Below are 53857 nucleotides of genomic sequence, written 5' to 3'. Positions count from 1 at the left end.
GCGACGGCTTTCTGCGGCGTGTGATGCTGCAATTCGACGCCGAAGGCGGCAGCATCCGGGCGCTGGATCCCAACAACGAGCAACTCAATCTGATGGTGTCGGTCGGGCTGTCGGACGAGCTGGTCGAATCCGAGCATTGCATGCGGGTGAACGACTGCTATTGCGGCGTCGCCACGCGGCAGGCCGGGGTCATCGTCATCCAGGACTTCCGCGAGTCGCCGCCGGCGATGGAGTTGAACTGCCAGCGCGACGGCTTTGCCAGCGTGGCCGTGTTCCGCATCGTCACGCGCGACGAGGTGCTGGGGTCGTACTCCCTGCATTTCCGCCAGCAACGCCGCCTGTCGCCAGCCGAATCGCAGTTGCTGGAAACGCTGGGCCAGCATCTGGGCGTGGCCCTGGACAACCGCCGCCTGAGCGCCCAGGCGCGGCAGTTGGCGGTAGTGCGCGAGCGCGGGCTGGTGGCGCAGGGGCTGCACGACAGCCTGGCCCAGGGGCTGAACTTCCTGAACCTGCAGTTGCAGATGCTGGACGCAGCCGTCAAGCGCGGCGACCAGGCGGAAGTCGACGAGATCCTGCCGTTGCTGCGCACTGGCGTGGACGAAAGCTACCAGGACGTGCGCGAGCTGCTGACCAACTTCCGCACCAAGCTGTCGCAGGGCGACCTGCAAGCCGCCATCGAAGACACCGTGGCGCGTTTCCGGCGCCAGACCGGGATCGAGACCGAATTGCGCTTCGGACGGGGCGAGGGCGCGCCGTTGCCGCCTGACGAGCAGTTGCAGGTGCTGTTCATCTTGCAAGAGGCGCTGTCCAATGTGCGCAAGCATTCCGAAGCCAGCCATGTGCGCATCGATGTCGCCAATGACCGCGACTTCAGCCTTGTCATCGCCGACGACGGCCAGGGCTACGATCCCGCCGAGGTCGCGGAGCGCGGCGAATCGCATGTGGGCCTGCACATCATGCGCGAGCGCGCTGCACGCATGCGCGCCGTGATAAAACTTGAATCGCAGCCCGGCGCCGGCACGCGCGTCGCGCTGACCCTGCCCGGCAGCGAACGCCAGGCCGCCTGAACCTTCCGACCATGCCCATCCGTATCCTCCTCGTCGACGACCACACCCTGTTCCGCTCGGGCGTGCGCCTGCTGTTGCAACGCCAGCCCGATTTCGAGGTCGTGGCCGAGGCCGGCGACGGCGTCGAAGGCCTGAAGCGCGCCAAGGAACTCAAGCCCGACGTGGTCCTGCTGGACCTCAACCTGCCGGGCCTGTCCGGACTGGAAACCCTGCAGCTGCTGACCCAGGAGCTTCCTGCCTGCGCTGTCATCATCCTGACGGTGTCGGAAGAGGCCGACGAACTGGGCCAGGCGCTGCGCGACGGCGCGCGCGGCTACCTGGTCAAGAACATCGACGCCGACGCGTTGACGGCAGCGATCCGCCGCGCCGCGGGCGGCGAGCCGGTCATCGCCGAGAGCATGACCGCCAAGCTGGTCGAGCAGTTCCGCGGCCAGGCCAGCCTGGCGGCGCAGGCGCCGCAGGCGGCAGGCAGCGCCGAGCGCCATCGCCTGACCGCGCGCGAGACCCAGATCGTGCAATGGCTGGCGCGTGGCGCCAGCAACAAGGTCATCGCGCGCGAACTGGACGTGAGCGAAAGCACGGTCAAGATCCACGTGCAGAACGTGCTGAAGAAACTGAACCTGACCAGCCGCGTGCAGGTCGCGGTGTACGCCGTGGAGCACGGGCTGTACACCGAAGAATAGGTCCGCGCGCGGCGCTCAGCATGCTCCGTTTGATCTGCGACAAGGCCAGGGGCGTGGCGGCCCCATAGACTGGCCGGCATGGAAACTCGAACCTCTCCCATGGAGCTCGTGGCCCCCGCCGGCAGCCTGGCCGCGCTGAAGGCCGCCATCGACGCCGGCGCCGACACCGTCTACCTCGGGCTCAAGAACGCCACCAACGCCCGCAACTTCGCCGGGCTCAACTTCACCGAAAGCGACATCCGCGCAGGCGTGGAGCTGGCCCACAGCCGCGGGCGCCAAGTGCTGTTCGCGATCAATACGTTTGTGCAGGCGGGCAGGGCGCCGGAGTGGCGCGCCGCCGTGGATGCGGCCCACGGGCTGGGCGCCGATGCCGTCATCATGGCCGACGCTGGGCTATTGGCCTACGCCAGCGACCGCTATCCCGACCTGCGTCTGCACCTGTCGGTGCAGGGGTCCGCCACCCACGCCGACGCCATCGAGCTGATGAAGGAACAGTTCGGCATCCGCCGCGTGGTGCTGCCGCGCGTGTTGACCCTGGCCGAGATCGCGCGCATCTGCGCCAACGTCAGCGTCGAGGTCGAGGTGTTCGGCTTCGGCAGCCTGTGCGTCATGGCTGAGGGCCGTTGCCTGTTGTCGTCCTACGCCACCGGCGATTCCCCCAACAACAAGGGCGTCTGTTCGCCCGCGCATGCGGTGCGCTGGTCGGAAGAGAACGGCCGCATGGACGCGCGCCTGAACGGCATTCTGATCGACCGCTACGAGCCGGGCGAGCCGGCGGCCTATCCCACCCTGTGCAAGGGCCGTTTCGACGTGGACGGCCAGGCCGACCACGCGCTGGAGGAGCCCACCAGCTTGAACGCCATCGGCCTCTTGCCGCGCCTGGCGGAGATGGGCGTGTCGGCCATCAAGATCGAAGGACGGCAGCGCAGCCCGGCCTATGTCACCCAGGTGGTGTCGACGCTGCGCGCGGCCTTGGATGGCGCGCACGCGGACGCCTCCCGTTTTTCGCCCCGTCCCGAATGGAACGCCATGCTGGCGCGCCATTCCGAGGGTTCCCAAGTCACGCAAGGCGCATTCGAACGTCCATGGAAATGAAACCTAGCGCATACCAGATATCGGTTGCACCGCTGCAGTACTACTGGCCGCGCCAGCAGACGCTGGATTTCTACGCGGCCTTGGCCGACAGCCCCGCCGACATCATCTACGTGGGCGAAACCGTCTGCAGCCGCAGGCACGAACTGCGCGCCGAGGATTGGCTGGAGCTGGTGCGCGACCTGCGCGACGCGGGCAAGACGGTGGTGCTGTCGGGCCGCACCCTGATCGAGACCGGCGCGGAAGCCAGCGCGCTGAAGAAGCTTTGCGGACAGGACGACTTCATGGTCGAGGCTGGCGAACTGGGCGCGGTGCGGCACCTGAACGGCCGCTTCTTCGTGGCTGGTCCCCATATCAATGCCTATCACGGCGGCACCCTGGAATGGCTGGCCGGGCGCGGAGCGGCACGCTTCGTCGCGCCGCTGGAAATGGACAGCAAGACGCTGGCCCGCCTGATGGCCGAAAAGCCCGCCGGCCTGGAAGCGGAAGTCATGGTGTGGGGCCGCATGGCGCTTGCATTCTCGGCGCGCTGCTTCACGGCGCGACATTTCCGCCTGAAGAAGGACGATTGCGGCTTTCGCTGCATCGAGCATCCGGACGGGCTGGACATGCGTACGCGGGAATCGCGCGATTTCCTGGCGATCAACGGCATCCAGGTGCAGTCGGGCGCCTGTCTGGATCTGCTGTCGCAGGCGCCAGAGCTTGCTGCCATGGGGGTGCAGGTGCTGCGGGTGAGCCCGCAATCGGCCGGCACGCTGGAAGCGATCGCCGCGCTCGATGCGACGCGGCGCGGCCTGGCGCCGACAGAGGTGCAACCGCCGGCGGGCATGGCTCGTTGCAACGGTTACTTCCACGGCAAGCCCGGCATCGATCTGCTGGAGGCTGCCGCATGAGCGCCGCGATCCAAGTGCCCGGCGTGTTCGCCAGGCTGGGCCGGCGCTTGCCCGCGCCGTTCGTCTCGCTGCATTTCATCGCGGGGCTGGAACTGGCGCGGCGGCTGAAGTGGCTGACGCCGCCAGCAGAACTGGAAGGCCGCAGCTTCGCCATCACCGTCGAGGACCTGGGCCTGCGCAGCAGCTTCGCCGTGCGCCAGGGCGCCTTTCGCCCGATATGGAACGGCGCCGCCGCTGAGCTGGAACTGGGCGCCAGGCTGGCCGATCTGCTGGCCTTGATGCGTTCCGAGACGGACGCCGATACCTTGTTCTTCCAACGCCGGCTGCGGATCTCGGGCGATACCGAGCTGGGCCTGATCGTCAAGAACTGGCTGGATGCCGCGCCGCGGCCGGCGTGGCTGCAAGGCGCGATGCGCTAGCGGCGAGCATTGTCCGCCAGCGCCTGCGGGCATTGCGGGAATCCACCACGGATCGTGCTATACCGGGCGTCTTTGCTGCGGGAAGCGTTGCCGCATTCCCGGGCGCGATCGAACGGAGGTAGCAATGCGGGTCATGGTTGTGGGCGCCAGCAAGGGGCTGGGCAGGGCATTCGTTGAGGGGCTGGGCCAGGATGCCTCGCTGATCGTGGGCGTGGCCCGCCGCGCGCCGTCGGACATTGTCGTCCCGCCGGGCTGCGAACTGCGCTGGATCGAAGCGGACCTGTCGCAGCCCGAGGCGGCCGTCGAGCAGATCGCCGCGCAAGCCCCGGATGAACTGGACGCCGTCCTCTACAACCTGGGCGTGTGGGAAGAGCATGCGTTCAGCCAGGACTACGACTTCCTGGCGGATGCGCCGACGGAGATCGCGCGCATGGTGGATATCAACGTCACCGCGACCATCCTGTTGCTGCAACGCCTGATACCGCGCGTCCTGGGCGCGCGCAGGCCGCAAGTCATACTGACTGGCTCGACCTCCGCGCTGGCCGGCAGCGGCCGTCCCGAGGTCACGTTCGGCGCGTCCAAGCACGCGCTGCGCGGCATCGCCGACGCTTTGCGCGAAAGCTTCAGGTCGCGCCGGCTGGCGGTGACCTGCCTGCAATTGGGCTACCTGAATACGCAAGACGGTCTGGACGTGCCGCGCGACGCGGCCAGCATGCGGGGAGAGGGCGGCTTGATACCGGTGCACGACGTGGTGGCGATGACGCGCGCGCTGCTGAATCTGTCGGATGCCTCGTTCGTGCGGGAGATCGTGATGCCGGCGCTGATGGACGAGCGGTTCTGATGCGCCGCGCGGTGATATGGTTATGAGCCCCGAGCGGTATCCATATTCCGCCCGCATAACTACAATCCGGCCTGGACTGCATACCTCGCCATCAGCATCAACAAGGAGACACGCGTGACCCAATCGAATAAGCCGTGGCGGCTAGAGACCATTGCCGTGCATGGCGGCTATCGCCCCGATCCGACCACGCGCGCCGTGGCCGTGCCCATCTACCAGACCGTGGCCTATGCGTTCGACGACACGCAGCATGGCGCCGATCTGTTCGACCTCAAGGTGCCGGGCAATATCTACACCCGCATCATGAACCCGACCACAGACGTGCTGGAGCAGCGCGTGGCGGCGCTGGAAGGCGGCATCGCCGCGCTGGCGCTGGCCTCGGGCCAGGCCGCGGTGACCTACGCCATCCTGACCATCGCCGAAGCGGGCGACAACATCGTCTCGTCCAGCACGCTGTACGGCGGCACCTACAACCTGTTCGCGCACACGCTGCCGCAGTACGGCATCACCACGCGTTTCGCCAATCCGTCCGATCTGGCCGCCTTCGAGGCCCAGATCGACGACCGCACCAAGGCTATCTTCGCGGAATCCGTCGGCAACCCGCTGGGCAATATCACCGATATCGCCGCACTGGCCGACCTGGCGCACCGCCACGGCCTGCCGCTGATCGTCGACAACACCGTGCCGTCGCCTTACCTGCTGCGCCCCATCGAGCACGGCGCCGACATCGTGGTGCAGTCGCTGACCAAGTACCTGGGCGGCCACGGCACCAGCCTGGGCGGAGCCATCATCGACTCGGGCAAGTTCCCCTGGGGCGAGCACAAAGAGCGCTTCAAGCGCCTGAACACGCCGGACGTCAGCTACCACGGCGTGGTCTATACCGAAGCCTTCGGTCCGGCCGCCTACATCGGCCGCGCACGCGTGGTGCCGCTGCGCAATACCGGCGCGGCGATCTCGCCTTTCAACTCGTTCCAGATCCTGCAAGGCATCGAGACCCTGGCGCTGCGCGTGGACCGCATCGTCGAGAACACCGTCAAGATCGCCAACTACCTGCGCGAACATCCGAAGGTGGAATGGGTCAACTATGCGGGCCTGCCGGACCATCCCGACCACGCCTTGGCGCAGAAGTACCTGGGCGGCAAGGCGCCTGGCCTGTTCACCTTCGGCGTGAAGGGCGGCCGCGAGGCCGGCGCGCGCTTCCAGGACGCGCTGCAGCTGTTCACCCGCCTGGTCAACATCGGCGACTCGAAGTCGCTGGCCACGCACCCCGCGTCCACCACGCACCGCCAGCTCAATCCCGAAGAGCTGCAAAAGGCCGGCGTGCGCGAGGAGACCGTGCGCCTGTCCATCGGCATCGAGCACATCGACGACCTGCTGGCCGATCTGGATCAGGCTCTGGCGCAGGTGTGACCGGCCTGGCCATGTGCTGAAGCCGCCCGCGGGACTGCCCGCGCCGGCGGCGCCTTACCTGCGCGCGCCTTTGCCATTGGCCGGGCAAACCATCTCGCGCAGCTTGCGCTGCACGGGGTCTTGCGCGATCGGCGCATTGCGGATGGTGGGCGGGGGCAGCGACTCCACAATGGGGCCGGTCGCGTTCTCGCCTGCATGGTGCACGACCTGGCTGGCGGTATAGGTGCCGGCGGTGCAGTTCATGGTGATCGGCTGGGTCACGGAGCGGTAGGGTTGCCCATTGGCCGCGGAGATCTTGGGCTGGGCGTAGAACCAGGCCACGTTCACGGCCATGACGGCCGGACGCTCCGATACCACTTTGATCGATGCGCTGTCGTAGAACACGCCCGGCATGGCTTGCGGGTCTACGGGCAGCCAGTCGGGTTCGGCGGACAGCATGCCGCCGGGGCCGGGGTCGCGCGGCACGATGTTCACGGCGCAGGCGTCGGCGGGCACGGGATCGCCTTCGCGCACCGTAATGGTTGCGCAGGCGTCGGGCGGGGCCGCCTGCGCGGGGTGGACCCAGGCGGTCACGGCCAGGGCGATCAGGGTTGCGTGCCTTGCGGTCATTGGTGTTTTCCGGTGGTGGCGCGGCGCGCCGTCGCCAAGCTTGTGGCCATGGCGTGTACCCGATCATACCGGGCAGGGCGGGTACGCGCGGCGCGCAAATGCCTTAGGGGCGACGGCTCCTAAGGCGTCAGCACATATTCTGGATAGCGCTTGCAGATCTCGGCCACCTGGCTGAGGGTGCCCGAAAGGTGTTCGCGCAGTACCTGTTGGGCGCGCTGTGGATCCTGCGCGGCGATGGCGTCCAGCAGGCGCTGGTGATCGTCCAGGATGCGCTCGGCTTTGCCGGCTTCGGGCAGGTGCAGGCGGCGCAGGCGATCCAGGTGGCCGCTGTAGCGCTGCGCCAGTTCCCACAGCCGGATCACGCCCGCTGCCTCGTGCATGTCGCGGTGGAAGGCCTGGTCGGCGTCGATGAAACGCTGGTACTGGGCGCTGGCATGGCTGGCGCGCTGCAGGTCGATGCTGGCTTGCAGGCGCTGGAACAGCTGCGGGTCCGGACGCTGCGCCAGCATCTGCACGATCTCCAGTTCCAGCGAGCGGCGCAGGAAATGCGCCTCGCGGGCGGCGGCCACGTCGATGCGGCTGACTACCGTGGTGTGCTGCGGGTAGATCTCGACCAGCGCCTCCTCGGCCAGGCGCATCAGTGCGTCGCGGATCGGGGTCTGGCTCAGGCCGTAGGTTTCCGCCAGCGTGATGCGCGACAGCGGCGCGCCGGGCGCGAGTTCCAGCGACAAGATCTGTTCGCGTAGATGTTCGAAGACCTGTGGCGCGGCGTGGCGCGAGCGGTCCAGTCTGAGCTTGGTGCTTTGCATCGGGTCGCGTGCGGAGTGGGGCCTGAAGAGTAACGGAGTTTAGCGGGTTTTTACCTAGCTGACGCACTAATGTATTAGTGTTTAAATGGCCGGATCGCCATCACGAAACACCTTCACGCCCCTATGAAACGCTCCTACGAAAGCCTGCGCAGCGCCGCCTGGATGGCCAAGGACGACCTGCGCTCCTTCGGCCATCGCTCCCGCATGATGCAGATGGGGTACGGCCCCGACGACTGGGCGGGCCGCCCCATCATTGCCATCATCAATACCTGGTCGGACCTGAATCCCTGCCACAGCCACTTCAAGCAGCGCGTCGAGGACGTGAAGCGCGGCGTGTTCCAGGCGGGCGGCTTTCCGGTGGAATTGCCGGCGATTTCAGTGTCGGAATCCTTCGTCAAGCCGACCACCATGCTGTACCGCAACTTCCTGGCCATGGAAACCGAGGAACTGCTGCGCAGCCATCCGGTGGATGGCGCCGTGCTCATGGGCGGCTGCGACAAGACCACGCCAGGCCTGCTCATGGGCGCGGTCAGCGCCGGGCTGCCCTGTGTCTACGTGCCGGCCGGCCCCATGCTGCGCGGCAACTGGAAGGGCAAGATCCTGGGGTCCGGGTCGGATGCCTGGAAACTCTGGGACGAGCGCCGCGCCGGCAAGATCACGCAGGAGCAATGGACCGAGGTCGAAGGCGGCATCGCCCGCAGCTACGGCACCTGCATGACCATGGGCACGGCCAGCACCATGACCGCCATCGCCGAAGCCATAGGCATGACGCTGCCGGGCGCGTCCTCGATCCCGGCGGCGGACGTCAACCACATGCGCATGTCGGCCGAGTGCGGCCGGCGCGCGGTGGAGATGGTCTGGGAAGACCTGACGCCGCAACGCATCCTGAGCCTGGCGTCCTTCAAGAACGCCATCAACGTGGCCATGGCCATGGGCTGTTCGACCAACGCCATCGTGCACCTGGTCGCCATGTCGCGCCGCGCCGGCTGCGCCGTGGGCCTGGACGACTTCGACGCCGCCAGCCGCAAGGTGCCGGTCATCGCCAACATCCGGCCCAGCGGCGACACCTATCTGATGGAAGACTTCTTCTACGCGGGCGGACTGCCGGCGCTGATGTCGCGCTTGCACGACCATCTGGACGGGTCCGCCATGACCGTCACCGGCAAGACGCTGGGCGAGAACATAGCCGGCGCCGAGGTCTACAACGACGACGTGATCCGTCCGCTGGACCGGGCCATCTACGACGAAGGCGCACTGGCGGTGCTGCGCGGCAATATCGCGCCGGACGGTTGCGTCATCAAGCCCAGCGCCTGCGCGCCGCAGTACTTGCGCCACACCGGCCCGGCCCTGGTGTTCGACGACTACCCCAGCATGAAGGCGGCAGTGGACGACGAAGACCTGGACGTCACCGCCGACCACATCATGATCCTGCGCAACGCCGGTCCGCAAGGCGGCCCCGGCATGCCGGAATGGGGCATGCTGCCGATCCCGACCAAGCTGGTGAAGCAGGGCGTGCGCGACATGCTGCGCCTGTCGGACGCGCGCATGAGCGGCACCAGCTACGGCGCCTGCATCCTGCACGTGGCGCCGGAAAGTTACATTGGCGGCCCGTTGGCCCTGGTGCAGACGGGCGACTTGATCACCGTGGACGTGCCCGCGCGCAGCATCCACCTGAACGTCAGCGACGACGAGCTGGCCGCGCGTCGCGCCGCCTGGACGCCGCCGCCCAAGCGCTACGAGCGCGGGTATGGCTGGATGTATTCAAAGCACATCCTGCAAGCCAACGACGGCTGCGATTTCGATTTCCTGGAAACCGGCTTCGGCGCGCCCGTGCCCGAGCCCGAGATCTTCTAGGCGCCGCGCGCGCCTCATCCCCACAGTCTTCAGCCCCCCGGAGCCATCGTGTCCCCAATGAATCCCGAAACCCGCGCCCGCCTGGCTGGCGTCAGCACCGCCACCCTGTGCACGGCCTTGTTCAAGCGCGGTTTGCGCAACCAGTTCATCCAGGACGTGCGTCCGCTGAACGCCACGCTGCCCAATATGGTCGGCCCGGCTTTCACCCTGCGCTACATCCCCGCCCGCGAGGACCTGAACACCATCAAGGTGTTCGAGGACCGCGCCCATCCGCAGCGCGTTGCGGTCGAGACCTGCCCGCAAGGCGCGGTGCTGGTGATGGACAGCCGCAAGGACGCGCGCGCGGCTTCGGCAGGCTCCATCCTGGTCACGCGGCTGATGAAGCGCGGCGTGGCTGGCGTGGTGACGGACGGCGGTTTCCGCGATTCGCCCGAGATCGCCGAAATGGGCTATGCCGCCTATCACCAGCGGCCTTCGGCTCCCACCAACCTGACCCTGCATCAAGCCTTGGACATCAACGCGCCCATCGGCTGCGGCGACGTGGCGGTGTGGCCGGGCGACATCGTGGTGGGCGACCGCGAGGGCGTGGTGGTGATACCCGCCGGCCTGGCCGACGAGATCGCCATCGAGGCCGTGGAGATGACGGCCTTCGAGGACTTCGTGACCAGCGAGGTGCAGCAGGGCGCATCCATCCTGGGGCTGTATCCGCCTACGGATCCGGGCACCAAGGACAAATTCGCCGCGTGGCGCAAGCAACAGGGCCGCTGAGCCTTGCCGCCGGCGCAGCCGGCAACCCCATAAGCCAAACAAGAGGCAGGAGACAACCATGAATACGCAACGACGCGGCGCGCTGGCCGCGCTGCTGGCCGCCGCCATGCTGGGCACGCTGGCAGCGCCCGTCCAGGCCGCCGATTGGCCCGCGCAGAAGCCGATTTCCTATGTGGTGCCGTTCACCGTGGGCGGCTCGACCGACGTGGTGGGCCGAGTGCTGGCCCAGAAGCTGGGCGACCGCCTGCACCAGAACGTCATCGTCGAAAACAAGCCTGGCGCGGCGGGCGGCATCGGCGCGACCTATGTGGCCAAGGCTCCGCCCGACGGCTATACCCTGTTCGGCGGCACCATCAGCACGCACGCCATCAACGCCAGCCTGTACAAGAACCTGAAGTACGACCCGGTCAAGGATTTCGAGCCGGTCTCGCTGATCGCCTACCTGCCCAACGTGCTGCTGGTGGATCCCAACCTGGGCGTGAATTCCGTGGCCGACCTGATCGCCCTGTTGAAGCGCGACCCGAGCAAGCGCACCTTCGCGTCCTCGGGCGCGGGCACCTCCACGCACCTGGCCGGGGAATTGTTCTCCAGCATGATAGGCGTGCCGCTGACCCATGTGCCTTACAAGGGCACGCCGCCCGCCATGGTCGACGTATCCTCCGGCGCGGTGACTTTCATGTTCGACCAGATGACGGCGGCCCTGCCTTTGCTGCAGACCGGCAAGCTCAAGCTGTTGGCCGTGACCACCAAGGACCGCATCGCGCTGGCGCCCGAGGTGCCGACCATGCAGGAGGCCGGCGTGCCGGGCTTCCAGATGGCGTCGTGGCAGGCCGTGTACGCGCCCAAGGGCACGCCCAAGCCCATCCTCGACAAGCTGGCGCAGGAAATCGCGGTGATCCTGAAAGAGCCTGACGTGCAGGAAAAGCTGGGCAAGACCATGGGGATGGAACTGGTCGGCAGCACGCCGGATCAGTTGCGCGAGCTGATGGCGACCGAGATTCCGCGTTGGGCGGAAGTGGTGAAGAAGTCGGGCGCGACGGTCGAGTAGGCGGGCCGGGCTTGCGGGGCGCGGCGCATTGCGACCGCGCCCGCAGCCGTTCAGGATTTCAAACTCAGGGCTTCAGATTCAGCTTGGGCACCAGCGCCTTGAACGCTTCCTCCTGGCGCGCTACGTCGGCCGTGAACTGCGGCAAGTCGGCATACGAAGGCGTCAGGTTCTGCTTGCGCATCAGCGCCTGGAAGTCCTGCGATTGCGCCACCTGGCGAGCCGCGGCCCGCCATTTCTCCACCGCGTCCGCGGGCGTGGCCTTGGGCAGTCCGATGCCGCGCCAGACGCTGAATTGCAGGTCTGCGCCTTTCTCCTTCATGGTGGGCACGGCGGGCAGGTTGTCCAGCCGCTTGGGCGCCATGACGGCCAGGGTGCGCAGCTTGCCGGTCTCGACATGCTGCTGCAGTTCGGCGTAGGCGACCGTGGTGGCCTGCACGTCGCCCGCCAGCAAGCCCATGATGGCCGGGGCCGAGCCCTGGTAGGGCACGTGCACGAACTTCACGCCGGCCTGCTCGCCCAGGGCCGCCGCCGCCATGTGCGGCACGGTGCCTATGCCGGCGTTGGACACCGCCACGCGCTCGGGATTCTTCTTCGCGTCCGCCAGGAATTCCTCCACCGTCTTCCAGGGCGCATCGGCGCGCACCGTGACCGACGAGGGATCGTCGGTGAAGCGCGCGATGGGCTGGAAGTCGCCGACCGTGGTCTTGCCTATGCCCATCAAGGGAACCACCAGCATTTCAGGCGTCATCAGCACCAGCCGGTAGCCGTCGGGCTGCGCATTGGCGACGTAGGCCCAGCCGATGGAGCCGCTGGCGCCGGGCTTGTTGATCACCACCGTGGGCTGCGCCAGCAGCGGCGGGCGCACCGCCTCGGCGATGGCGCGCGCGGTGTTGTCGCTGCCGCCGCCAGGCTGGTAGGCGACCACCAGTTCCATCGAGCGGGCGGGGTAGTCCGCGGCATGCGCGGCGGACAGGACGGAAACTGCGGACAGGGCGCTGATGGCCAGCGCGGACAGGCGGTAGGGGCGCATGGTGGCGGCTCCGGTATCAGTAGCCCAGGGCGGAAAGGTCCGCGAGCGTCTGCTTGGTGATGGCGATGGTGCGTTCGCGTTCGGCCCCGGCCAGGTCCAGGCGCGGCGGCTTGACGGTTTCGGCGCTGCCGGTGATGAGGTGTTCTGCCAGCTTGATGTGCTGCACCAGCTTGACGACGGTATCCAGGTGGAACAGCGGCGTCAGCGCGGCATAGAGCTTGCGGGCCCGCACGAAATCGCCCTCGACGGCCAGCTTCAGCAGGTCGACGGACGCCTTGGGCACCGCATTGGCCATGCCCGACACCCAGGCGGTCACGCCCAGCGCGGCGCTTTCCAGGATCAGGTCGTCCACGCCGCAGATCACGGCCAGCCGGTCGCCAAAGCGCGTGATCAGGTCGGTCACGCGGGTGGTGTCGTAGGACTCCTCCTTGATGGCGACGATGGTCGGCTCTTCCAGCAGTTCAGCCACCAGGTCCGGGGTCAGGTCCACGCCGTAGCCGCGCGGGTTGTTGTAGAGCAGGATGGGCAGGGCGCTGGCCCGCGCCACCGTGCGGTAGAAGGCCACGGTTTCGCGCGCGTCGGATTTGTAGGTCAGGCCGGGGAACACCATCAGGCCGTTAACGCCGATGCGCGCGGCTTCCTGGGCGAAGGCGGCGGCGCGCGCCGTGCCGGTTTCCGCCACGCCCGAGACCACCGGCACCCGGCCGCGCACGGTGTCCACGGCGGTGCGCAGCACCTGCAACTTCTCTTCGGGCGAGAGCTGGGCGTTTTCGCCCACCATGCCCATCATCACCACGCCGCCCACGCCGTTCTCGATCAGGCGTTCCAGTCCCTGGCGGATAGCCTCCAGGTCCAGCGAAAAATCGGGTTTCAGCTTGGTGGTGACGGCGGGAAATACGCCTTGCCATTGAATGCTCATGCTGCGGCTCCTGATGCGTGGTCCATCCGGCTTGTTCCGGTTGGATGTTGGTTATTGGATATTGGATCCAAAAATATGGGGCTTAAAAAAACGAGGCTGGGGCCTCGGACCGTCGCTCCGGGAGTGGCGGCTTGAACTGGATCATGGATCCAATATACTCACATTAAACGGGCTGCAGGCACCGGCTGTCTCTCGGGGTTTTCCTGGGCATGGACGGGGCCGTTTCCGGCAACCCGACGCCGCGCGGCTCCCGCCCGGCGGCTCAACTAGGCAGGTTATACGTGTCCCAGAATTCGCCGCTTTCCGCTCCTCCGCAGTCCCGTCCCCCGGCCGCTACCCCCGGTCGCCTCGTGCGCAAGACCGCCGTCGAACTGGTGGTCGACGAACTGCGCGACCGCATCCTGTCGGGCGCGATTCCTCCCGGCTCCGCGCTGCGCCAGGAATTGTTCGCCGAGGAACTGGGCGTGAGCCGCCTGCCGGTGCGCGAGGCCATCCGCCAGCTCAGCGCCGAAGGGCTGATCGACATGATCCCGCACCGCGGCGCCTATGTGTCCATGCTGTCGCGGGCCGAGGTGCAGGAGTTCTTCGATATCCGCCTGCGGCTGGAGCCGTGGCTGTTCCGCCTGGCCGTGCAGCAGCGCGAGGTCCAGGATCTGGACCTGGCCAGCCAGGTGGTGGCGCAGATGGACGCCGCCGAGCCCGAGCAATGGGGCCGCCTGAACTGGCAGCTGCATGAACTGCTGTACCGCTCGGCGCAACGGCCCGCCGCGCTGGCCATGGTGCGTGCGCTGCACGAAAAATCCGAACGCTACTTCCGCTTCCAGATCGTCAACGCGCCGATCCGCCAACAGGCCCATGACGAACACAGCGAACTGATCACGCTCGCCCGCCAGGGCCGGGCGGAAGAGGCCGAGGCCGCGCTGGAGCGGCACATCGCCGAGGCCGCCGAGCAGATACTCGCCATCGTCGATCATCTGCTGGATGCGTCGGCCTTGCAGGAACCGGCCTGACGCTTAAACGTCCAGTTCCAGCGTGCCGCAGCCGCGCGACACGCAGACCATCATACTGCGGTTGGCGGCGCGTTCTTCGTCGCTGAGCACGTAGTCGCGGTGATCCACCGCGCCGGAAAGCACGCCGGCTTCGCAGCTGCGGCACAGGCCTTCGCGGCAGGAGTATGGCCAGGCGACGCCGGCCGCTTCCAGTACATCCAGCACAGACTTGTCCGCGGGCACTTCATGACAGCCGCCGCTGCGCGCCAGCCGTACCGTGAAGGCCGCGCCGGGCTCGGGCGCGGCGGCCGTGGCGGCGCTGAAGCGTTCGAAATGCACGCGGGCCGCGGCGATGCCGGCGCGTTCGCAGGCGGCGGCCACGGCGTCCATCAGCGGTCCGGGTCCGCAGCAATAGATATGCTGGCCCGGTTCCCGTTGCCCGCCCAGGTAGGCGTCCAGGTCGCAGCGCGCGCCGCCTTGTTCGCGGTCGACGTGCAGCGCCACGCGCTCGCCGTGCACGGCAAGTTCGGACAGGTAGGCGGCCGCGTCGCGGTCGCGCACGCAGTACAGCAGCCGCCAGGGCTCGCCGCGCCTTACGCACGCATGGATCATGCTGAGGATGGGCGTGATGCCTATGCCGCCCGCGATGAAGACATGGCTGGCGGCCTGCGCGTGCAGTCCGAACAATTGTCTGGGCTCGCCGATATCCACCAGGTCGCCTGCGCGCAGCTGATCATGGACGTAGCGCGAACCGCCGCGCGAGTCGGGTGCCAGGCCGACGCCCAGCCGGTAGACGTCCCGCTCTGCCGGATCGCCGCATAGGGAGTACTGCCTGAGCAGGCCATTGCCCAGCGCCACATCCACATGCGCGCCGGCTTCGAAGGCTGGCAGCATGGCGCCGTCGGGGCTGCGCAGGTGCAGGCCAAGCACGCCGCTCGCTTCGCGCACGATGCGGCTGACGATCAAGCGCCGCATCTCAGGCCACCGCCTGCGCCGCGCGCACGCCGGACCCGCCAGCCGCGGCCTGCTGCTGCTCTTCCTCGACGCGGCGCGCCACCACCCAGCGGAACTGGGACAGCGCGGCGTCGATGGACAGCGGCACCATCTTGAAATCGGGCGCCAGGGATAAGGAGTGCTGCTGCGCGGTGATGATGTCGCGGTCTTCGTCGAAGGCTTCCACCACGCTCTGGTGGATGGATGCGGTGACCTCGGGCTGGTCGATGGAGAAGTTGTGCGGGTGCGCGAAGAAGTAGTGCGTCGAGGTGGCGGTTTCGGGCGTCAGCGCCTGGCAGCCGCGGAATTCGATGGCGCCTGCGCGATTGCCTTCCTGCGCGCCGTTGCCGGCCGGAGCCATGCCCGAGTCCATCAGCAGGATGCCGGGCAGCGTGAAGTTGTAGATGTTCCAGCGGTCCACCAGGCCGGGCCATTCGCGGACCTTCCTTGCGAAGGGTGGCGCTTCGGTATTGAGCGTCCAGCGCGTGATGCGCACGCCATCGGGCAGCCGGTCGACCTTGGGCGATACCGCGGCATAGTCTTCGCTGCCGCCCAGGGTGGTCGGATGCACGAAGGGCAGATGCGAGAAATCGAGCAGGTTGTCGGCGATCAGCAGATAGTTGACGTCGTAATGGATGTAGCCGTCCAGGCTGCGCCAGTCGGGATGATCCAGCCATTGCGTGTCGGGGATGAGGGCCGGGTCGGCGCGTTCCGGATCGCCCATCCAGATCCAGATCCAGCGGTGCCGCTCCACCACCGGGAAGGTGCGCACCCTGGCCTGCGGCGGAATGCGCGCCTGCGCCGGCGCCTCGACACAGGCGCCGGTCGGGTCGAACTTCAGGCCGTGGTACATGCAGCGCACGCAATCGCCTTCGCGCCGGCCCACCGACAAGGGCGCGCCGCGGTGGCAGCAGCGGTCTTCCAGCGCCACCAGCCGGCCCGCAGCGTCGCGGTACATGAGCACGGGCACGCCGATGATGGTGCGCGAGAACAGGCCGTCCGCGCCGACTTCCTGGTCCCATGCCGCGACGTACCAGGTGTTTTTGATGAACATGGGTTTGCTCCTGTGTTTACTTGACGTAGCGCCAGGCGCCGTCCTTGATCTGCACCATGACAGCGGCGCGTTCGTCATAGCCCACGTGATCGGTGGGCGACATGGTGGACACGCCTTGCGAGGTGACGGCGTCGCGCGTGGCTTCCAGCGCATCGCGCAGGCCCGCCCTGAACTCCGGCGTGCCCGGCCTGGCCTTGGGCAACGTGGTCTTCAATGCCTGCTGCAACACGATGCCGGCGTCCCAGGCGTTGGCCGCGAACACCGACATCGAGTCCTTGCCGTGGGCCGTTTCATAGCGCTGCGTCAGGTCCATGGCGACCGCGCGTATGGGATTGGCCGCGTCCAGCTGGCTGGCGACCACGACCGGGCCCACCGCGAATAGCGCGCCTTCGGCGTCCTTGCCGGCGATGCGCAGGAACTCGCGGTTGGCGATGCCGTAGGTCTGGTAGATGCGGCCGGCATAGCCGCGTTCGCGCAGCGATTTCTGCGGCAGCGCCCCGGGCGTGCCGGAGGCCGCCACGATGACCGCGTCGGGCTTCGCGGCCAGCAGCTTCAGGGTCTGCGCCGTGACGCTGGTGTCGGTCTTCGCGTAGCGTTCGGTGGCGACCAGCTTGATGCCGGCGCGCGCAGCCTGCGCGGAGACTTCGGCCAGCCAGCTGTCGCCGTAGGCGTCGGCGAAGCCGATGTAGCCCAGCGACTTCACGCCGGCGGCCTGCATGTGCGCAATGGTGCTGGCCACCATCAGGTTCTCGTTCTGCACCACCTTGAATACCCAGTGGCGTTGCGCGTCCATGGGTTCGACCAGCTTGGCCCCGGCCGCCAGGCTCATCAAGGGCACCTTCTTCTCCTGCGCGATGGGCAGCAGGGTCAGGGTGGCGGGTGTGACCGAGGTGCCCAGCACCACGTCCACGTTGTGCTCGTCGACCAGCCGCCGGAAGGCTCGGGCGGCACCTGTGGCGTCGGATGCGTCGTCCAGCACGATGTAGCGCACCGCCTCGCCCGCGACTTCGCGCGGCAGCAGGTCTATTGCATTTTTGGCGGGGCCGCCCAGCGAAGCGGCCGGGCCGGTGAGCGACAGGATGACGCCTACGCCGACATCGGCCGAGGCGGCGCTACAGGACAGCAGGGCGCACGAAACCAGCACCGCGCGCACGGGGTGTAGAAGGGGCTTCAAGATCTTGTCTCCTTGTGGAAACGCCGGTCTGCGCGGCGTTTGACAAGACGATAGATAGCGGCGGAATATGCGTCAATATCATGAACCTGATTCTGGAAATGCACGCTATGCATAACGAGAAACTGGACCTCAACCTGCTCGCTGTCTTCGACAGCCTGATGCGCGAACGCAGCGTGACCCGAGCCGGCGAACAGCTGGGCCTGTCGCAAAGCGCCATGAGCCATGCCGTGAACCGCTTGCGCGCGTTCTTCGACGATCCGCTGTTCGTGAAGACCGGCCAGGGCATGCTGCCCACCCCGAAATCAGAGAGCCTGGCGCCAACCATCCTGGCGCTGATGGCGACCATACGCGGACAGGTGCTGTCGCAGGCGCAGTTCGATCCGGCCTCGGCCATGCGCGTCTTCACCCTGTGCATGACGGACATGGGCGAGCTGGTGTTCCTGCCGCCGCTGATCAAGCGCCTGCGCGAACTGGCGCCACACTGCACCCTGCGCACGCGCCAGGTGCCGCTGCAGCAGGTCGAGCCGCTGCTGGCCTCGGGCGAGGTGGACCTGGTGCTGGGATCGCTGCGCGCGGCGCCGCAGGGCCTGTTCCAGCAGCAGCTGTTCATGCATCGCTTCGTGACGCTGGTCAGCGTGAAGAACAAGGAGGTGGGCGACGAGCTGACGCTGGAACAGTTCCAGCGCATGCCGCAGATCGTGGTGACGTTGGCGGGGCGTTCGTCCGAAGCCTATGACAGCGCGCTGGAGGAGCAGGGCGTCAAGCGCAACATCTTCCTGTCCACGCCGCACTTCCTGGTGGTGCCGCTGTTGCTGGACCAGCACCCGGACCTGATCGCCACGGTGCCGCAGGAGCTGGGCAATGTGTTCGGCGGCTATGGGGTGGTCAAGGTGCTGGAGCCGCCATTGCCGCTGCCGTCCTTCGCGCTGAGGCAGCATTGGCATCCGCGCTTTCACCAGGATCCGGCCATCATCTGGTTGCGGGAGCTGGTGAAGGATACGTTCGATGGGTATCCGTGGGACGGGGCGAGGCCGAAGCGGCGGCGGGTTGACTAGAGGTCCGCGTAGCGCGGCAGCAGATCCTGGTCCACCAGACGCATTTCGATGCGGTTCGCCAATTCGACGTGGCTGGCGTTGTCCAGCGAAAACACTTCGTTCGCGACGCTGACGATGATGGTGCCGGTCTGTTTCTTTCCGGCAGCAGGAACGGGAATCAGAGCCTGGGCTTCCGGGACTTGCTCGGCGGTGATCACTTGCGGAAGGTATAGCATCCAGCCGACGCCGGGTTTGTCGTCGAAAACCTGCTTCTCGTAGTAATAGCGTGGAGAGACAGTTACATACTGCGTGACAAAGAGCTCGGCGATCGCGGCGACGATATCTTTTACCGAGGCGGCGCCGCCAAAGCGGTCGTCTCGCCGCTTATGGTAAGAGATGGTCAGAGTGCACGGACCGCCTTTATTGTTGCCTTGCAACTCAAGAACTACGCCATCGCGTTGTTCTTCAGCGCCATTCCAAATAGAGATGGCAGTAAATGACCTGTCAAGCCGATATTCGTTGTTCAACACGGCAAGGAACGCATTCGAGGGTTCGTCGCCCTCGAAGGCAGGATACAACCTGGCTTCGTCAATCGACTCACCCTGCGAGAACCATTCCGTCAATCCGTCGGACTTGCCTGCCAGCAACGCTGTGATCGCGCGCAGTCGACGAAGCATTTCCGGAAAATCTCCGGACTGATGTGTTGGGTCTTTAAATTGGCATGTGATAAGCATGTCTTTCTCGTCAGGGAACTACAACGGATTCCGCGCCCAGGCTGTTCAGCAGCTGCCGCAGCAGTGCCTGCGTTCTTGGAGTTTGGAAATACCATCTTAATCTTGCGGGAGGGTTGGTACGAACCGCGCCTGCCTGGCGGCTGGCTTGTAAGCGCATGGTCTTGAAGCCGCCAAACCAACCGGCTTGCTCTCCGTCTTCATCGATGAAACTGTCGTAGTTTCCTTTCGTCTCCTGCAGCAGGCACTCCGTCGACACGAAGCCGTCAAAGTCGATGTCAAACTCGCTACCGAGAGTGAGAACCTTCCAGTTCCATTCATCGCTCCACAAACAATACTCGGTGTCGTAGTCGAACCCGGTAATCCGGGCTTGATATGCATAGGCGTTCCAATTTTCCCCATGCCTGCGCCTGACTTTCATCCCCAGGTCCGGCGGGCATTTTTTGCAAGGTTCTTCGGTCCTGGGCAAGGCGCGGTCGGTTGGTTTGGCTTCGCTGTCTTCCCGAGGCGTATCGCCTGGCAAAGTGGCCACGCCTCCCAGCACTGCACCTGCCGCGGCGCTTGCTGCCGCCCGAGCGAACGCGGCTGCTATGGCTTCCGCCACCCATCCTGCGATTGGTATTGCGAGAGGTCCAGGCATTTCCCTTAATCCCTATGCTCTTGTCGGAGCTGTTGGCGCGACTGCCATTTCATCACCTGCATGTAGTCATGAAACCGTTGATCCGTGGGGCGTCCGGGCTTGCGGATCCAGGCAAGGAACCCGGGCTGTCTATAGAATCCAGGAACCAGCGCCTCGGTCCTGAGAAAATCGACAAGATTCGCGTCCTCGTCTATTCCCAGGGCCCGCGCCTGCGAGAGAGCAGTGGCAAGTCTTGCGCTCAAGCCAGCCTCGGCCAGCCCGGGGTAGTCGCGCAGGATGTCCTGCATGACTCCCTGCACAAATCCCTTGGCGTCGATCGCGCAAAGGCCGGCGACTTGCTGGGGGGTGAGTTCAAGCACCATGGGTGGGATGAATCCTGATGAGTTCGCCGTTGCGTTGCGCCAGCCAATCGTGGACGGGGGCAAAGAACGCGGCTCGTTGCTCGGGGGTTAGCAGCGCAGCGATGTCGTTCGCGAGTCTTGCGTCGTAATAGCGCAGCAATGCAGTGGACCCATTGGGCATGCGCACATTCAATCGCGCCTGCAAGGCTTCGGCCAGATCATCTATGGCGTAGCTGCTGACGATCCAGATACAACCAAGCCCGCTTTCGGCCAGGCGTTGCAGCGCAGCGATGTGGGGATTCCCGTCGGCGGAGCAATCCAGCAGCCATGGGCCGGCATGCGCCAGCGCTTCATCAGGCGTGCCGTCGAACAGCGCTACGCAAGATGAGGAGCGGGATAAGGGATGGGTAGCCGAAACCTCATTGTGCAGCAGCGCGTCGACCAGGCCGTAAAGCCGCAAGGGGAAATGCGTTTGCTTCAGACGGGCTGCGAAGTACTCTTTTGCCTGCATATTCACCGATCTACCCTCGCGCCACGGTGGTTGCGGCGTTGCGGGCAGCGGCTTCCAGACACTCCTGGCACAGCGTGTCGCTCTGGGCTGTGGCTATCGGAGCGGGATCGGACAATCCTTGGGCAAAGCCGATACGCGCCACCATCTGTGACGCTATCAGTACGGCGCCGCAGGCAGTGCGCATTCCCTCCACGGCGGTGTCCTGGCCCATGAATGAATGATTGCGTCCCGGATCGGCCAGGATGGGAAAGGCGCCCTTGCATTTCGGACATGTGACTTTATGTCCCACCAACGCGATCTCTCGTCCAAGCAGCATCGAGGTGGGGTGGCCCTCGGCTACGGTCCCGCCGTGCGAAGTCCGATCTCCCTTTCTGATGATGGAACGTTCAGACATGCCGCCTCCGTCTTGGTCGAAGCCGAATTTAGCATTGTTCGACCAAGGGGGGCGTTGATGGCGATCATGGGTGAGTAGACGCAGACTGCACGGGCCTCAATTGATCTTGATATTCCGTTCCTTGACCAGCGTCTTCCATTGCGCGGTCTCGCGCGCCAGGTGGTCGCGCAATTCATCCGGCGTGCCGCCGATGGGCTCGGCGCCGATCGAATCCAGCGTGGCGCGCACCTTGGCATCATTCAGCGCGGCGCGCATGGCGGCGTTCAGTTTCGTGACCACCTCGGGCGGCGTGCCGGCGGGGGCGAATGCCGCGAACCACGGCATCAGTTCGTAGCCGGGCAATCCGCTTTCCGCCACGGTGGGCACGTCGGGCAGCGCGGCGGAACGCTTGCTGGTGGTCACCGCCAGCGCCCGCAGCTTGCCGGTTTCGATGTGCGGCTTGGCGGAGGTGATGCTGTCGAACATGTAGTCCACTTGGCCACCCAGCAGATCGGCGACGGCGGGGCCGCTGCCCTTGTAGGGCACGTGCAGCATGTCCACCTGCGCCATGGACAGGAACAACTCGCCCGCCAGGTGGATGGAGGTACCCACGCCGGCCGAGGCATAGGTGTAGTGGTTGGGCTGCGCCTTGGCCTTGGCGATCACGTCCTGCACGCTGGTGGCGCCGGTGCGCGCGGGATTGGTGACCAGTACATTCGGCACCACGGCCAGCAGCGAGATCGGCGCGAAGTCCTTGATCGGGTCGTAGTTCAGGTCCGTGTACAGCGCCGGATTGACGGCCATGCCGTTGGCCACGATCAGGATGGTGTAGCCGTCGGGCTTGGCGCGGGCCACGCTGGCCGCGCCGATATTGCCGCCGGCGCCCGCGCGGTTTTCCACGATGAAGGTGGTGTTGAGCTGCTTGCCCATGGATTCGCCCAGGGTGCGGGCGATGCTGTCCATCGCGCCGCCCGGCGGGAAGGGCACGATCCATTTGACTGGATGATCCGGATAGGTCTGCGCCAGCGCCGCGGACGCGCCGCCCAGCAGCGCGAGGCCCACGCAGGCCTGGGCGAGTCGTTTGAATACAGGGCGCAAGCGCATGATGGTCTCCGTAGTGCTCGAATTATTGTGTCGCCACGCGCCGATGGTCCGCAGACTCGCCGGAGGAAACTCCCCGGATTCATACTTTTACGATCAGGTTCGTGCGATGGCTCAGTATGGCTTGCGTTTTCCTTGCTAGTCCAAGACTATATGGGTTCCGATTGATACCTTTTTGGTATGTATGGGGCCATGCAATGCAATTGAGGCAACTGCGCTATTTCCAGGCCGTGGCGGAAGAAGGTAGCTTCACGCGCGCGGCCGCCCGGCTGCACATGGCCCAGCCGCCGCTCAGCCGCCAGATTCGCCTGTTCGAGGAAGAACTGGGCGTGCAGTTGTTCGAACGCACCACGCGGGCGCTGCGGCTGACGGAGGCCGGCCGCTTCCTGTTGGAACAGTCGAGCCTGTTGACGGCGCGCCTGGAAGAGGTGCTGGAAGGCACGCGCCGGCTGGGGCAGACCCAGCGGCGCTGGTTCGGCATAGGCTTCGTTCCGTCCACGCTCTATGGCTTCGTGCCCGAGCTGATCCGGCAACTGCGCAATGCGGACCCGCAGGTCGAAGTGGGCCTCACGGAAATGACCACCTTGCCGCAACTGGAGGCGTTGAAGGCCGGACGCATCGACCTGGGCATAGGCCGTATCCTGTTCGACGATCCGGCCATCGAACGGCGCGTGCTGATGACCGAACCCCTGATGGCGGCGGTGCCGCTGGGCCACCCGCTGGCGCGTCTGCGGCGGGTGTCCGTCGAACGTCTGGCGCGCGAACCCTTTGTGCTATACCCGGCGCGCCCGCGGCCGAATTTCTCCGACCATGTGCTGGGGCTGTTTCGTGCGGCGGGGCACGCGCCGCAAGTGGTGCAGGAAGCAAATGAACTGCAGACCGCCATCGGACTGGTGGCGGCGGGGTTGGGGGTGACGGTGGTGCCTGCGTCGGTGCAGCGGTTGCAGCGCCAGGATGTGGCGCATGTGCCGATCGACGCCGATACCTTTGTGTCGCCGGTGATCGTCAGTTATCGCAAGGACGATGCGTCGGCGTTTCTGGCGCGGGCGTTGGGGCTGGCGCAGGCGCTGGCGAATTAGGACCAAGGAGCGACGGCAATGCCGGATCAGGCAGCAAAATCCCTCTCCCTCAGGCAGCTCGAACTGTTGTTGGCGCTGGCTTCGGCCGACAGCATCGCGGGCGCTGGCGCGCGGCTGGGCATGACGCCCTCGGCCACCAGCCATGCCCTGCGCACGCTGGAGGCCACGCTGGGAGCGCCCATGCTGGACCGCAATGCGTCGGGCGTGCAGCTTACCTATGCCGGGCAGCAGATCCTGCCGCACGTCAGGGACGTTTTCGCTTCCCTGCAGATCGTGCGGGCGACGGCGAACGCCAGCGCGGGCCTGCGCTCGGGCCTGCTGAATCTCGGCTCCCTGGGCGCGAGTTCCTCCTTGAACATCCTGCCTCAACTGCTGGAGATGTTCAAAGCCCGCTATCCAGGCGTCGACGTGTTCGTCACCGAGAAGCCGGACCCCGAACTGGAGCGCGCGCTGGTCGAGCGCCGCATCGAGATCGGCGTGGTGGCCTTGCCCAAGCCGGATTTCGACACGCTGTCGTTGGTCACCGATGAATTGATGGTGGTGCTTCCCGCCGGCCATCCGCTGGCGGCGCTTAAGACGATTGCAGTGAAGGACCTGATCGACTATCCCCTGATCATGACGCGCGCGGGCTCGCAACCGGTCATCACGCGCATGTTCGAGCGCGCCGGCGCCAAGCCGCATATCGCGCACGACCTCTCGCAGATCATGTCCATCCTGGAGTTCGTCAGGCGCGGGCAAGGCATCTCGGTACTTGCGTCGCTGGTGCTGCCGCAGGCCTACGACGGACTGGTCTACAGGAAGATCAGCCCCGCCTCCAAGCGCAGGATGGGCCTGGCATGCCTGAACGAACGCAGGCTTTCGCCTGCCGCGCATGCCTTCTGGACCATGGTCAGGGAGGCTGCGCCCAAGCTGAAGTTCCCGGTCAAGTAAAGCCGCACGGCCACCTCCCGGCACGCGCGGCAAATTCCCTTCATATTGAATAAAAACTCAATTGAAGGTGAAGATTGCGAATTCTAGACTGCATCGATCGACTCTGATGGAGAAGGCGTATGCAGTCAGTGGAAGCTTCCGCGCTCAGCGGCGTGCGTGTCCTGGACCTCTCGCGCATCCTGGCGGGACCGAGCGCGACGCAGCTGTTGGGCGACCTGGGCGCGGACGTGGTCAAGGTGGAAAAGCCGGACGAGGGCGATGACACTCGGAAATGGGGGCCGCCTTACATCAACGACCAGGACGGCCGCGCGACCACGGAAAGCGCCTACTACCTGAGCGCCAACCGCAACAAGCGATCCATCGCGCTCGACATCGCCACCGTAGCAGGCCGCGACACGCTGCATCAGCTTTTGGCCCGTGCCGACGTGCTGGTCGAGAACTACAAAGTGGGCGGCCTGGCCAAGTATGGGCTGGACTATGCGCAGCTCAAGAACAGGTATCCGCGCCTGGTCTATTGCTCCATCACGGGCTTCGGCCAGACGGGTCCCTACGCGAAGCGCGCCGGCTACGACTTCCTGATCCAGGGCATGGGCGGGATCATGAGCCTTACCGGCGAGCCGCAGGGCGCGCCCATGAAGGTGGGCGTGGGCATCGCGGATGTCATGACCGGCATGTATGCCGCCGTCGGCATCCTGGCGGCGCTGCGCCATCGGGACGTGACCGGCTTGGGGCAGCACATCGACATCTCGCTGCTGGACAGCCAGATCGCCTGGCTGGTGAACGCGGGGACCAACTATCTTGCGGCGCAGCAGCCGCCCGCGCGGCTGGGCAACGGCCATCCGAACATCGTGCCTTACCAGGTATTCGACGCCGCGGACGGCCCCATGATTCTTGCCGTGGGCAACGATGCGCAGTTCCGGCGTTTCTGCGAGGTGGCTGGAGTCGCCGGCCTGGCTGACGACGCGCGCTACGCGTCCAATGCTGCCCGCGTCGCCCACCGCACCGAGCTTTGCCACCGGGTACAGGAAGCGCTGGCCCTGCGCCCCAGAAAAACCTGGCTGGAACAGCTGGAAGCCGTGGGCGTGCCTTGCGGCCCGGTCAACGATTTGCGCGACGTGTTCAATGATCCGCACGTCCAGGCCCGCGGCGCGCATCTGCGCATGCCTTGCGCATGGGCGCAAGGCGGCGAACTGAACCTGTTGGCGAATCCCTTGAAGCTGTCCGCCACGCCGGTCTCCTACCGCAGGCCGCCACCCCGCCTGGACGAGCACGCGCAGCAGATCCTGACCGATTGGACGACAGCGGGAGGCGGCCGCCAGGAGTAGGGCGCTTACAGAGCATGCACGCAGGACCCTGGCGGCACACACCTTAGACAACACCGCCCCGGACGAGGGCGGACACACGAGGAGAGAGGCATGGATAGGAGACAGTTGTTGGCGCTTGCTGCATTGACGCCATTGAGCCGGGCATTTGCGCAAGGCAAGTACCCCTCGCAGAGCATCAGGTTGATTGCGCCCTACGCGCCGGGCGGCACCGTGGACATCCTGTCGCGGCAACTGGCCGAGCCGATGCGCGCGAGCCTGGCCCAGTCGGTCATCGTGGAGAACCGTGGCGGCGCCGGCGGCACGCTGGGGGCGGACGCCGTGGCCAAGGCCCGTCCCGACGGCTACGCGATCCTGTTCGGCGCGGTGCATCATGCAATCGCCCAATCCGTGTATCCGAAGTTGGGATACGACATCCGCGAGATGACGGCGGTGGGTTTTCTGGGACGCGTCAACCATGCGCTGATCGTCAACAAGGATCTGCCCGCGCAGAACGTGCAGGAGCTGGTGGCGCTGCTGAAGGCCAATCCGGACAAGTACAGCTATGCCACGCCGGGCGCTGGCACCATGCAGCATCTGATGGCCGAGTACTTCAAGAACGTCACCGGCACCCAGATGATGCATGTGCCTTACCGCGGTTCCGCGCCGGCAATCGTGGACATCATCGCCGGGAATGTGCACATGATGTTCGAAACCATGCCGTCGGCCATTCAGCACATCCGGGCCGGCAGCGTGCGGGCCATCGCGGTGACTTCCAAGGTGCGCTCGCCCAGCCTGCCCGACGTGCCCACGGCGGCGGAGAGTGGCGCGGCCAATTACGACGCGACCAGCTGGTATGGCATCTATGCGCCGCCATCCACGTCCGCCGACGTGGTGCGCGTGCTCAACGCGGCGGTCAACGACGCGTTTGCCGATCCAGTATTCGTGCAGCGCTGGATCGCGCTGGGCGCCGATGCGGGCGGAGGAACGCCCCAAGAACTGGCGGCGCTGACGCGCAGCGAGGTCGAACGCTGGGCCGAGGTGGCGCGGCGCGCGGATATCAAGGTGGGTTGATGCCGGCGGGCCTAGTGGCCTGGCCGGAGTTTTGCACGTAGCAAGGATGAACCATGACTGAACTTTCCCAAGACCAATTGGCGCTGCAACAGCGCGCGCGCGAACTGGCGCAGACCGTATTCAAACCGACGGCCGCGGCCACCGACCAATCCGAACAGTATCCCTGGGACAATGTGGCCCTGCTGCGCGAAGGCGGCTTCATGGGCATGACGATTCCAAGGGAGTACGGCGGACAGGGGCTGAGCTATCTCGATACTGTCCTGGTCGTGGAGGAAATGGCCCGCGCCTGCGCCACCATGGGACGCATCACGGTAGAAGCCAACATGGGCGCGATCGGCGCCATCATGCAGTACGGCAGCCATGAGCAGAAGACACTGGCCGCCGGCTGCGTGCTGACGGGCGACAAGCCTGCCATCTGCATTTCGGAGCCTCAGGCGGGCAGCGCAGCCGGTGAAATGGGCACCCGGGCAGTCCGCAAGGGCGACGACTATCTCATCAACGGCGAGAAGTACTGGATCACCGGAGGCGGGGTGTCGCGCCTGCACTTGATCTTTGCGCGGGTCATCGACGACGGCGAGGATCTGGGCATAGGCGCGTTCATCCACGTGCGTGAACCGGACGGTGCGGATGATGGGCTGGAGATCGCCAAGCGCTCCTACGCCATGGGCGTGCGGGGCATACCCGAGACCTACATCAAGTTCCATGACCTCAAGGTGCACAAGTCCATGCTGGTAGTCCCGCCGGAGGGGCTCAAGCGCGGCTTCGCCGGCCTGATGCAGGCCTACAACGCCCAGCGCGTGGGGGCGGGCACCGTGGCGCTGGGCATCGCGCAGGGCGCCTTCGAGGAAGCCGTGGACTACGTCAAGCAACGCCAGCAGTTCGGCCGGCCGATAGCGGAGTTCCAGGGCTTGCAGTGGATGGTTGCCGACATGGCCATCCAGCTGAATGCGGCACGGCACATGCTGCACGCGGCCGCGCGCAGCGGCACCCCGCGGACCTTCGGCTTTCCAGACCTGTCGTTGGCCGCGCAGGCCAAGATCTTTGCCGCCGAAACGGCGCAGCGCGTGACCAACGACGCCTTGCAGCTGCATGGCTCGTCCGGTTACGGGCGCGACATGCCGATGGAACGCCACGTGCGCGATGCGCGCATGTTCACGATCGCGGGCGGCACGGCGCAGATCCTGCGTACCCAGGTCGCTTCCGCGGTGCTTGGGATGAAGCTGCCGCAAACGCGGGACGGGTATCTGCGCAGGCGGTGATGCTTGACGATGAATTCCGCCTCGCGTAGTATCTTTTTTAACCGATCGGTATAAAAGGAGCTTTCGCAATGGAATTCCAAGGCAAGGTCGCGCTGGTCACTGGAGGAACGCGGGGCATCGGCGCCGCCATCGTTCGTAGGTTTGCAGAACGGGGCGCCGATGTCGCCTTCACCTACGCCCGGTCGGATCAGACGGCGCAAGACTACGCCCGTGAACTTGGCAAAACCGGCGTCAAGGTCCTCGCGATCAAAGCGGACAGCCGCGATCCGGCCGCCGTCCGGGCGGCGGTAGAACAGACTGCCGGCGAATTGGGCAGGCTGGACATACTGGTCAATAGCGCCGGCGTGTTCCCTTACGGGCCGGTCGAGGACGCCACGCTCGAAGAACTCGACGACACCCTGGCGATCCACGCCAAGGCGGTGTTCGTGGCCTCGCAAGCCGCGCTGGCTTACATGGGGGCCGGCGGCCGCATCATTTCCATCGGCTCCTGCTTCGCCCAACGCGTGCCGTATGGAGGCGTGACGCTCTATGCGATGAGCAAGTCCGCGCTCATCGGATTCACCAAGGGCCTCGCGCGCGAGGTCGGCCACCGGGGCATTACGGTCAACATTGTCGATCCCGGGTCGACCGACACGGATATGAATCCCGCCGATGGCCCGACGGTAGCCGTCGAGCTGGAGCTCATGGCGGTCAAGCGCTATGCCGAACCCGGGGAGATTGCGGCTGCTGTGGCCTATCTCGCAGGGGCCGAGAGCCAATTCATCACCGGCGCATCGCTCGCGATCGATGGCGGCTTCACCGCCTAGGATTTCCGCATGGGTGGAGCCGTTGGTGGCATGATCCAATCGCAGTCAAACAGGAATGGGGGTTCAAATGGCCTGGGGACTCCTGGTTCTGGCCGGCATGCTTGAAATCGTCTGGGCCTTGGCGCTGAAGCAGGCAGACGGCTTGACGAGGTTTTGGCCGAGCTTGATCGGCATCAGCGTCGCCATGCTGAGCCTGTTGCTGCTCGCCTTGGCCCTGAAGCATCTGCCTGTGGGCACTGCTTACGCAATCTGGGTGGGTATCGGCGCTTTCGGCGTGGCGGTTTTCGGAACATTGGTGCTCGGCGAGCAGATGTCATCGGCCAAACTGTTGTTTCTGGGGCTGATCGGCGTTGGTGTGGCGGGTCTGCGGATAATTGAATCGTGAATTCTGGCAAGCAAGCAAAATCGGCCCCCGCGCCGAAAATCGGGCGTCCCAAGGAGTTCGACAAGGACCAGGCCTTGCTGGCGGCCATGAGAACCTTCTGGACGCAAGGCTATGAAGGCACCTCCATCCAGGATCTCGTCAGCGCCACCGGCGTCAACAAGCCCAGCCTCTATGCGACCTTCGGTTGCAAGGAAGAGATCTTCCGCCAAGCGGTCGAACTCTACGACCGCGTCGAGGGGCGGGCGACGTCGCAGAGCCTCAGCGCGGCCCGCACGGCCCGCGAGGCCGTCGAAACCATGCTGCGATCGAACGCGCGCGCCTATGCCGTGGCCGAGGGGCCGCGGGGTTGCATGGTCGTGTTGTCATCGTTGCTGGGCGCGCCCGAAAACGCAAGCGTGCGCGCGTTTCTTGCCGCCAACCGGAAGGATGGGGAGTCGATGCTCAGGGACCGTCTGGCGCAAGGCATTGCGGAGGGCGACCTCGCGCCGTCCGCCGATGTCCGTCAGCTTGCCGCGTTCTACACGACCGTGCTGGAGGGCCTCTCGATTCAGGCGCGCGACGGCGCCGGCGTGAAGAAGCTCAATATGATCATCGATGCCGCGATGCTTGCGTGGCCGGCCGGTTGACGCACGCCGGCGCAGCCACGCGGGATTGAGGCCGGCGCTGCCCAGCCTAGGGCTGGACCACTATCCAGGCGACTATCCGGCGCACGACCGGCAGCAGCAGCAAGAGGCTGGGAAAGGCCACGATCCAGGAGGCGCCCCAGGCGCTGGGCCAGTTGATGGCAAAGTCGGAGCCCAGGCCCACGCTCGTGGCAGTCGCCACCGCGGAAACGATGGCCGACATGAAAACCGAAAGAACCAGCGGCATCAGGAAGGGTGCGTAGCGCAATGGGAGTTTCTTCAGGGTGGATCTAGTCGGGTTCTTGGGCATTTCAATACTCCCCGCCATTTCGAGCTGAGTTTTTCTCGGCGATCAGGTCTTTGATGTACGCGCGCAGCGAGCGCGGCTCGCGTTCGAGCGCAGCCCTTAGCGCCAGACTATTTCCCCCAAGCCCATAGGCGCGATAGTGATCGAAAACCTTCGACAGCAAAGGCAACTGCTGGTCGCCATAAGGCAGGCGGGCGTTTTCCGCCCATGCGCTGAAGCCGGGCTCCAGCGCTGCGACTGGAGATCCCAGTTCCTCGGTCAAGGCCGCGACAATGTCCGCGCGGCTGTACATGCCGGCGCAGAGCTCCAAGGTCGCGTAGGCCAGCCTGTCCCCGGTCAGGGCGATTGCGGCAGTCTCGGCCACATCGCGATAGTCCACGCGAGCGATTCTTGTGTCCCGGGGAAAGGGCTCGGCGTAGCTGGAATGGTCGCGGATCGATGGCCAGGCCAAACCGATGTTCTGCATGAAGTTGGCCGGATGCAGAATCGTATATTCCAGCCGTGAGGAATAGAGGGCATCCTCCACCGGAATCTTGCTGGCGTGATTGGCCAGGCGCATGTTCGTCGGCTGGATGACCGATGAAAAGACGAACTTCCTCACGCCGCTGCGCTCGGCCGCCTGGATCAAGGCGACCCCCATCGGCGCTTCGTCCGCGGTGAACGCCGGGCCGATATGAAACACGCCGTCCACGCCTTGCGTGGCGGCCGCGAGACTGTCGGCGTCGCGGAGGTCGCCGATGGCGGTCTCTGTCGCGCCTAGCGAGCGGGCCCTCGCGGCGCGTGCCTCGTCCCGTACGAGAGCCCGTACCGTGGCCTTGCGCCGCTGCAATTCAGGAACCACCAGGCTTGCGAATTTGCCGGTGGTCCCGACGACCAAAACGATAGGTTGAGTGCCGTTCACAGGGTTTCTCCTTCGTATGCGTGTGAGTACGAAGGCAGTGTATTTTCTACTGATTAGTGGAACAATGCTTGTAGAAATTGAATGTGAATCACGATAATCGAGATAAATAATGAGCCGCCTCGAAGACCTGGAAGCGTTCATCCATATCGCTGAAACCGGAAGCCTGACCAAGGCCGCGCGAAACCTTGGCCGCTCGCTACAGGCCGTCAGCCGTTCTCTCGTTGCGCTGGAAGAGGATGTGGGCGTTCAACTGGTCCATCGCACCACGCGGCATTCCTCGCTCAGCGAGGCGGGCGAGGCCTTCTTCCGGCGGGTCAAGCCGGCAATGGAAGAGATAGGCGAGGCCCGGCTGGAAGTCGCCGATCGTCGAGCCGCGCCCTCGGGCCTGTTGCGTGTCGGCGCCCCGGTACTGTTCGGTCCGGACTTCCTGGTTCCGGTCATCGCGGAATACATGCGCGAGTACCCGCAGATCGAGGTCGATCTGCAGCTGACGGACGCCTTTGTCGATCTTGCCGCCGCAGGCCTTGATCTGGTCGTGCGCATCGCCGATCTGCCGGACTCCGGCTTGCAAGGGCGGCGATTGGGAGCCTTGCGCAGAGTCGTATTCGGAGCGCCTTCCTATTTCGAACAGCATGGCCGCCCCGCGCATCCTTCGGAACTGCGCCAGCATGCCTGTATCGTCAGGACCGTCGATCAACAGTCGGGGCAATGGGCGTTTCAGATAGACGGCAAACGGCGCAACGTCGGGGTCCGGGGCCCGTTCCGGACCAATACGATGGCGGCGATCTATTCCGCCGTCAGCGCCGGGCTCGGTATCGGCTATTCGCCGCTGTGGCAGATCAGGCACCTGCTGGATACGGGACAGGTGGAAGTCATATTGGAAAATTTCGAGTCCAAGCCGGTGCCGATACACGCGCTGTGGCAGGAGAACAGGCTTCCGCCCGCCAAGGTGCGCGCTTTTGTGGATTATCTGGCGGCTGGGCTGAAGCTCGATCGGTTCTAGCTGGCACGGTAGACTAAGAATCCTCCCATCCCGATGCCCGGCGACCATGTCTCTCCAAACGCACGTCCGTATAGCCCAGAGCGGAGACATCGATTCGATGGTTGAACTGGATCCGATCGCCAGGCAAGAACCGGCCAGGAGAAAATTTATTGCCGATGCGGTGGCTGCAGGCCAATGCTGGGCGGCGACGGAAGCAGACGATGCTTCGGCGCTGATCGGTTACGGGGTGCTTGACCACTCGTTCTTCGAACACGATTTCATTCCGCTGGTCGTCGTTAGAGATTCGGCGCGACGCCGTGGCGTCGCTACGGCAATCCTGCGGACGCTGGAGTTGCAATGCCAGGGAGGAAAACTGTTCACGTCGACCAATACTTCAAATATCGCGATGCGCCAGTTGCTTGGCCAGCTGGGCTTTATCAGTAGTGGTCAAATCGAAAATCTGGATGACGGCGACCCTGAGCTCGTGTTCGTGAAGTTCCGATCATCCCTTTGAGGACCGCCATCTGTCTGGCGTTGGCCAATATCCAACCGAATCTCACTCTGCCCAGGAGGATCATCATGCCGGTATTTCAGATCAAGCACTTGGACCACGTCGTCCTGAGAGTGCAAGACATGGCGCGTAGCCTGGAGTTTTATACCAAGGTGCTAGGCTGTTCCATCAAGAAGAAGAACGATGAGTACGCCATGATCCATCTGGGCGCAGGCAGCTCCATGATCGATCTGGTCGACGTGCAAGGACCATTGGGAGCGGCAGGCGGCGGAGCCCCGGGGAAAGACCGGCACAATCTCGACCACTTTTGCCTGCGGGTCGATCCGTTCGATGAAACGGCCATCCTGGAGCATCTGCGCGCTTTCGGCATTACGGCGGACAAGGCCGTGATGCGATATGGCGCGGAAGGCGAAGGGCCTTCGATCTATTGCTTCGATCCCGACGGCAATCAGATCGAACTGAAGGGGCCTGCGATCTAGGGCAGGCTTATCCGACGTGGATTCAGGCCAGATCTGTGTAATTGCTCAGCGCACCGGCAACAGATACTTCAGGGCCTGCGTGAAGCCGCGCGGCGCCACGGTGAGATGGTCCTCGTCGTTCAGGACCACGGACTTCAGTTTCAAGCCTGGATATTTCCGGCCTTGCAGCGCCGTCTCCAGCGCTCGGTTGTCGGCGACCATGTCCACTGTCTGGTTGTAGCGCCGGTCACCTTTGCGCAGGGCTTCGTAGGCGCCGACATAAAGATAAACGTTCGCCGCCAGATCCTGATGCTGCTGCGCATAGCGCGCTTCGAGCTTCAATGCATATCGCTTGTCATACCAGAGAGAAGGACTGCCCAGGATATAGCCGTTGAACATGCTGGGCTCGGTGAAAAGGATCTGCGTCCCTAGCAGGGCGCCGTAGGAGTGGCCGAGAAAGAGGGCTCTCGCCGCGTCGGCCCGATAGCGGGCGGTAATGAAAGGCTTTACCTGATCGCGCAGGTACTGTTGATAGGCACGCGCCTGGCCATGGATCGCGTTGGGTGGCGCGGTGCTTGGACCGTTCGGGGTCGGCGTGTAGTCGCGCTGACGGCTGACTCCGCCGTCCTCGCCCTTGCCATAGGACAGGCCGACAAGAATGAACTCCTCTATTTGCGGCCCTTCAACGTTCAGGCGGCGTCCCAGCTGCCGGATGATCGGAAAAGCATAGTCGGCGTCGGTCACATAAAGCACTGGGTAGCGCCGCTGCGGCTGCTTCGCATAGGAAGGCGGCAAGGCGACGAAGACCTGGTAGCCGCGGCCCGACACGGGATCGGGCACGTCCCATACTTCGCTATCGGCGATTTCGTAGGGGCGGCCCTCGCCAGGCTGTATCTTTGGCGTGGATTGGGCCTGAGCTTGCGCCGGACCGCCAGCCACGCCGAAGCTGGCTAGGAGAGCAATCAGCAGGGTACTCAGAAAGCGTCGTTGCATGGGAGGAATAGGTGCCAATCTACAATTTGACGGTATAGGGCCGGCGAAATTGTAGACTGGCATCACAGTTTGCAGCTGCGCACGCAGCTACCAGGAGCACAAACATGCCCACAAAACTAAGTGCAATCCATTCGGATATTACGAAGCTTCGGGTGGACGCCATTGTCAATGCCGCAAACTCGTCGCTGCTAGGCGGCGGTGGAGTCGATGGCGCCATCCATCGCGCCGCAGGGCCGGAGCTTGTGCATGAATGCAGGCTGCTCGGCGGTTGCAAGACCGGGGATGCCAAGGTGACCAAAGCCTATCGCCTTTCCGCTCAATACATCATTCATACGGTGGGCCCGGTATGGAGGGGTGGAGATAGCGGGGAACCAGAACTGCTGTCCAGCTGCTATCGCCGATGCATAGCGCTGGCGGAAGAAAGGGCTGTCGCTACGATTGCGTTTCCGAGCATCAGCACGGGCATATACGGCTATCCCATCGAATTGGCGGCAGAGGTGGCCGTTAGAAGCGTCCGCGAAAGCCTGGCCAAGGACTCGTCTGTTCAAGAAGTGATCTTCTGCTGTTTTTCAGCGGAAGATCTCCTTCAATATGAGCTCGTCTTGAGATAGACCGCTTGCATGAATCGATACGGGGGGCGGTCTTCAAGGTGCAAGTTACAACCGCTGCCCGCCCGTCGCGTCGATGCTCTGTCCAGTGATCCAGCGCCCCTCATGCGACGCCAGAAACGTCACGATGTCCGCAATGTCCTCGGGTTGCCCCACGCGTCCCAGCGCAATGGTTTTTGCAATGAGCTTGCTTTGCTCCGGGTCGCGCGCGCGGGCATTGAGGTCGGTGGCGGTGGCGCCCGGCAGCACGGCGTTCACGGTGATGCCGCGTTCGCCCAGCTCGCTGGCCAGCAGCAGCGTAAGCGCTTCCAGCCCGGCTTTGGCCGGCGCGTAGACGCTCATTTCCGGATAGGCGGCGCGCGTGCCCATGGAGGACACGTTGACGATGCGGCCATGGTCGCGCAGGAAGGGCAGGGTCTGCTGGATCAGGAAGAACGGGGTTTTCAGGTTCACTTGCAGCACCCGGTCGAACGCGTCCGGCGTGACTTCCGGCAGGCGGGCGCGCAGGCCCACGCCGGCGTTGTTGACCAGGATGTCCAGGCCGTCGTCGGTGTAGCGTTCCTTGAGCGAGGCGCGCAAGCTCCGCGCCAACACTGCTGCGGCGTCCGCTTGCGCCAGGTCGGCCTGCAAGGCCCAGGCTTGGCCGCCTGCCGCCTCGATCTGGCGCACGACCTCGTCGGCGGCGTCGCTGGCGGCGTTGTAGTGCACGGCGACGCGCGCGCCGCGCCGGCCCAGGGCCAGCGCGATGGCGCGGCCGATGCCGCGGCTGGCGCCAGTGACGAGCGCAGTCTTGCCGGCGAGGCTGTCGGGGAATTCAGTCTGGCTCATGCCGTCTCCGTTTCGGCTTGGGTCCACGCATGTTGCGCTTCCAGTTGGCGCGCGGCAAGCAGCAGCGCGTTGCGGTCGACCTTGTTGGTGCCGGCCCAGGGGAGTTCATCCACGAAGCGGATGCGGCGCGGGTGCTGGTAGGCCGGGCCGTGCGCGAGTGCATGCCGCTTGAGGGCGTCGGCGTGCAGCCGGCTGCCGTCGCGGCGCACGACAAAGGCGACGGGGATGTGGCCGCGTTCCTCGTCGGCCAGCGGCACCACGCAGCTCTGGCGCACGTCGGGATGGGATTCCAGGAGCTTCTCGACCTCGACGGGATAGATGTTTTCGCCGGAGCAGACGAACATGTCGTCGGCGCGGCCCACGAAGTAATAGAAGCCGTCGGCGTCGCGCCGCAGCACGTCGCCGCTGTGGTACCAGCCGTCCTTGAGCACTTGGGCGCTCTTTTCGGGCAGGTTGTGATAGCCGGCGAGTACAGCAGGGTTCTTCATCAGCAGCACGCCCTGGTCCGGGCCGGGGCCGTCCGCGAGCCGTACCTGGGCGGGATCCAGCGGGTAGCCCAGCGCCAGCGCGGGCGTGGGCAGGCCGTCGGGATGCGGGCCGAACACGGCGGGACCGGCCTCGGTGGTGCCATAGCCATGGGTCACGCGCACGCCGGGCAGCGCGCGCTGGATGCGTTCCAGCAACGCCACGGTCATGGGGGCCGAGCCCAGCATGACCCGGGTCAGCGCCGACAGGTCGCGTCCTTGCAGCAGCGCCGGATCCTTGACCAGCCGGGCGAACATGGTGGGCACGGCGGTCAGGACGGAGATGCGGTAACGCTCCAGCGCGTCGGCGTAAGCGGCGACGTCGAACGAAGGCTGGATCACCAGCAGGCTGTTGCTGGCGAAGGCGCGCTTGGCCATGAACAGCCCGTTCATGTGGAAGAGCGGTTGGGCCAGCAGATAGCGTTCCTGCGTGCCTGCACGGGGGACGACGGCGGCCGAGGTGGCGGCCAGCGCCCACAACTGGCCGCGGTGCGTGAGCGGCACGCCCTTGGGCTTGCCGGTGGAGCCCGAGGTGTACAGCATCTGCGCGATGTCGTCGGCCTGCGGGGTGACGAAGCCGAAGTCCGTGGGCGCGATCTGCGCGGCAAAGCCCTGCGGACCGGCGTCGTCGAAGTCCAGCACCGGCACCTTGGCCTCGAAGGCGGCGCGGCGCGGACCGTCCACCAGCGCGAGCGCGATGCCGGCATCGCGCAGCACGTAGTCGATGTTCTCTTGCGACTGCTTGATGTTGATGGGCACGGCCACGTAGCCGGCCCGCATGATGCCGAAGTACGCGATCAGGTACTCGGCCCGGTTCAGCGCGGCGATGGCGACGCGGCTGCCTGGCGCCAGCCCGCGCGCGGCCAGCCAGGCGGCCACGCCGCCCGCCAGCAGGCGGACCTGGGTATGGGTGTAATGCAGCGGTGCGTCGGGCAGGCGCAGGTCGATGATGGCGGGCAGATCGGAAGACAGTTCCGGATCGGCCAGATGGCCCAGGTTGAGCAGGGAATGCGTCATGGTTTTTCCGAAAATATGCGGCTCAGCGCTTTTGCAGCTTGGGATTGAGCGCGTCGTTCAGGCCGTCGCCGACCAGGTTCAGCGACAGCACCGCAAGCATGATGGCCACGCCCGGCACGGCGCAGATGTACCAGGACGAGCGGATCAGACTGCGGCCTTCGCCGACCAGCCGGCCCCAGCTGGCGATGTTGGGATCACCCAGGCCCAGGAAGGACACGACCGATTCGTAGAGGATGGCGCCGGCCACCACCAGCGAAGACATCACGATCACGGGCGGCAGGGCGTTGGGCAGAATTTCGGCGGCGACGATGCGCAGCGGGCTCATGCCCAGCGCGCGGCAGGCCTGCACGAACTCGCGTTCCTTGAAGGACAGGAACTCGGCGCGGGTCAGCCGGGCGATGGGCGGCCAGGACACCAACCCGACCGCCAGCGTGATGTGTTCGATGCGCGGCCCCAGGATGGAAACCACCGTCAGCACGAACACCACGTTGGGGATGATCTGGAACAGTTCGGCCACGCGCATCAGGCCTTCGTCGATCCAGCCGCCGGCCCAGGCGGCAGCCGCGCCCACGCTTACGCCGATCAGCGTGGCGGTGGCCGCGGCCACCAGGCCGATCAGCAGGGTGGCGCGCGCGCCATGGGCGATCATGGCGGCGATGTCGCGGCCCATGGAGTCGGTGCCCAACGGATGGCGCCAGGACTCGAACGGCCAGATTTCCGGCGCGCCGACGATGCGCAGCGGGTCGGTGGGGTATAGCCAGCCGGCGCCCGTCGCCAGGAAGGCGACCAGGACCAACAGCGCGGCGCCGGCGACGGCGCCCCGGTTGCGGGCAAAGCGGGCGGCAAAGGAGGCGCGGCGGTAGGAAGGCGCCGCGGGCAGGGGAGGTGCGAGAGTAGGGGATGCAGACATGTCAGGCAGCCTTGATGCGCGGATCCAGCCGCGTGTAGAGCAGGTCGACGGCGATATTGGCGATGATCACCACGAAGGAGCTGAGCACCAGGATGCCCAGGACCACGGGATAGTTGCGGCTCATGACGCTGTCGAACAGCACGGCGCCGATGCCGGGCCAGCTGAATACGGCTTCGACCACGATGCTGCCGCCCAGCACCGCGCCCAATTGCAGGCCGAGCAAGGTGACGATGGGCAGGAAGGCATTGCGCAACACATGGCGCAGCACCACGGCGCTGCGCGTCAGGCCCTTGGCGTAGGCGGTGCGCACGAAATCCATGCGGCTGACTTCCAGCATCGAGGCGCGCATCACGCGGGCATAGGCGGCGGAATAGAACAGCCCCAGCGCCAGCGCCGGTAGCGCCAGGTGGTGCAGCACGTCCAGCGCCTGGCGCCAGGCGCCGCCGGCCAACCCGATGGTGACCATGCCGCCCACCGGAAACCAGCCCAGCTTGACCGAGAACAGCACGATCAACATGATGCCCAGCCAGAAGCTGGGTGCGGCAAAGCACAGCACCGCGAACACCGACACGGCGCTGTCCCACCAGGTGTTGACCTTGACGGCCGACACGATGCCGGCCGCCATGCCCACCAGCACCGCGATGGCGAGGCTCGCGCCCATGAGCAGCAGCGTGGCCGGCAGGTGCGCCAGGATCACGTCCAGCACCGGCAGGTTGTGGCGGTAGGAATAGCCCAGGTCGCCGCGCGCCACGGAACCGACGTACTTCAGCAGCTGGACCGCGGGCGGCTGGTCCATGCCGTAGGTCACGCGCAGGCGCTCGATGAGCGCCGGATCGGTGACCTGCTGCTCGGCCGTCATCACGTCCAGGAAGGTGCCGGGCACGGATTGGATGAGCGCGAAGTTCAGCACCACCACGCCGAGCAGCAGCGGGATCGCCTGGGCCAGCCGGCGCAAGATCAGTCGGATCGACATGCGCGCGCCTCAGCCCTGCAGCCAGACGTCGGCCAGGCTCTCGCCCTGGACGTTGGCGCCGGTGGTGAAGTTGCGTACGTTCCTGCCGGCCAGCGTGAACGACTGGATCTCCACCAGCGGCACGTGGGGCACGTCGGTGGAGGCCAGGCGCGCGAACTGGTGCGCAAGCGTTCGGCGCGCGTCCGGGGCAGTCTCCTGGGTCAGCTTGGCCACCAGCGCGTCCATCTCGGGATTGGAGTAGCCGGTGGCGTTGCGGAAGGCGGCGCCCTTGACGATGCCGTCGGTGGTGTAGAACTGGGTCACCGTAGGCACCAGTTCCAGCGGCGCCGTGAAGTTGGAGACTGCGATGTCGTAGTCGTAGTCGCCATAGATGCGCTTGAGCGCCGTGGCACGATCCACCGAATCCAGCTTGACCTCGATGCCCACGTCTTGCAGCGCCTGCTTCAGGTATTGGCCGAGCTTGGCGTTTTCCTCGAACCAGGCGGCGGCCACCAGGTTCACGGTGAAACGCTTGCCGTCCTTGAGCGGCAGGCCGGCGGCGTCCAGCAGCGCGGCGGCCTTCTTCGGGTCGAACGGATAGCGCGGCACGTCCTCGGTGTAGAACAGCGGGTTGCTGCTGAAGACGGGCGCGATGGCCGGCTTGCCGCGGCCGTAGTAGATGGTGTCGACGATGAACTGGCGGTCGATGGCGTGCAGGATGGCCTGGCGGACCTCGCGGCGGTTGACGATGTCGCGGCGCTGGTTGAATTCGGCGGTCACGGTCCAGGCCGAGTTCTGGTAGCCGCGCGTGTCCGCCACCACTTTGCCGGTCTTGAGCAGGCGGTCGATGTCGCGCGCCGGCACGGGATTGGAGTAGGCCAGGCCCAGTTCGCCGGTCTCCAGCGCGGCGCCGCGGGTGGCAGGGTCGCCCCACCAGCGGATGATGAGGCGGTCCAGGTTGGGCTGGCCGGCATGCCAGTAGCTGTCGTTGCGCAGGTATTCGACATGGCTGCCGCGCACCCACTTGCCGTACTTCCAGGGGCCGGTGCCGACCGGCGTGTTGTTCAGCGGGTTGGTGATGATGTCGCGGCCGTCGTACAGGTGCTTGGGCAGCAGCAGCTGGAACTGGCCGGCCAGTGTGGACTTCAGGAAGAACTCCGGCACCGGCGCGTCGAAGCTCAGCACCACGGTCAGCGGATCGGACGCAGTGGCGCCGGTCAGCGACTTGAGCGCGATGCCGGCCGAGATCGGCTTCCAGTGCTGCAGCACGTTGTAGACGACGTCGGCGGACGTGAAGGGCGCGCCGTCATGCCAGGTGACGCCTTCGCGCAGCTTGATGGTGTAGCTGCGGAAGTCCGCAGCCGGCGTGACGGACAGGGCCAGCGCGGGCTGGAACTTCAGGTCGGCGTCCAGCTTGAGCAGGCGTTCCAGGATCTTGGTCGCGGTCTGGAACGGACTGGACCCGCCGCCGCCCGGCACGAACAGGGCTTGTGGCTCCAGGCCGCCCCAGCTCGCGACCAGGGTGCCGCCCTTGCGGGCGGGACCGGCGTCGGCGCCGGGTTGGGACGTCGCAGCCAGTAGCGCCTGGGGCGCGATGCCGAGGCCGGCGGCCAGGCCGCCCGCGGCGGTACGGGTCAGGAATGCGCGCCGTCCGGGGCGCTGCGCGGTGGTCATAATGGTGTCCTTGAAGATGAGAGTCCGCTCAGCCCTGGCTGAGTGTGGCGTAGCTGGCGCGGCCGATGGCCACCAGCGCGCCCTGGTCGTTGTAGAGATCCACGTCGGCCACGCCCACGCTGCGGCCGTTGCGGCGCACGCGGGCCACGGCGGTCAGCGCGGTATTGACGGCGGGGCGCAGGTAGTCGACGCGGAAGTTGATGGTTGGCAGGCCCCGGCCCAGCAGCATGCCCACGGCGAAATCGCCCACGGTGTCGATCACGGCGGCCAGCGGCCCGCCATGCCATTGGCCGCTGGCGGCGCCACGCTCGAATTCGGGGCGCATGGGGGCCAGCACCGTCAGTTCGCCTTGTTCATGGTCCACGTCGCGCACTGATAGGCCGAGCCAGGCGATGAACGGCGAATCGTCGAACTTGGCCTGGATGGCGGCGGCGTCCAGGGGGGCGGCGGGCGCTTTTGGATTCGCGCTCATGCCGACACCAGCACTTTGCCGACGATCTTGCGATCTTCCAGCGAGGCCAGCGCTTCTGCGCCTTGTTCCAGCGGCCACTTGCGGTCCACATGGACCCGCAACCGGCCATCGCGCACCAGCGCCAGCAGTTCGTGCAGGTCCTCGCGTTCCCAGCCGTTGGAGCCGCGGATCTGCAGCTCGAAGGTCCAGATATAGCGCAGGTCTTCCTTGGGGTCGAAGCCCGCAGTGGCGCCGCAGGTCAGCAGGCGGCCACCCAGGCGCAGGCAACGCAGCGATTTGACCCAGGTGTCGCCGCCCGTGAAGTTCACCACCACGTCCACGCCGCCAGGCTTGCCGCTGCGGCGGCGCGACGGCTTGCCGAAACGCTCCTGGACCGCCTTGAGGAAGTCTTCCTCGGTGTAGAGGATGACGTGGTCGGCGCCCAGGGCGCGCAGCGCCTCGGCCTTCTCGGGACTGCCGGCGCAGGCGATGACTTCGGCGCCGGCCAGCTTGGCCAACTGCACGGCGCACACGCCCACGCCGCCGCTGGCGCCCAGGATCAGGACTTTCTCGCCCGGCTGGACCTGGCCGATGCGGTTCATCATGCGCAGGGCGGTGCCGTAGGCCACCGGCAGCGCGGCGGCCTGGTCGAAACTGACCTCGTCGGGCAGGCGCAGCAGCTGGTGCGCGGGCACGCGGCACAGCTCGGCCAGGCCGCCGTGGATGGTTTCGCCCACCAGGCCGCCGTCGACCCGGTCTATCGGGTCGACCAGCACGCGGTCGCCGGCCTTCCAGTCGCGCACGTTGGCGCCGGTCTGCACCACTACGCCGGCCACGTCCAGGCCGATGATGACGGGAAAGGGCAGTTTGATGCCGGGCATGCCGCGGCGGGTGAACACGTCGTGGTAGTTCAGCGACGAGGCCTGGACGCGGATCACCACGTCATCGGGACCGGCGACGGGATCGGGGAATTCGGTTTCCAGGCGCAGCTTGTCGCTGCCGCCGTGTTCGCGCAAAACAATGGCTTTCATGAGTGTCTTGAAGTGTGGGTAAAGGGAGGATTCACCACGCCGCCAGGCCTGCGATGGCCTGGCGCGTGATCTGCAGGCCGTGGGCCACCACATTGCGGCGCCAGACGCTGGATACGGGCACGAAGGCGTCGACCAGGTCCGCGCGCAACTGTGCGTCGCGCGCGGCGTCGGGCGCGGCGGGGGCTTTGAAACGCAGCCATTGGTCCAGCCTCAGGGCCGGCCGCATTTGCAAGCTGCGGGTGCCGAACTCGACCACCGCGCCGGCCAGCGGCCGCGCGCCCAGGGCCTGTTGCACGCCGCGGAACACCAGGCCCTGGTAGTCGGGGCGGGCCAGACCGTGCGGGCGCTGTCCCAACACGCGCTCGGCGCCCCACCAGGCGGTGGCCTGCGCCTGTTCCGCGCTGCCGTCCGGGTTGAAGCACAGGAAGAAGGGCTCGCCGTATTCGCCTATGCCGGTGTGCCAGTCGATGAAGGCCACGCGCTCGCTTGCGCCCAGGTGCTCGTCAACGATGCGCCGCAGCGTGCGGTTGGACCATTCGGGACCGCTGCCGCCGTAGACCAGCCCATCCGGATGCGTGTATTGGCCGCTGGCCGTCACGTTGAACAGCACATCCGCGCCATGCTGCTGGCGGAAGCGTTCGAGCGCGTCGGCGCCGGCATCGAGCGCGGCCTCTGTCCAATGCCGCGGAATCAGGTGTGGATGCAGGGTGGCATAGTGCGGGTTGGCAGGCGCGGGCTGGGTGTGGTCGATAAAGTTGCGGTTCAGGTCGACGTTGTTCTCGGTCGTGCGCGTGTCATGGGCGTAGCCGTAGGGATTCAGCGCATGCACCAGCACTACGTTGACGTCGTCCGGCAAGGGCAGGCTGCCGTCCGCCTGCAGCCAGGCCAGCTGCACCGCCGAGCCGGCGGCGCCTTCCAGGCCGTGGGTGCCGCTGATGGCCAGATGGCTGCGGGTGGCGTCCAGGCGGCCCAGCACCGCCACGTCTACCGTCAGCGGCCGGCCTTGCGGGTCCTTGGCCGTGGGGTGCTCGTGGCGCGAGAGCGCGGCGCCGCGTGCGGCGGCGGCCGTCACGAAAGCCTCGCGCGCCGCCGCGTAGCCGGTGGAAAAGCAATTCCAGTAGTCGGGCAGGGGCTGGCCCATCATGCCTCCTGCACGAAGACTTGCAGCGCGCCCGCGGCATGCTCGGGCGCTACCGCCAGTTCGCCTTGCGCGTTGGCGCGGTAGGGGACTTGTTTGCTGTCGAGCCACGCGCGCGTCTGCCCGATATCGCGCACGCCGATGACGGAACCGGCGAACCAGCCGCCCTGGCTGCTGGCGGGCAGGCCCGCTGGCACGCGCACATGGGGAAAGCGCTGTTCGAAGGCGGCGGGCGTGAGGAAGTCGATGCGCAGGCTGCCGCGCCGCACTTGCAGCCCTTGGTCCGGAAGCTCGCTGATGGCAATGGGGCCGAGCACGCGTTCATACGCGGGGCGCAGGGCTTGCGGCTCGGGATGCACGGCGATCAGCGATTCGATGCGGCGCGCGCCATTGGCATGGTCCTGCCATTCGGGGCGGTACACCAGATGGCGCGTGAGATGGCCGCAGGTGAAGAAATCCGGCACCGCGAACAGGCCGGCGGGAAACTGGGTGTTGTTCCAGGCCGCGTCCTCGCTGCCTTGCGGCAAGTGCACCGGGCGGCCGCCGCGCTGAGGCGGCTCGGCTTCTATGCCCAGGCGGGCCAGCTCCGCGTGTACGGCGCTGCTGTCGGTGGTTTGCAGCGCGACGGATACCGGACCTTCGTAGGCGTCGTCGAAGCCTGCAAAGCGCGACTGGTCGCGCAGTTCCGGCGGAAAGGCCAGCAGTTCCAGGTAGTTCGCGTCCAGGATCAGCGTTTGGTTGCGCGTGCCGCGATGATGCCGGCCTTGCGGCGCCAGGGCGAATCCCAGCTTCTGATATTGCTCGGTTGCGGCCTGCAGATCGTGCACCCGGATGATGTAGTGGTCCAGTCCGGTGACTGAGGGTATGGACATCGCGTTTCCTGATTTTGCTTGACGGAAGCGGGCAGTCTGGCCGATGCGAAGTCGGGCCAGAACGATTGAATTCGCATGTGGATATCTGTTTTCTGTTCGTGCCCGGGCGCAGGGGGCATCCGCATATTCATATCTGAAAGTCTTCTTTGCTCCAGGGCTTACTCGCACTCAGCATGGAGGTCCGTTCAATGCATATCCATCGACAACGACATGGCAACTCGCAAGACTCCGGGCGCCGCCCGCATCGCAATCTCCCTGGCGCTGGCCTTGGCCGCCGGCGCGGCGCAGGCCGACGCCACGCTGGACAAGGTCAAGGAACGCGGCACCATCACCATCGGCGTGCTGGCCAATGGCGGCGTGTTCGGCTCGCTGGATCCGGCCACGCAGCAGTTGGTGGGCTGGAATCCGGAGTTGGCACGCGAGCTGGCCAAGGATCTGGGCGTAAAGGCGGAACTGGTGCAGGTGCAGACCGCCACGCGCACGCAATTCCTGATTTCCGGCAAGGTCGACCTGCTGATCGCATCCATGGAACTGAACCCCGAGCGCGCCGAGATCCTGGGCTACGCGCCCACGCCGTTTTTCCGGGTGGGCGGCACGGCGGCCACACTCAAGACCAGCGGCATCGCCAAGTGGGAGGACCTGCGCGGCAAGCCGGTGTGCGTGTCGCAGGGCAGCAGCTTCGCGCGGCCCTTGTCGGCCGACTACGGCGCGGTGGTCAAGGGCTACAAGAGCTCGTCGGATTCGCTGCTGGCGCTGCGCGGCGGCCAGTGCGTCGCGGCCGTGCATGACTCGACCCTGATCCAGCCGCTGCTGCGCAGCAACCCGGAATGGAAGGACTACCACGCGCCCATCGCCTCCGAGGTGCTGCCGGCCAACTCGGTGGTCTGGACCCGCAAGGGTGAGGCCGACACCATCGCCGCCGTGGACAAGGTGGTGCAGGACTGGCACCGCAGGGGCTGGCTGATCGCCACGGAAACGCGCCTGGGCATCGCGCCGCCACAACCGCTGCTGCAGGAGCTGCACGCGAAGTACAAGCAGGGCAGCTGAGGCGGACCGGGGCATGTTCGAATCGGCATTGCAAGCCTGGGTCGGCTTTTTCAAGCCGCTGGGGTTGAACTACAGCTTTGTGCTGGACGCGGGCGAGCTGTCCGCATTTGGCCGCGGACTGCTGGTCACGCTGCAACTCTGCGCGTGGACCATACCGGCCAGCCTGCTGTTCGGCGTCCTGATCGCCGCGGGCCTGACCAGCGGTCGCGCCTGGCTGGCCCGGCCGTTGCAGGCTTTTGTGGAAGTCACGCGCAACACGCCCACGCTGGTGCAGCTGTATTGCGCCTTCCTGGTGTTGAACATGCTGATCACGCAAAAGCTGGGCGGCGGCAGTCCAATAGCCCCGTTCGCCTGGGTGGTGATCGTGGTGGCGCTGCACAAGGGGGTATTCCATGCCGAGGCCCTGCGCGCGGGCATCGAAGCGGTGCCCGCTGTGACGATGGAGGCGGCGCGCTCGCTGGCGTTTTCGCACCGCCAGATCCTGACCCAGGTGCAGTTGCCGCTGGCGCTGCGCTTTGCCTTGCCAGCGCTAGTCAACAACCTGGTGGACCTGGTGAAGATGAGCGCCATCGCTTCCGCTATCGCAGTGGGCGACGTGACCTATGAGTCCATCATGATCTGGTCGTATCGCGACAACGTGCTGGAACTGTTGCTGTTGATCCTGCTGTACTTCGGCCTGCTGACCTGGCTGGTGGGCCTGGGCGGGAGATGGCTGGAAGAACGTTTGAGGATGCCTGGCTATGGGCAATGATCTGGCCTTGCGGGCGGGGGCAGCGGGGCGTCGATTGCCGGCGGCGTTGCGCGATCCCTGGCTTGCAATATTCCTGGCGCTGGCGGCACTGAACCTGGCATGGGCGGCCACCGGCACGGCGCCGGCCGCGGTACAGGCGCTGTGGCGCTGGTCGCCCGCCTTGTTGCGCGGGCTGGCGATGAACATCCAGCTCAGCGTGCTGGCCATGATGTTGGGCACATTGGCCGGGCTGGTGGTGGGCGCGGTATCGCTGTCGCCGTCGCCGCTGCTGCGCCGGCTGACTCGCGCCTATGTGCTGCTGTTCCGTAATGCGCCCATCCTGGTGCTGGTGTACTTCACCACCTATGTGTTTCCCTTCGAGCTGAGGCTGGGCGGATGGAGCCTGCCGTTTCCGGACTGGGTCAAGGTGGTCATCGGCCTGGGCTTGCCGGCCAGCGCCAACGTGGCCGAGATCTTCCGCGGCGCGATCCAGTCCATCCCCAGCGCGCAATGGGAGGCCGCGCAATCGCTGGCATTCCGGCGCTCGCAGATCTTCCACATGATCGTGCTGCCGCAATGCCTGCGGCGGATGCTGCCGTCCTGGATGAACCTGTACGCCAGCATCACCATGAGCACGTCGCTGGCCTCGCTGGTGGGCGTGCACGATCTGGTCGACGCAGCCACGGTGGCCAGCAATACCGTGTCGCGCACCGACTTCACCATACTGGTTTATTTCACGCTATTGGCGCTGTTCTTCGCCTATTGCTATCCCATCGCGCGTTGGACGCGGTATCTGGAAAGACGCCATGAGCATTATTGAATTCGAGGCGCGCGCCGCCGCCCAGACCCCTCTGGTCAGCCTGCGGGATGTGCATCTGGCCTTTGGCCAGACCGAGGTGCTCAAGGGCTTGGACGTCGAGGTGCAGCAGGGCCAGGCCGTGTCCATCATCGGTCCCTCCGGATCGGGCAAGTCCACCATCCTGCGCTGCATGACCGGACTGCTAAGGCCGCAGCGCGGCCGCATCCAGGTCGGCGGCGTGCGCGTCGATGCCTTGAAGTCGGAAGCCGAACTGATCGGCCTGCGCAAGCGCGTGGGCTTCGTGTTCCAGCAGTACAACCTGTTCCCGCACCTGAGCGTGCTGCAGAACCTGACGATCTCGCCCATCAAGGTGGGCGGCCTGCCACGGGCGCAGGCCGAGGCGCGTGCCCGCGAGCTGTTGGCCAAGGTGCGGATGGAGCACAAGGCGCACGCCTATCCCGGCGAACTGTCCGGCGGCCAGCAGCAGCGGGTGGCGATTGCGCGCGCGCTGGCCTTGCAGCCGGAACTGATCCTGTTCGATGAAGTGACTTCCGCGCTGGATCCGGAGATGGTCGGTGAAGTCCTGACCGTGATCCGCGAACTGGTGCAGGACGGCCTGACCTGCGTGCTGGTGACCCATGAAATGCGCTTTGCCGAAGAGGTCAGCGACATCGTGTATTTCACCGAAGCCGGCCGCGTCGTCGAGTCCGGTCCGCCGGCGCGCATGTTCGGGGCGCCCGCCAGCGAACGCACCCGTGCCTTCCTGCAACGGGCGGTCGGCGCGGCGCCGCCACGGGAAAGCGTTGCCGATCCCATACAGGCCTACTTGAATTTCGATCCGCTGCGTCTGGCAGTGTGAACCAGGAGCTGCACATGACTTTCGTATCCCCGATCTCCAACCTTGCCGAGGTGCGCGCATGAGCCTGGCAGACGCCCGCGTCCAGACCCGGCTGGTGCATGCCGGATCGCCCGACCTGAAGCAGGGCGCTGGGCCGGTGAACGTGCCGGTGGTGCGCACCAGCACCGTGCGTTTTGCCGACACGGCCGCGCAGGCGGCCTTGGGCCGGCAACGCGCCGCCGGCGAGCGCGTGGCGACCTATGGCCGCCATGGCCTGGACACCCATCAGGCGCTGGAGCAGGCGGTGGCTTCGCTGGAAGGCGGCTATCGCACCTTGCTGGCGCCTTCGGGCTTGTCGGCCATTGTGCTGGTGCTGTTGGCGACGCTGGCGCCGGGGGAACACGCGCTGGTGGCCGACAGCGTCTACTCGCCGGTGCGCAAGGTGGACCGCGCGCTGTTGCAACGCTATGGAATCGAGGTGGAGTACTTTTCCGCCACGCGCGACGAACTGGAGCCGTTGATCCGCCCGAACACGCGCCTGCTGTATCTGGAGTCGCCCAGTTCGCTCTTGTACGAGGTGCAGGACCTGCCGGCGCTGGCGGACGTGGCGCGGCGCCATGGCGTGCTAGTGGCGGCGGACAATACCTGGAGCGGCGGCCTGTACTATCAGCCGCTGGCACTGGGCGCGCATATTTCCATCCAGGCGGCGACCAAGTATCTGGCGGGGCATTCCGACGTGATGATGGGTGTGGTCACCGTGGACAGTCCCGACCTGGCCCGGCAAGTCGCGGCGGCGCACGACGCCCTGGGCTTGTCGGTGGGCGCGGACGACGCCTATCTGACCCTGCGCGGCCTGCGCACGCTGGACGTGCGGCTTGCGCGGCACCATAAGAACGCGCTTGCCGTGGCTGGATATCTGGCGCGGCATGAAGATGTCGCAAGCGTCTATTACCCGGCGCTGGAGCAGGACCCGGGTCACGCCCTGTGGCGGCGGGATTTCAGCGGCGCCAGCGGCCTGGTGTCGTTCGCGTTCCGGCATGCCGATGCCACGGCCGCGGCGCGCTTCATCGATGCCTTGCGCTATTTTTCGATCGGCGCCTCCTGGGGCGGCTACGAAAGCCTGGCACTGGAGGCCGCGCCCGAGCGCCTGGCCGAGCACAGCTATTGGCAGGACGGGCCGCAGACGCAATCGGTGGTGCGCCTGCACATCGGGCTGGAAAGTCCGCTGGACCTGATCGCCGACCTGGAGCGCGCTTTCGCGGCCACGCGCGAAGCTCTGCGGCGCAGTGCTTGAAGCATATGCAAATGAGCGGTTTTCTTTAGGGTTTCCGGCTATGTAGAAGCAACATATACCTCTTTGTCCGTTGGTACCCGCGACCACTAGAATTTGCCCTGTTCCATGATTGGCGGCAGGGCATGTCTACTATTCATTCCATCGGGTCGGTGCAGCTTTCCTTTCTTGCTCAACGACAGGAGGCGGTACGCGAGTTCTATAGTCACATCATCGGTTTGGATGAAGTGGCCGGGGCCGGCGGCCAGCGCTTGTTGTTCGCGTTGGGCGAGGCGACCTTGTCGCTGTCTCCGGTGGACGAGGTCAGCCGCGAGGTCAGGCCCGACTATCTGGCGCTGAAGACCCGCGCCTACGACGACCTCCTGGCGCGGCTGCGCCTGGCGGGTCTCCATCCGGTCTGTTCCTTGCCCGATGCCGAGCCGCGCGTGATGTACGTGAAAGATCCGTCAGGCAATCAGCTGGCTTTCCTGGGCTGAGGCGCGCGATGAATTTTCAGCAATTGCGCTCCGTGCGCGAAGCCGTGCGCCAGGATTTCAACCTGACCGACGTGTCCGAAAGCCTGCATACCTCGCAGCCCGGCGTCAGCCGCCAGATCCGCGAACTCGAGGAAGAGGTGGGCGTGGACATCTTCGTGCGTTCGGGCAAGCGGCTCATCGGCCTGACCCCGCCTGGCGAATTGATCCTGCCGCTGGTCGAGCAGATCCTGCAATGCGCAGACAACATCCGGCACGCGGGGGCCGAATACGCGGACAGCCGGACCGGGGTGCTTTCCATCGCGGCGACCCATTCGCAGGCGCGCTACGCCTTGCCGCCCGTCGTCAAGGAGTTCCGCGAACGCTATCCCGAGGTGGTGCTGCACCTGCACCAGGGCTCGCCCAAGCAGGTTTCGGAAATGCTGCTGGAGGGCGAGGCCGACATCGGCGTGGCGACGGAAGCGGTGGCCGACTATCCGGGGCTGGTCAACCTGCCTTGCTACCGTTGGAGCCACAGCATCATCGTGCCCCGCGGCCATCCGCTGGAGCGCCAGCCAGAGGGCGTCAGCCTGTCGCAGCTTGCGCGCTTCCCCATCATTACCTACGGGCGCGGCTACACGGGCCGCGCGCATATCGACGAGGCCTTCGCGCGGGCCGGCATCACGCCCGACATCGTCATGACCGCGATGGACGCGGACGTGATCAAGACCTATGTGGAATTGGGGCTGGGCCTGGGCATCGTGGCCTCGGTGGCATGGGATGCCGAACGCGACACGCGCCTGTGCGCCATCGACGCCCGCCACCTGTTCGAGATCAACCTGACGCGGTTGGCGATACGGCGCGGCGCATGGCTGCGCGGCTACGCCTTCCATTTCGTCGAGATGTTCGTGCCGACCTTGACGCGCGAGATCGTTGAACGCGAGCTGAAGGGCGCAGGCTGAGGCAATAGGCGGACGCGCCACCGTCTTGCGCATAACCATAGTTGCATCGCTTCGTTTCCCTTGCGACGCCGCGCAAGTAGGCTGACCTTTTCTTCCCCACGGAATCCAGGGTCATCCCATGAGCACATCTGTACCGTCGTCAGCGGCCGCGAACATCCACAACCAACGCGCACAGGCTGTGCGCGAATTCATCGCCCAGGCGCGGCGGCTGGCGCCCGACGCCGCCAGCGCCACGCGCGAACAATTGGCCGAAGTGGCAACGCTGCTGGAAGCGTTGGGACGGCGCCGGGAACTGTTTCCGGAGGAGGCGTTTGCCGTGGTCCCGGGCAGGCCGACCGCCATCTACCGGCTGGCCGAGGACCTGGACGGCGGACATGCCTTGTACTTGTCTCTGGGAGCGCCGGGCAAGGCCCAGCCGCCGCATGACCACACGACCTGGGCCATCATCGCCGGCGTGCAAGGCAACGAGCGCAACGAGGTCTATGCGCGCGAACGCGGCGCCGATCCCCTGCGCGACGTGCTGAGCCACGTCAAGCGCGTGGACGTGGCGCCTGGCAGCTCCATCGTGCTGGGTCCGCAGGACGTGCACACGATCGAACTGGTGGGTGACGAACCCGGCGCGCATCTGCATTTCTATGGGCTGGCGCTGGACCGCCTGCATGGCCGCGTGGTGTTCGAGAGCACCGCGGGCGGCACGTACCGCACCTTCTCGCCACCCGCGGCGATCTACCATGCGCGCATCTCCCCTCAATCCCTGCAGGACGAATTGCGCGGCGCGGGCGAGATCGCCTTGCTGGACGTGCGCGAAGCCGGCCGCCATGCGCGCCGCCATCTGCTGCACGCGGTGCCCGCGCCCTTATGGCGCCTGGAGCTGCTGATCGACAGGCTGGCGCCGCGCCGCGATGCACGCATCGTGCTGGTGGATGATGACGAGACGCTGGCGCACCAGGCGGCGGCCAAGCTGGCGCGCCTGGGTTGGACCGACATTTCGGTGCTGGCCGGCGGGACGGACGCATGGGAGCGGGAAGGGCGCGAATTGTTCTCCGGCACCAATGTACCCAGCAAGGCCTTCGGCGAAGTCATCGAACACGAGAAGCGCACTCCCTGGATAGACGTGGACGAACTCGATGAGCGCGTGGCGCGCGGCGACAACATCGTGGTGGTGGACAGTCGCACGCCGGAGGAATTCCACAACTTCACGCTGCCCTTCGCGCACAGCCTGCCCGGGGCGGAACTGGTCTATCGCATCCGCGAGCTGGCGCCGGACCCTGGGACCTTTGTGGTGGTGAACTGTGCGGGACGCACGCGCAGCATCGTCGGCGCGCAGACGCTGATCGACGCCGGCATACCCAACCGCGTGGCGTCGCTGCGCAACGGCACCATGGAATGGCTGCTGTCGGGTCGCGAACTGGCCCATGGCAGGCACGCCGCGCTGCCGGAGCCGGGAACCGAGGCGCTGGCGGCGGCCCGCCAGCAGGCGGCCGATGTTGCGCGCCGCGCGGGCATTGCGCATATCGATACCGCCACCTTGCAGGCATTCGAGGCCGAGCAGGGCACGCGCACCCTCTACAGGTTCGATGTGCGCACCCGCGAGGAGTACGAGACCGGCCATCTCGAAGGCTGGCGCTGGGCGCCCGGTGGCCAGCTGGTGCAGGCCACGGACGAGTACCTGGCGACGCGCCGCGCCCGCGTGGTGCTGGCGGATTGGGACGGCGTGCGCGCCTTGACCACCGGCGCCTGGCTGGCGCAGCTGGGCGCGGTGGAGGTCTATCTGTACCGACCTCCAGCGTCGGCCGCATTGCAGAGCGGGTCCGAGCCGCGGCGGGTGCTGCGGCATCGGCCAGACGCGGGCGGGTGGCGGCCGCAAGCCTTGCGCGCCGCACTGGATAGCGGTCAAGCCGTGCTGTTCGACATCGATACCCGGGTCGCGTACGAGCGCGGCCACGTGCCGGGTTCGCGGTTCGCGGCGCCGGACCGCGTTGCCGAGTTCCTGCCCGAGGATAGTGGACGGACCGTCGTGCTGACCTCCGCCGACGGCGTGCTGGCCAGCGTTGTGGCGGCCGAGCTGGCGTGGCGCAGCCAGCGGCAAGTGCGCTACCTGCTGGGCGGCACGCGCGCCTGGACGGCGCAAGGCCTGGAACTGGCGCGTGGGGGGCAAGAGGTGCTGACCGGGGACGACGACCACAGCGTCAGCCCCTATCTGTTCGAGGATCTGGCTGCGCGGGATCAGGGCTTCTGGGACTACCTGGACTGGGAGCTTGGCCTGGTGGCGCAGCTGGAGCGCGAAGGCAGCCAGGATTTCCGGCTGATCGGCCGGGAATGACCTGATAGGCCGGCGGGCGCCGGCCTCAGGGCGTGGCGCCTTCGATCGCGGCCATCAGGTCATCCGGATGCACCATCAGTTCACGCGCCTGGCATAGCGTCGGGTACTGCTGCAGCACGCTGGTCCATTGCGCCGATTCGAGCAGCAGGCGCCAGACCGGCTCAAGGGTTTCCGGGGCCGCGTCCAGTCCCTGCGCCAGGCAGCCGGCGTAGTCCAGGCTGGGTTGGGCGGACAGCAGCTGCATGCGGCTGGCGGCGCTGAGCAGGCGCGGAATGGCATCCGCCGGGCCGTCGCAGAAATAGAGCACGCGGGTGTCGAGCCCTGGGCCGTCGGCGGGCAGCGCGCGCAGCGATGCGCCGCGCAGGGGGATGCGGCCCTGGCGCGTGCTGAAGGCATAGTCGGTGTGAGGGTCCGCGTGCGCCAGCAGGCGCAGGCCGCGCAACAGGCGCGGGAAGTCGGTGGCGGCGGCGTCGGCCGAGGCCTTGGCTTCGAGCAGCAGGCACAGATCCCAAGCCGGCGGCGCATTGGCGTCTTCCGTCTTGCGGAGCAGGGCGGCGTCCCATTCGCTCTTGGCGCGTTCGGCGTTGGCGGGCAGCGACGGCGGCACGCGCATGGAGGACACGGCCTGGTAGCTGTCTGGGCCATCGGCGTCGTTGAGGCGGCGGGCCAGGGCTTCCAGCGCCTGCAAGGCCTGAGCTTCGACGGCGTCGCCGCGCAGACGCGACGCGTTGCCTTCAGCAAGGGCAGTGGCGCTGCCCGGACGCGGGCCCTGTCGTTCCCACAGCGTGCGGTAGCGGCGCACGTCGGCATCGGCGGTCAGGATGTCCAGTCGTTGCAGATGCGCCAGCGCCGGACTTGCGAGCAGGCGGTCAAGGACGGTTGAGGCTGCGGCGGGCTGCGAGTTGGCAGGCAGGCTCAGAAGACGACGCGCGGCTTCCGGCAATGTCGTCCATGATTCGGATGCTGCCGCCGCCTGCAGGGCCGCCATGGCCTCGCGCGCCGCGCCGGCCGGCATGCGTTCGATCCTGGCAGGATGGGCGATGGCGTTGGCGGCGGCGATGACCTCGCGGCGGTCCTGGGCGGCGCGGGCGGCCAGGGAGGCGTACTCGCGCACGGGAGCCAGGCGGTGCCGCAACAGCATGGCCTGGAACACGGGATCGCCGTCGGACTCGCGCATGGCGTCGCGGATCAGGCGCGCCAGGGCATCGAGAAAGGCCTGTTTGATGGTGGGCGGCGGGGCGCCGGTTTCAAGCGACAGGCGGGCCTGTTCGATGGCGACGGCCAGCGCGGTGGCGGGCGGGGCGCCCTCGGCGCGTATTCGGGAAATCGGCGGCACGCGATAGCGCCGGGCAGTGCGGCGCAGCGTGGCGTCGAGCAGGGATAGGGAAGGCGGCTGGGGCATGGCGCCCCAAGCCTACCGC

The 53857-nt window shown here is 66.2% G+C and carries 58 protein-coding genes (1 of these 58 cut by a window edge); 32 read left to right on the top strand and 26 right to left on the bottom strand.

Features of this window, described 5'->3' with window-relative positions; genetic code table 11:
• From AC6LKD_RS09760 to AC6LKD_RS09730, 7 genes are all read left to right on the top strand, one after another.
• Positions 1–1067 carry the 3' portion of a type IV pili methyl-accepting chemotaxis transducer N-terminal domain-containing protein gene (locus tag AC6LKD_RS09760; RefSeq protein WP_498116040.1) on the top strand. 874 nt of this gene lie to the left of the window's left edge, so only the last 1067 of its 1941 coding nucleotides appear in the window; its start codon lies beyond the left edge, outside the window; its stop codon occupies positions 1065–1067.
• 11 nt (positions 1068–1078) lie between these two features.
• On the top strand, positions 1079–1750 hold the full coding sequence (locus AC6LKD_RS09755; RefSeq protein ID WP_013393602.1) for a response regulator: 672 nt from the start codon (positions 1079–1081) through the stop codon (positions 1748–1750).
• Positions 1751–1828: 78 nt separating this feature from the next.
• On the top strand, positions 1829–2845 hold the full coding sequence (gene ubiU, locus AC6LKD_RS09750; RefSeq protein WP_041653498.1) for a ubiquinone anaerobic biosynthesis protein UbiU: 1017 nt from the start codon (positions 1829–1831) through the stop codon (positions 2843–2845).
• Positions 2842–3735, top strand: a complete 894-nt coding sequence (locus AC6LKD_RS09745) for a U32 family peptidase (protein WP_498116068.1) — start codon at positions 2842–2844, stop codon at positions 3733–3735. The genes ubiU and AC6LKD_RS09745 overlap by 4 nt, the downstream gene beginning before the upstream one ends.
• Positions 3732–4154: a ubiquinone anaerobic biosynthesis accessory factor UbiT gene (gene ubiT, locus AC6LKD_RS09740; RefSeq protein WP_498116039.1), complete on the top strand. Its 423-nt coding sequence runs from the start codon at positions 3732–3734 to the stop codon at positions 4152–4154. Before AC6LKD_RS09745 ends, ubiT begins: the two co-directional genes overlap by 4 nt.
• A gap of 124 nt (positions 4155–4278) precedes the next feature.
• Positions 4279–4995 carry an SDR family NAD(P)-dependent oxidoreductase gene (locus AC6LKD_RS09735; protein WP_498116038.1) on the top strand — a complete coding sequence of 239 codons (717 nt, stop codon included), beginning with the start codon at positions 4279–4281 and terminating at the stop codon, positions 4993–4995.
• A 114-nt stretch (positions 4996–5109) separates the two neighbouring features.
• Entirely contained in the window at positions 5110–6402 is a 1293-nt protein-coding gene (locus AC6LKD_RS09730; RefSeq protein ID WP_498116037.1) for an O-acetylhomoserine aminocarboxypropyltransferase/cysteine synthase family protein, read from the top strand.
• A gap of 54 nt (positions 6403–6456) precedes the next feature.
• Here AC6LKD_RS09730 and AC6LKD_RS09725 read toward each other — a convergent pair whose 3' ends face one another.
• Together AC6LKD_RS09725 and AC6LKD_RS09720 are read right to left on the bottom strand one after the other, a co-directional pair.
• The gene (locus AC6LKD_RS09725; protein ID WP_498116036.1) at positions 6457–7011 is read right to left on the bottom strand and encodes a surface-adhesin E family protein; all 555 of its coding nucleotides are present in this window, start codon (positions 7009–7011) and stop codon (positions 6457–6459) included.
• A 119-nt stretch (positions 7012–7130) separates the two neighbouring features.
• Positions 7131–7820 (bottom strand): GntR family transcriptional regulator, encoded by a 690-nt coding sequence (locus AC6LKD_RS09720; protein ID WP_013393614.1) that lies wholly within the window; start codon positions 7818–7820, stop codon positions 7131–7133.
• Between the two features lie 123 nt (positions 7821–7943).
• Here AC6LKD_RS09720 and araD point away from each other — a divergent pair, with 123 nt between their 5' ends.
• From araD to AC6LKD_RS09705, 3 genes are read left to right on the top strand one after another with little or no spacing between them, the layout of a single operon-like run.
• The gene (gene araD, locus AC6LKD_RS09715) at positions 7944–9674 is read left to right on the top strand and encodes an L-arabinonate dehydratase (RefSeq protein WP_498116035.1); all 1731 of its coding nucleotides are present in this window, start codon (positions 7944–7946) and stop codon (positions 9672–9674) included.
• A 57-nt stretch (positions 9675–9731) separates the two neighbouring features.
• Entirely contained in the window at positions 9732–10442 is a 711-nt protein-coding gene (locus tag AC6LKD_RS09710; RefSeq protein ID WP_013393616.1) for a ribonuclease activity regulator RraA, read from the top strand.
• A 58-nt stretch (positions 10443–10500) separates the two neighbouring features.
• On the top strand, positions 10501–11490 hold the full coding sequence (locus tag AC6LKD_RS09705; protein WP_498116034.1) for a Bug family tripartite tricarboxylate transporter substrate binding protein: 990 nt from the start codon (positions 10501–10503) through the stop codon (positions 11488–11490).
• Between the two features lie 64 nt (positions 11491–11554).
• Here AC6LKD_RS09705 and AC6LKD_RS09700 read toward each other — a convergent pair whose 3' ends face one another.
• A complete protein-coding gene (locus tag AC6LKD_RS09700; RefSeq protein ID WP_013393618.1) occupies positions 11555–12520 on the bottom strand; it encodes a Bug family tripartite tricarboxylate transporter substrate binding protein in 966 nt (321 codons plus the stop codon).
• Between the two features lie 16 nt (positions 12521–12536).
• On the bottom strand, positions 12537–13439 hold the full coding sequence (locus AC6LKD_RS09695; protein ID WP_498116033.1) for a dihydrodipicolinate synthase family protein: 903 nt from the start codon (positions 13437–13439) through the stop codon (positions 12537–12539).
• A gap of 350 nt (positions 13440–13789) precedes the next feature.
• Here AC6LKD_RS09695 and AC6LKD_RS09690 point away from each other — a divergent pair, with 350 nt between their 5' ends.
• Positions 13790–14449 (top strand): GntR family transcriptional regulator, encoded by a 660-nt coding sequence (locus tag AC6LKD_RS09690; RefSeq protein WP_013393620.1) that lies wholly within the window; start codon positions 13790–13792, stop codon positions 14447–14449.
• Between the two features lie 3 nt (positions 14450–14452).
• Here AC6LKD_RS09690 and AC6LKD_RS09685 read toward each other — a convergent pair whose 3' ends face one another.
• From AC6LKD_RS09685 to AC6LKD_RS09675, 3 genes are read right to left on the bottom strand one after another with little or no spacing between them, the layout of a single operon-like run.
• Positions 14453–15403, bottom strand: coding sequence for a PDR/VanB family oxidoreductase (locus tag AC6LKD_RS09685; protein ID WP_498116032.1), 951 nt, complete (start codon positions 15401–15403; stop codon positions 14453–14455).
• Position 15404: 1 nt separating this feature from the next.
• Complete coding sequence (locus tag AC6LKD_RS09680) at positions 15405–16475, bottom strand: aromatic ring-hydroxylating dioxygenase subunit alpha (protein ID WP_498116031.1); 1071 nt, start codon at positions 16473–16475, stop codon at positions 15405–15407.
• A gap of 16 nt (positions 16476–16491) precedes the next feature.
• Positions 16492–17649 carry an ABC transporter substrate-binding protein gene (locus AC6LKD_RS09675; protein ID WP_498116030.1) on the bottom strand — a complete coding sequence of 386 codons (1158 nt, stop codon included), beginning with the start codon at positions 17647–17649 and terminating at the stop codon, positions 16492–16494.
• 107 nt (positions 17650–17756) lie between these two features.
• Here AC6LKD_RS09675 and AC6LKD_RS09670 point away from each other — a divergent pair, with 107 nt between their 5' ends.
• A complete protein-coding gene (locus AC6LKD_RS09670; RefSeq protein ID WP_041653503.1) occupies positions 17757–18704 on the top strand; it encodes a LysR family transcriptional regulator in 948 nt (315 codons plus the stop codon).
• Here AC6LKD_RS09670 and AC6LKD_RS09665 read toward each other — a convergent pair.
• From AC6LKD_RS09665 to AC6LKD_RS09640, 6 genes are all read right to left on the bottom strand, one after another.
• Positions 18701–19417 (bottom strand): immunity 52 family protein, encoded by a 717-nt coding sequence (locus tag AC6LKD_RS09665; protein WP_041653506.1) that lies wholly within the window; start codon positions 19415–19417, stop codon positions 18701–18703. The genes AC6LKD_RS09670 and AC6LKD_RS09665 overlap by 4 nt on opposite strands.
• Positions 19418–19427: 10 nt before the next feature.
• Complete coding sequence (locus AC6LKD_RS09660; protein ID WP_498116029.1) at positions 19428–20054, bottom strand: restriction endonuclease fold toxin 5 domain-containing protein; 627 nt, start codon at positions 20052–20054, stop codon at positions 19428–19430.
• Between the two features lie 5 nt (positions 20055–20059).
• Positions 20060–20416: a hypothetical protein gene (locus AC6LKD_RS09655; protein ID WP_498116028.1), complete on the bottom strand. Its 357-nt coding sequence runs from the start codon at positions 20414–20416 to the stop codon at positions 20060–20062.
• Positions 20406–20906, bottom strand: coding sequence for a DUF4123 domain-containing protein (locus AC6LKD_RS09650; RefSeq protein WP_498116067.1), 501 nt, complete (start codon positions 20904–20906; stop codon positions 20406–20408). Before AC6LKD_RS09650 ends, AC6LKD_RS09655 begins: the two co-directional genes overlap by 11 nt.
• A gap of 10 nt (positions 20907–20916) precedes the next feature.
• The gene (locus tag AC6LKD_RS09645) at positions 20917–21300 is read right to left on the bottom strand and encodes a PAAR domain-containing protein (protein ID WP_498116027.1); all 384 of its coding nucleotides are present in this window, start codon (positions 21298–21300) and stop codon (positions 20917–20919) included.
• Between the two features lie 96 nt (positions 21301–21396).
• Complete coding sequence (locus AC6LKD_RS09640) at positions 21397–22383, bottom strand: Bug family tripartite tricarboxylate transporter substrate binding protein (protein WP_498116026.1); 987 nt, start codon at positions 22381–22383, stop codon at positions 21397–21399.
• A gap of 194 nt (positions 22384–22577) precedes the next feature.
• On the opposite strand from AC6LKD_RS09640, the gene AC6LKD_RS09635 reads away from it, so the two are divergent.
• The 8 genes from AC6LKD_RS09635 to AC6LKD_RS09600 all read left to right on the top strand — a co-directional run bounded on the left by AC6LKD_RS09635 (position 22578) and on the right by AC6LKD_RS09600 (position 29840).
• The gene (locus tag AC6LKD_RS09635; protein ID WP_498116025.1) at positions 22578–23459 is read left to right on the top strand and encodes a LysR family transcriptional regulator; all 882 of its coding nucleotides are present in this window, start codon (positions 22578–22580) and stop codon (positions 23457–23459) included.
• An 18-nt stretch (positions 23460–23477) separates the two neighbouring features.
• Positions 23478–24389 (top strand): LysR family transcriptional regulator, encoded by a 912-nt coding sequence (locus tag AC6LKD_RS09630; RefSeq protein WP_207467722.1) that lies wholly within the window; start codon positions 23478–23480, stop codon positions 24387–24389.
• A gap of 119 nt (positions 24390–24508) precedes the next feature.
• The gene (locus tag AC6LKD_RS09625) at positions 24509–25714 is read left to right on the top strand and encodes a CaiB/BaiF CoA transferase family protein (RefSeq protein WP_498116024.1); all 1206 of its coding nucleotides are present in this window, start codon (positions 24509–24511) and stop codon (positions 25712–25714) included.
• A gap of 90 nt (positions 25715–25804) precedes the next feature.
• Entirely contained in the window at positions 25805–26764 is a 960-nt protein-coding gene (locus AC6LKD_RS09620; RefSeq protein ID WP_498116023.1) for a Bug family tripartite tricarboxylate transporter substrate binding protein, read from the top strand.
• Between the two features lie 53 nt (positions 26765–26817).
• Positions 26818–28023 (top strand): 3-sulfinopropanoyl-CoA desulfinase, encoded by a 1206-nt coding sequence (acdA, locus tag AC6LKD_RS09615; protein WP_498116022.1) that lies wholly within the window; start codon positions 26818–26820, stop codon positions 28021–28023.
• A 68-nt stretch (positions 28024–28091) separates the two neighbouring features.
• Complete coding sequence (locus AC6LKD_RS09610) at positions 28092–28829, top strand: SDR family oxidoreductase (RefSeq protein ID WP_498116021.1); 738 nt, start codon at positions 28092–28094, stop codon at positions 28827–28829.
• 67 nt (positions 28830–28896) lie between these two features.
• On the top strand, positions 28897–29214 hold the full coding sequence (locus AC6LKD_RS09605; protein WP_013393636.1) for a DMT family transporter: 318 nt from the start codon (positions 28897–28899) through the stop codon (positions 29212–29214).
• Positions 29211–29840 (top strand): TetR/AcrR family transcriptional regulator, encoded by a 630-nt coding sequence (locus AC6LKD_RS09600; RefSeq protein WP_498116020.1) that lies wholly within the window; start codon positions 29211–29213, stop codon positions 29838–29840. Before AC6LKD_RS09605 ends, AC6LKD_RS09600 begins: the two co-directional genes overlap by 4 nt.
• A gap of 46 nt (positions 29841–29886) precedes the next feature.
• On the opposite strand, the gene AC6LKD_RS09595 is transcribed toward AC6LKD_RS09600, so the two are convergent.
• Positions 29887–30147 carry a DUF2798 domain-containing protein gene (locus tag AC6LKD_RS09595; RefSeq protein WP_498116019.1) on the bottom strand — a complete coding sequence of 87 codons (261 nt, stop codon included), beginning with the start codon at positions 30145–30147 and terminating at the stop codon, positions 29887–29889.
• Position 30148: 1 nt separating this feature from the next.
• Positions 30149–31045: an NmrA/HSCARG family protein gene (locus tag AC6LKD_RS09590; RefSeq protein ID WP_498116018.1), complete on the bottom strand. Its 897-nt coding sequence runs from the start codon at positions 31043–31045 to the stop codon at positions 30149–30151.
• Positions 31046–31154: 109 nt separating this feature from the next.
• Here AC6LKD_RS09590 and AC6LKD_RS09585 point away from each other — a divergent pair, with 109 nt between their 5' ends.
• The 3 genes from AC6LKD_RS09585 to AC6LKD_RS09575 all read left to right on the top strand — a co-directional run bounded on the left by AC6LKD_RS09585 (position 31155) and on the right by AC6LKD_RS09575 (position 33017).
• Complete coding sequence (locus AC6LKD_RS09585; RefSeq protein ID WP_498116017.1) at positions 31155–32048, top strand: LysR family transcriptional regulator; 894 nt, start codon at positions 31155–31157, stop codon at positions 32046–32048.
• A gap of 97 nt (positions 32049–32145) precedes the next feature.
• On the top strand, positions 32146–32541 hold the full coding sequence (locus AC6LKD_RS09580; RefSeq protein WP_498116016.1) for a GNAT family N-acetyltransferase: 396 nt from the start codon (positions 32146–32148) through the stop codon (positions 32539–32541).
• 65 nt (positions 32542–32606) lie between these two features.
• Positions 32607–33017: a VOC family protein gene (locus AC6LKD_RS09575; protein WP_013393642.1), complete on the top strand. Its 411-nt coding sequence runs from the start codon at positions 32607–32609 to the stop codon at positions 33015–33017.
• Between the two features lie 45 nt (positions 33018–33062).
• Here the strand turns inward: AC6LKD_RS09575 and AC6LKD_RS09570 are convergent, their stop codons facing one another.
• Positions 33063–33989: an alpha/beta hydrolase gene (locus AC6LKD_RS09570; protein ID WP_498116015.1), complete on the bottom strand. Its 927-nt coding sequence runs from the start codon at positions 33987–33989 to the stop codon at positions 33063–33065.
• 104 nt (positions 33990–34093) lie between these two features.
• Here AC6LKD_RS09570 and AC6LKD_RS09565 point away from each other — a divergent pair, with 104 nt between their 5' ends.
• Complete coding sequence (locus tag AC6LKD_RS09565; protein WP_498116014.1) at positions 34094–34600, top strand: O-acetyl-ADP-ribose deacetylase; 507 nt, start codon at positions 34094–34096, stop codon at positions 34598–34600.
• Positions 34601–34645: 45 nt separating this feature from the next.
• Here the strand turns inward: AC6LKD_RS09565 and AC6LKD_RS09560 are convergent, their stop codons facing one another.
• Genes AC6LKD_RS09560 through AC6LKD_RS09520 form a run of 9 tightly spaced genes read right to left on the bottom strand, consistent with a single transcriptional unit; the run spans position 34646 to position 43994 of the window.
• Positions 34646–35425 (bottom strand): SDR family oxidoreductase, encoded by a 780-nt coding sequence (locus AC6LKD_RS09560; RefSeq protein ID WP_498116013.1) that lies wholly within the window; start codon positions 35423–35425, stop codon positions 34646–34648.
• Entirely contained in the window at positions 35422–36966 is a 1545-nt protein-coding gene (locus tag AC6LKD_RS09555) for a class I adenylate-forming enzyme family protein (protein ID WP_498116012.1), read from the bottom strand. Before AC6LKD_RS09555 ends, AC6LKD_RS09560 begins: the two co-directional genes overlap by 4 nt.
• Positions 36967–36988: 22 nt before the next feature.
• Entirely contained in the window at positions 36989–37876 is an 888-nt protein-coding gene (locus tag AC6LKD_RS09550; RefSeq protein WP_498116011.1) for an ABC transporter permease, read from the bottom strand.
• A gap of 1 nt (position 37877) precedes the next feature.
• Entirely contained in the window at positions 37878–38849 is a 972-nt protein-coding gene (locus tag AC6LKD_RS09545) for an ABC transporter permease (protein WP_498116010.1), read from the bottom strand.
• Positions 38850–38858: 9 nt separating this feature from the next.
• On the bottom strand, positions 38859–40502 hold the full coding sequence (locus AC6LKD_RS09540) for an ABC transporter substrate-binding protein (RefSeq protein WP_492275012.1): 1644 nt from the start codon (positions 40500–40502) through the stop codon (positions 38859–38861).
• Between the two features lie 28 nt (positions 40503–40530).
• Positions 40531–40974: a PaaI family thioesterase gene (locus AC6LKD_RS09535; RefSeq protein ID WP_498116009.1), complete on the bottom strand. Its 444-nt coding sequence runs from the start codon at positions 40972–40974 to the stop codon at positions 40531–40533.
• Entirely contained in the window at positions 40971–41984 is a 1014-nt protein-coding gene (locus AC6LKD_RS09530; RefSeq protein WP_498116008.1) for a quinone oxidoreductase family protein, read from the bottom strand. The genes AC6LKD_RS09535 and AC6LKD_RS09530 overlap by 4 nt, the downstream gene beginning before the upstream one ends.
• A gap of 31 nt (positions 41985–42015) precedes the next feature.
• Positions 42016–43125 carry a M14 family metallopeptidase gene (locus AC6LKD_RS09525; RefSeq protein ID WP_498116066.1) on the bottom strand — a complete coding sequence of 370 codons (1110 nt, stop codon included), beginning with the start codon at positions 43123–43125 and terminating at the stop codon, positions 42016–42018.
• The gene (locus AC6LKD_RS09520) at positions 43125–43994 is read right to left on the bottom strand and encodes a VOC family protein (RefSeq protein WP_498116007.1); all 870 of its coding nucleotides are present in this window, start codon (positions 43992–43994) and stop codon (positions 43125–43127) included. The genes AC6LKD_RS09525 and AC6LKD_RS09520 overlap by 1 nt, the downstream gene beginning before the upstream one ends.
• Positions 43995–44204: 210 nt before the next feature.
• On the opposite strand from AC6LKD_RS09520, the gene AC6LKD_RS09515 reads away from it, so the two are divergent.
• The 8 genes from AC6LKD_RS09515 (at position 44205) to AC6LKD_RS09480 (ending at position 52436) form a co-directional block, all read left to right on the top strand.
• On the top strand, positions 44205–45041 hold the full coding sequence (locus tag AC6LKD_RS09515) for a transporter substrate-binding domain-containing protein (protein WP_498116006.1): 837 nt from the start codon (positions 44205–44207) through the stop codon (positions 45039–45041).
• A gap of 13 nt (positions 45042–45054) precedes the next feature.
• Entirely contained in the window at positions 45055–45792 is a 738-nt protein-coding gene (locus tag AC6LKD_RS09510; RefSeq protein WP_498116005.1) for an amino acid ABC transporter permease, read from the top strand.
• Positions 45782–46591: an amino acid ABC transporter permease gene (locus AC6LKD_RS09505; protein ID WP_498116004.1), complete on the top strand. Its 810-nt coding sequence runs from the start codon at positions 45782–45784 to the stop codon at positions 46589–46591. The genes AC6LKD_RS09510 and AC6LKD_RS09505 overlap by 11 nt, the downstream gene beginning before the upstream one ends.
• Positions 46578–47429 (top strand): amino acid ABC transporter ATP-binding protein, encoded by an 852-nt coding sequence (locus AC6LKD_RS09500; RefSeq protein WP_498116003.1) that lies wholly within the window; start codon positions 46578–46580, stop codon positions 47427–47429. The genes AC6LKD_RS09505 and AC6LKD_RS09500 overlap by 14 nt, the downstream gene beginning before the upstream one ends.
• Positions 47430–47487: 58 nt before the next feature.
• Entirely contained in the window at positions 47488–48702 is a 1215-nt protein-coding gene (metC, locus tag AC6LKD_RS09495) for a cystathionine beta-lyase (protein ID WP_498116002.1), read from the top strand.
• Between the two features lie 122 nt (positions 48703–48824).
• Positions 48825–49175 carry a VOC family protein gene (locus AC6LKD_RS09490; RefSeq protein ID WP_498116001.1) on the top strand — a complete coding sequence of 117 codons (351 nt, stop codon included), beginning with the start codon at positions 48825–48827 and terminating at the stop codon, positions 49173–49175.
• 8 nt (positions 49176–49183) lie between these two features.
• Complete coding sequence (locus AC6LKD_RS09485) at positions 49184–50113, top strand: CysB family HTH-type transcriptional regulator (protein ID WP_492275022.1); 930 nt, start codon at positions 49184–49186, stop codon at positions 50111–50113.
• A 118-nt stretch (positions 50114–50231) separates the two neighbouring features.
• Entirely contained in the window at positions 50232–52436 is a 2205-nt protein-coding gene (locus AC6LKD_RS09480) for a rhodanese-like domain-containing protein (protein WP_498116000.1), read from the top strand.
• A gap of 25 nt (positions 52437–52461) precedes the next feature.
• On the opposite strand, the gene AC6LKD_RS09475 is transcribed toward AC6LKD_RS09480, so the two are convergent.
• Positions 52462–53838, bottom strand: a complete 1377-nt coding sequence (locus tag AC6LKD_RS09475; RefSeq protein WP_498115999.1) for a 3-deoxy-D-arabino-heptulosonate 7-phosphate synthase — start codon at positions 53836–53838, stop codon at positions 52462–52464.
• Positions 53839–53857 lie beyond the last annotated feature (19 nt).

Source organism: Achromobacter sp. D7-1 (genome assembly GCF_059760445.1).
Note: the sequence above shows the minus strand (reverse complement) of the source record. Positions and strands in the feature narration are given on the sequence as shown.

What these genes read in the sequence shown, in the direction of transcription:
- AC6LKD_RS09640 (WP_498116026.1), bottom strand. Translation starts at nt 22,383, where the DNA reads ATGCGCTTGCGCCCTGTATTCAAACGACTCGCCCAGGCCTGCGTGGGC.
- AC6LKD_RS09685 (WP_498116032.1), bottom strand. Translation starts at nt 15,403, where the DNA reads ATGCGGCGCTTGATCGTCAGCCGCATCGTGCGCGAAGCGAGCGGCGTG.
- AC6LKD_RS09620 (WP_498116023.1), top strand. Translation starts at nt 25,805, where the DNA reads ATGGATAGGAGACAGTTGTTGGCGCTTGCTGCATTGACGCCATTGAGC.
- AC6LKD_RS09510 (WP_498116005.1), top strand. Translation starts at nt 45,055, where the DNA reads ATGTTCGAATCGGCATTGCAAGCCTGGGTCGGCTTTTTCAAGCCGCTG.
- metC (WP_498116002.1), top strand. Translation starts at nt 47,488, where the DNA reads ATGAGCCTGGCAGACGCCCGCGTCCAGACCCGGCTGGTGCATGCCGGA.
- AC6LKD_RS09535 (WP_498116009.1), bottom strand. Translation starts at nt 40,974, where the DNA reads ATGAGCGCGAATCCAAAAGCGCCCGCCGCCCCCCTGGACGCCGCCGCC.
- AC6LKD_RS09725 (WP_498116036.1), bottom strand. Translation starts at nt 7,011, where the DNA reads ATGACCGCAAGGCACGCAACCCTGATCGCCCTGGCCGTGACCGCCTGG.
- AC6LKD_RS09710 (WP_013393616.1), top strand. Translation starts at nt 9,732, where the DNA reads ATGAATCCCGAAACCCGCGCCCGCCTGGCTGGCGTCAGCACCGCCACC.
- AC6LKD_RS09665 (WP_041653506.1), bottom strand. Translation starts at nt 19,417, where the DNA reads ATGCTTATCACATGCCAATTTAAAGACCCAACACATCAGTCCGGAGAT.
- AC6LKD_RS09525 (WP_498116066.1), bottom strand. Translation starts at nt 43,125, where the DNA reads ATGGGCCAGCCCCTGCCCGACTACTGGAATTGCTTTTCCACCGGCTAC.
- ubiU (WP_041653498.1), top strand. Translation starts at nt 1,829, where the DNA reads ATGGAAACTCGAACCTCTCCCATGGAGCTCGTGGCCCCCGCCGGCAGC.
- AC6LKD_RS09630 (WP_207467722.1), top strand. Translation starts at nt 23,478, where the DNA reads ATGCCGGATCAGGCAGCAAAATCCCTCTCCCTCAGGCAGCTCGAACTG.
- AC6LKD_RS09755 (WP_013393602.1), top strand. Translation starts at nt 1,079, where the DNA reads ATGCCCATCCGTATCCTCCTCGTCGACGACCACACCCTGTTCCGCTCG.
- AC6LKD_RS09540 (WP_492275012.1), bottom strand. Translation starts at nt 40,502, where the DNA reads ATGACCACCGCGCAGCGCCCCGGACGGCGCGCATTCCTGACCCGTACC.
- AC6LKD_RS09635 (WP_498116025.1), top strand. Translation starts at nt 22,578, where the DNA reads ATGCAATTGAGGCAACTGCGCTATTTCCAGGCCGTGGCGGAAGAAGGT.
- AC6LKD_RS09695 (WP_498116033.1), bottom strand. Translation starts at nt 13,439, where the DNA reads ATGAGCATTCAATGGCAAGGCGTATTTCCCGCCGTCACCACCAAGCTG.
- AC6LKD_RS09605 (WP_013393636.1), top strand. Translation starts at nt 28,897, where the DNA reads ATGGCCTGGGGACTCCTGGTTCTGGCCGGCATGCTTGAAATCGTCTGG.
- AC6LKD_RS09660 (WP_498116029.1), bottom strand. Translation starts at nt 20,054, where the DNA reads ATGCCTGGACCTCTCGCAATACCAATCGCAGGATGGGTGGCGGAAGCC.
- AC6LKD_RS09570 (WP_498116015.1), bottom strand. Translation starts at nt 33,989, where the DNA reads ATGCAACGACGCTTTCTGAGTACCCTGCTGATTGCTCTCCTAGCCAGC.
- AC6LKD_RS09585 (WP_498116017.1), top strand. Translation starts at nt 31,155, where the DNA reads ATGAGCCGCCTCGAAGACCTGGAAGCGTTCATCCATATCGCTGAAACC.
- AC6LKD_RS09645 (WP_498116027.1), bottom strand. Translation starts at nt 21,300, where the DNA reads ATGTCTGAACGTTCCATCATCAGAAAGGGAGATCGGACTTCGCACGGC.
- AC6LKD_RS09490 (WP_498116001.1), top strand. Translation starts at nt 48,825, where the DNA reads ATGTCTACTATTCATTCCATCGGGTCGGTGCAGCTTTCCTTTCTTGCT.
- AC6LKD_RS09500 (WP_498116003.1), top strand. Translation starts at nt 46,578, where the DNA reads ATGAGCATTATTGAATTCGAGGCGCGCGCCGCCGCCCAGACCCCTCTG.
- AC6LKD_RS09720 (WP_013393614.1), bottom strand. Translation starts at nt 7,820, where the DNA reads ATGCAAAGCACCAAGCTCAGACTGGACCGCTCGCGCCACGCCGCGCCA.
- AC6LKD_RS09505 (WP_498116004.1), top strand. Translation starts at nt 45,782, where the DNA reads ATGGGCAATGATCTGGCCTTGCGGGCGGGGGCAGCGGGGCGTCGATTG.
- AC6LKD_RS09520 (WP_498116007.1), bottom strand. Translation starts at nt 43,994, where the DNA reads ATGTCCATACCCTCAGTCACCGGACTGGACCACTACATCATCCGGGTG.
- AC6LKD_RS09485 (WP_492275022.1), top strand. Translation starts at nt 49,184, where the DNA reads ATGAATTTTCAGCAATTGCGCTCCGTGCGCGAAGCCGTGCGCCAGGAT.
- AC6LKD_RS09670 (WP_041653503.1), top strand. Translation starts at nt 17,757, where the DNA reads ATGCATAACGAGAAACTGGACCTCAACCTGCTCGCTGTCTTCGACAGC.
- AC6LKD_RS09550 (WP_498116011.1), bottom strand. Translation starts at nt 37,876, where the DNA reads ATGTCTGCATCCCCTACTCTCGCACCTCCCCTGCCCGCGGCGCCTTCC.
- AC6LKD_RS09680 (WP_498116031.1), bottom strand. Translation starts at nt 16,475, where the DNA reads ATGTTCATCAAAAACACCTGGTACGTCGCGGCATGGGACCAGGAAGTC.
- AC6LKD_RS09595 (WP_498116019.1), bottom strand. Translation starts at nt 30,147, where the DNA reads ATGCCCAAGAACCCGACTAGATCCACCCTGAAGAAACTCCCATTGCGC.
- AC6LKD_RS09545 (WP_498116010.1), bottom strand. Translation starts at nt 38,849, where the DNA reads ATGTCGATCCGACTGATCTTGCGCCGGCTGGCCCAGGCGATCCCGCTG.
- AC6LKD_RS09575 (WP_013393642.1), top strand. Translation starts at nt 32,607, where the DNA reads ATGCCGGTATTTCAGATCAAGCACTTGGACCACGTCGTCCTGAGAGTG.
- AC6LKD_RS09610 (WP_498116021.1), top strand. Translation starts at nt 28,092, where the DNA reads ATGGAATTCCAAGGCAAGGTCGCGCTGGTCACTGGAGGAACGCGGGGC.
- AC6LKD_RS09735 (WP_498116038.1), top strand. Translation starts at nt 4,279, where the DNA reads ATGCGGGTCATGGTTGTGGGCGCCAGCAAGGGGCTGGGCAGGGCATTC.
- AC6LKD_RS09655 (WP_498116028.1), bottom strand. Translation starts at nt 20,416, where the DNA reads ATGGTGCTTGAACTCACCCCCCAGCAAGTCGCCGGCCTTTGCGCGATC.
- AC6LKD_RS09515 (WP_498116006.1), top strand. Translation starts at nt 44,205, where the DNA reads ATGGCAACTCGCAAGACTCCGGGCGCCGCCCGCATCGCAATCTCCCTG.
- AC6LKD_RS09475 (WP_498115999.1), bottom strand. Translation starts at nt 53,838, where the DNA reads ATGCCCCAGCCGCCTTCCCTATCCCTGCTCGACGCCACGCTGCGCCGC.
- AC6LKD_RS09650 (WP_498116067.1), bottom strand. Translation starts at nt 20,906, where the DNA reads ATGCAGGCAAAAGAGTACTTCGCAGCCCGTCTGAAGCAAACGCATTTC.
- AC6LKD_RS09700 (WP_013393618.1), bottom strand. Translation starts at nt 12,520, where the DNA reads ATGCGCCCCTACCGCCTGTCCGCGCTGGCCATCAGCGCCCTGTCCGCA.
- AC6LKD_RS09625 (WP_498116024.1), top strand. Translation starts at nt 24,509, where the DNA reads ATGCAGTCAGTGGAAGCTTCCGCGCTCAGCGGCGTGCGTGTCCTGGAC.
- ubiT (WP_498116039.1), top strand. Translation starts at nt 3,732, where the DNA reads ATGAGCGCCGCGATCCAAGTGCCCGGCGTGTTCGCCAGGCTGGGCCGG.
- AC6LKD_RS09555 (WP_498116012.1), bottom strand. Translation starts at nt 36,966, where the DNA reads ATGACGCATTCCCTGCTCAACCTGGGCCATCTGGCCGATCCGGAACTG.
- araD (WP_498116035.1), top strand. Translation starts at nt 7,944, where the DNA reads ATGAAACGCTCCTACGAAAGCCTGCGCAGCGCCGCCTGGATGGCCAAG.
- AC6LKD_RS09480 (WP_498116000.1), top strand. Translation starts at nt 50,232, where the DNA reads ATGAGCACATCTGTACCGTCGTCAGCGGCCGCGAACATCCACAACCAA.
- AC6LKD_RS09560 (WP_498116013.1), bottom strand. Translation starts at nt 35,425, where the DNA reads ATGAGCCAGACTGAATTCCCCGACAGCCTCGCCGGCAAGACTGCGCTC.
- AC6LKD_RS09530 (WP_498116008.1), bottom strand. Translation starts at nt 41,984, where the DNA reads ATGAAAGCCATTGTTTTGCGCGAACACGGCGGCAGCGACAAGCTGCGC.
- AC6LKD_RS09705 (WP_498116034.1), top strand. Translation starts at nt 10,501, where the DNA reads ATGAATACGCAACGACGCGGCGCGCTGGCCGCGCTGCTGGCCGCCGCC.
- AC6LKD_RS09745 (WP_498116068.1), top strand. Translation starts at nt 2,842, where the DNA reads ATGAAACCTAGCGCATACCAGATATCGGTTGCACCGCTGCAGTACTAC.
- AC6LKD_RS09580 (WP_498116016.1), top strand. Translation starts at nt 32,146, where the DNA reads ATGGTTGAACTGGATCCGATCGCCAGGCAAGAACCGGCCAGGAGAAAA.
- acdA (WP_498116022.1), top strand. Translation starts at nt 26,818, where the DNA reads ATGACTGAACTTTCCCAAGACCAATTGGCGCTGCAACAGCGCGCGCGC.
- AC6LKD_RS09565 (WP_498116014.1), top strand. Translation starts at nt 34,094, where the DNA reads ATGCCCACAAAACTAAGTGCAATCCATTCGGATATTACGAAGCTTCGG.